The organism is Streptomyces sp. NPDC002144, assembly GCF_053593695.1.
On record NZ_JBSFDB010000017.1, the window covers coordinates 1 to 57,671 of the forward strand.

Consider the following 57,671-nt stretch of genomic DNA (forward strand, 5'->3'; position numbering starts at 1 on the left):
CCACGGACAGGGCCAGACCGATGAGCACGCCCTCGAACATGTTGACCGCGACGATCGAGACGGCCGTGACCACGAGGATCAGCGCCTCGCCCCGGTGGCTGCGCCACAGCGCCGAGATCTGCCGGAACGGGATCAGCTTCCAGCCCGCGTGGACCAGGATGCCGGCCAGGGCGGGGATCGGGACCAGCGCCAGGGCGGACGGCAGCGCGGCGGCGAACAGCAGCAGCCAGGCGCCGTGCAGCACCCGCGAGGCCTTGGTCCGCGCGCCCGCGCCGACGTTGGCGGAACTGCGCACGATCACCGCGGTCATCGGCAGCGCGCCGAGCAGACCGCACACCGTGTTGCCCACGCCCTGGGCGACCATCTCCTTGTCGTACTCGGTGCGCGGACCGTCGTGCAGCCGGTCCACGGCCGCCGCGCTGAACAGGCTCTCCGCCGAGGCGATCAGCGCGAACGCCACGATCGTGCCCCAGATGGCCGGGGTGGCCAGCTCACCGAAGGCGTCGCCCCCCGGCACCTGGACGACGCCGAACAGGCCCTCCACCGTGACGGTGGCGACCGGCAGGCCGAAGGCGAGGGTGGCGGCGGTGGCCAGGACCACCGCGGCGAGCGCGCCCGGCACCGACCGCAGCGCCTTCGGCATCCTCTTCCACAGCACGATGACGGCGATGGTGCCCGCGCCGATCGCGAGCGAGGCCAGCGCCTCGGTGCTGCCGAGCGCGTCGGTGAAGGCCCCGGGCAGACCCGCGATCTTGCCGAGGCCGGTCTCCGGAGCCTTCAGGCCCGCCGCCGCGTAGATCTGCCCGGCGATGATCACCAGTCCGATGCCGCAGAGCATGCCCTCGACGACGGAGACGGATATCGCCCGGAACCAGCGGCCTATCTTGAAGATGCCCATCGCGAGCTGCAGCAGACCGGCCATCAGCACGATCACACCGAGCGTGCCCACGCCGAACTCGCTGACGGCCTCGAAGACCAGCACGGTCAGACCGGCGGCCGGCCCCGAGACCTGCAGACTGCTGCCGGGCAGGAACCCGGTGACGAGGCCGCCCACGATGCCGGTGACCAGGCCCAGTTCCGCCGGGACGCCGGAGGCGACGGCCACGCCGACGCACAGCGGCACCGCGACCAGGAAGACGACTATGGAGGCGAGGAAGTCCTGCCGCAGATGGGGGAACTTCGAGGTCAGGGTCGTCATCGCCGCGCTCACAGGGCCTTGAAGACGTCGGCGGCCGGGTCGTGCGCCTGCACGGCGCCGGTGTGGACCTCGTAGAACCAGGCGTGCAGGGTCAGTTGACCGTCCTTCAGCTTCTTGTCGATGTACGGGTACGAGCGCAGCCTGAGCAGCTGCGTCAGGACGTGGCTCTGCACGCCCTCGGCCACGGTCGGGTCCTCCACGGTCCCGGTCGGGCGCGGGGTGGCGTGCGCGAGCCAGTCGCGCACGGCCGGTACGGCGTCCAGGTCGTCGCCGCGCACCAGGGCGCCTACGGCGCCGCAGTGCGAGTGCCCGCAGACCACGATGTCGGAGACGCCGAGCACCTCCACCGCGTACTCGATGGTGCAGGCCTCGCTGGTGGGGTGCTCGGAGGCGTACGGCGGCACGATGTTGCCCGCGGTGCGCAGCTCGAAGAGCTCGCCCGGGCGGGCGCCGGTGATCAGGGCCGGTACGACCCTGGAGTCGGAGCAGGTGATGAACAGCACCTGCGGGGACTGGCCTTCGGCGAGTTTGGCGAACTCCTCAGGGCGCTGTCCGAACGTACGGGCGTTGTCGATGAGGGGCTGCATGATGGGGTGACTCCTCCTGACGCGCCGTGGGGGGCACGTCGGTGTGGGCTGGAACAGGGTGGGGGAACTGCTCTGTTCTGCTCGGCTCGCTCAGCAGCGGAAGACCTGAAGTGCCGCCGGGGAGCGGGACGTCGAGGGTCTCGACGGATGCGGGGCGCGGGGCGCCGCCGGTTCGCGGGCGGACGCCGGGTCCTCGCCCAGCAGGGGGCGCTCGGGGTCCTCGGGCGTGAATCCGGTGTTCACATGGCGGTCGCGGGTGCGCAGGGGGCCGGTCGGGGCCCCGGAGAGACCGCAGTCGCCGTGCGTCGCGGACTCGTCACGCAGCGCCTTGCCGGAGGGTTTCGTTCCGGGCAGGTCCTTGGCCACGGCGTGACGGGCCGTGTGCGCGGCTGCGAAGGATGCGTTCGGAGCGAAGAGCTGGAGGGCGAGCAGGGCGGCGGCGAGGAGGGCCAGGGCGGCCCTGGCCGTCGTACCTCGGAACATGCGCCCCCCTCCGTGCTCTTCGTGTCTCTGGTCTCGACCAAAGGATGGTCAACGACTGGTCAAGAGACACGGTAACCCGGTGATCCCGTTTGCAGGGTTAACTCTGCGTTTCGAGTTGAAGAGGGCCTGAATGGCGCCGGTGGGCTGGCGTGATCTAGTCGGCGGCGACGAGCGACTTGCCGTCCCGGGCCAGCGCGGTGAGCCGGGATATCGCCCGGAAGTACTTCTTGCGGTAGCCGCCGTTCAGCATCTCCTCGCTGAACAGCCGGTCGAAGGGCAACCCCGAGGCCACGACCGGGACTTCACGGTCGTAGAGCCGGTCCGCGAGCACCACGAGACGCAGCGCCGTCGCCTGGTCCGGCACCGGCTGGACGTCGGTGAGGCAGACCGCCCGCACGCCGTCGGTGAGCGCGCCGTAGCGGCTGGGGTGCACCTTGGCGAGATGGTCGAGGAGGGACGGGAAGCCGTCGAGCGAGGCGCCCTCGGTGGCGTGCGCCGCCCTGGTCACCTGCTCGTCCGAGAACGGCGCCGGCGCCTCGGGCAGACCCCGGTGGCGGTAGTCCTCGCCGTCGATGCGCAGCGGCCGGAAGTGGGCGGACAGGCCCTGGATCTCGCGCAGGAAGTCGGCCGCCGCGAAGCGGCCCTCGCCCAGCTTGCCGGGCAGGGTGTTGGAGGTGGCGGCGAGCGCGACCCCCGCCTCGACCAGCCGGCCGAGCAGGGTCGACACCAGGACGGTGTCGCCGGGGTCGTCCAGCTCGAACTCGTCGATGCACAGCAGACGGTGGCCGGAGAGCGTCGTCACCGTCTGCTGGAAGCCCAGGGCGCCGACCAGGTTGGTCAGCTCCACGAAGGTGCCGAACGCCTTCAGCGCGGGCTCCGCCGGGGTGGCGTGCCACAGGGAGGCGAGCAGATGGGTCTTGCCGACGCCGTAGCCGCCGTCGAGATAGACACCGCGGGGACCGGCCGGGGTCTTCGCTGCCCTGGCCTTCCCGAAGCCGAGGAAGCCCCGCTTGCCGCCGCCCGCCTGGTGCGCCGCGCCGAGACCGGCCGCGAAGCCCTCGAGGACCCCTACCGCCTCGGTCTGGCTGGGCTGGTTCGGGTCCGGAATGTAGGTGCTGAAGCGGACCGAGTCGAAGCGTGGCGGGGGGACCATCTCGGCCACCAGCCGTTCCGCGGGGACGTGCGGCGCGCGGGCGCACAGGGACAGCGGGGCCGCGTCGGTCGAGGGACGCAGGCCGGGAGCGGAAGGCGAGGACGACACGGTCACCCATGCTAAGCGTCGTGGAACACTGCACGGCATGCGACGCCTGTTCCCTGTGACCGACCAGACAGTGCCGACCGCCTCCGGTGAGGGACCCGGTGAGCCGGACGGCGGTGAGTGGAGCCTCGCCGAGCTCGCCGCCGCCTACGCCTATCCCGAGCCCGCCGCCGGGGGCCGGCCGGTGCCCTGGCTGCGCGCCAACATGGTCGCCACGCTGGACGGGGCCGCGCAGCACGACGGGAAGTCGCAGCCCATCTCCAACGCCACCGACATGCGGATCTTCGGCACCCTGCGGGCGCTGGCGGACGTGGTGGTCGTCGGCGCCGAAACGGTACGGCAGGAGGGGTACCGGCCCGCCCGGGTGCGCGCGGAGTTCGCGGCGGCGCGGGCGGCGGCCGGGCAGACGCCGGTGCCGGCGATCGCGGTCGTCACCGCCGGCCTGGACCTGGACTTCTCGCTTCCGCTGTTCGCCTCACCCGAGGTGCAGACGCTGATCCTCACCGGTGCCGCGGCGGCCCCGGACCGGGTGCTGGCCGCGGAGAAGGCGGGCGCCCGGGTGGTGGTCGCCGGGGACGGCGTCGGGGTGGAGCCCGCCCGTGCCGTGCAGGCCCTCGGTGAGCTCGGTCACACCCGGCTGCTGACCGAGGGTGGCCCGCGGCTGATGGGGCAGTTGGTGGCGGCGGGGGTGCTGGACGAGCTGTGTCTGACCGTCGCCCCGATGCTCACCGCGGGGGACGCCCAGCGGATCGCCGGGGGGCCGTCGGTCGCGGTTCCGCGGCGGTTCGCGCTGGCGTCGCTGCTGGAGGAGGAGGGGTTTCTGTTCAGCCGCTACCAGCGGACCTGACAATCGTTCAGCGGTACCGCCGGTCCCGAAATCGGCGGAACCTACCGTTCCGCTTGCCTTGCGGCGGGCACACTGAATCTCGCAGTCCCCGTGAGATCACGGGGCAGGATGGTTTCCGCAGAAGGGGCGCCCGGTGTTCACAAGCGTACTGATGATCGAGAAGGCCCTGACGTCCGCAGACGTGGAGTTCGTCACCGGCCTGCACGGGGAGGAGGAGGTCTCCTTCCACGTACTGCTCCAGCCCCGCGGCGACCAGGCCGACCGCCTGCTGCGGGCCATCGACGACGTCGCCCTCGGCGAGCTCGACGAGGCAACGCGCGAGGGCCTGACCCCGGAGGGGGAGGAGGCGAAGAGCTTCGGGGAGCGGGCGCTGGCGGTGTCCCTGCAGGCGCTGACGGCGGCCGGCAGCGCGGCGGAGGGCAGACTGATCGAGGACCATCCGCTGGACGCGCTGAAATCCCTCGTGGAGGAGATCGGCGCGGACGAGGTGATCGTGCTCACCGACCCCCACTACGTGGAGGAGTTCTTCCACCGGGACTGGGCGTCCCGGGCCCGCCACAAGGTGGGCGTCCCGGTCCTGAAGCTGTTCTCCCACAGCAAGGCGTAGCCGCCGCCACCGGGCCGGGCCGGGTCGGGTTGGGTTTGGATTAGGTCGGGTCGGGCGAGGTCGGGCCCGGGCCGGATAAATGGGGCGAGTCGCCGGGACGGTCTGGGCCGGGTCGGGTCGGGCGAGGTTCGGCCCGGGTCGGTTCGGGCCCCTCCGGTGGGTGGGGCGAGTGGCCGTGCCGGCCCGGGTCAGTTGGTCGTGGCCGGAGGGACCGGGATGGACGACCGGGGTGGGCGACGCGGCGCCCGTCGTGCGTCGTCCTGGCGTTGATGCGCCATGGATGCGCCATGGATGCGTCGGGGCGGCTCGCGCCCGCGCGCGGCGTGGCAGGACGCCGGTGACGGCCCTGCCTTCCTTCGCGGCGCTGCCGCAGGCCGCTGCGGCCCCGCGCCCCCTCGCGTGTCGAGCGGACGCCTGCTGAGCGGCGCAGGGGACCGGACGGCATAGGCTGGGGCGGGTTCCGCAGCAGGACGCCCGACCCTCGCACCGCATCTTGGGAGACATACGCATGGCACCCGGCACCCTTCCCCCCGCCATGGACCGACCGCACTTCATCGGCATCGGCGGTGCCGGGATGTCGGGCATCGCGAAGATCCTCGCCCAGCGCGGAGCCAAGGTGGCCGGCAGCGACGCGAAGGAATCCGCGACCGCCGAGGCGCTGCGGGCCCTGGGCGTCACCGTGCACATCGGACATGCCGCGGAGCACCTCGCCGACGACGCCAGCTGTGTCGTCGTCTCCTCGGCGATCCGGAAGGACAACCCCGAGCTGGCCCGCGCCGCGGAGCTGGGCGTCCCGGTCGTCCACCGCTCCGACGCCCTCGCCGCCCTGATGGGCGGCCTGCGGCCGATCGCCGTGGCCGGCACCCACGGCAAGACGACCACCACCTCCATGCTGGCCGTCTCCCTGTCCGCGCTGGGCCTCGGCCCCTCGTACGCGATCGGCGGCGACCTGGACGCGCCCGGCTCCAACGCCCTGCACGGCGAGGGGGAGATCTTCGTCGCGGAGGCGGACGAATCGGACCGCAGCTTCCACACGTACGCCCCCGAGGTGGCGATCGTGCTCAACGTGGAGCTCGACCACCACGCCAACTACGCGTCCATGGACGAGATCTACGAGTCCTTCGAGATCTTCGCCGGGAAGATCGTGCCCGGCGGCACCCTGGTGATCTCCGCCGACCACGAGGGCGCCCGTGAGCTGACCCGCCGGCTGGCCGGTTCGGTCCGGACGGTGACGTACGGCGAGGCCGAGGACGCCGACGTGCGGGTCCTGTCCGTCGTCGCCCAGGGCCTGAAGAGCGAGGTCACCGTCGAACTGGACGGCGCGCCGCTCACCTTCACCGTCTCCGTGCCCGGCAGGCACTACGCCCACAACGCCGTCGCCGCCCTCGCCGCCGGGGTCGCGCTGGGTGTCCCCGCCGCCGAGCTGGCGCCCGCCCTGGCCGCGTACACCGGGGTCAAGCGGCGGCTGCAGCTCAAGGGCGAGGCGGCCGGCGTGCAGGTGATCGACTCCTACGCCCACCACCCGACGGAGATGACGGCAGACCTGGAGGCGATGCGCGCCGCGGCGGGCGAGGCCCGGATCCTGGTCGTCTTCCAGCCGCACCTGTTCTCCCGGACGCAGGAGCTCGGCAAGGAGATGGGACAGTCGCTCGCGCTCGCGGACGCCTCCGTGGTCCTCGACATCTACCCGGCCCGCGAGGACCCGATCCCCGGGGTGACGAGCGAGCTGATCGTCGAGGCCGCGCGGGCCGCGGGCGCCGACGTGACGGCGGTGCACGACAAGAACGGGGTGCCGGACGTGGTCGCGGGAATGGCGAGGGCCGGTGATCTCGTTCTCACCATGGGCGCGGGCGATGTCACCGACCTCGGCCCGCGCATCCTGGACCGTCTCGCGAACTAAGGGGCTGAGCTTCATGTCGTACGACGTCGACAAGCCGGACGAGCAGTGGCGTGCGGAGCTGACGCCGGCCGAGTACGCGGTCCTGCGGCAGGCCGCCACGGAGCCGGCCTTCACCGGTGAGTACACCGACACCAAGACCAAGGGCGTCTACTCCTGCCGCGCCTGCGGCGCCGAACTGTTCACCTCCACCACCAAGTTCGAGTCCCACTGCGGCTGGCCGTCCTTCTACGACCCGAAGGACACCGACGCGGTGGAGCTGATCGAGGACCGCTCGCACGGGATGGTGCGCACCGAGGTCCGGTGCGCCCGCTGCGGGTCGCACCTCGGGCACGTGTTCGAGGGTGAGGGGTATCCGACCCCGACCGACCAGCGCTACTGCATCAACAGCATCTCGCTGCGGCTCACGCCCGACGAGGCCTGAGCCGCGACCCCGCCGGCGGCAGCTACCGGCCCACCTCGTGGTGTCGGCCGTCGGCGCGGGGCAGGGGCTTGAGGTCGACCTGGATACGGTGCGTGGAGTCATGGCTCACCGAGCCGCCGAGCCGTGCCTCCACCACGCCGAGGCGCAGTCCCGCGCCGCCCTCGCCGACCCGGTGGAACTGCACCGCGAACTCCAGGCTCACCTGCTCCACATTGAACCGCCAGTCGCTGGCGGCACCCTCGGCCTGCGCCCGGGCCAGCTCCGCACGGACCGTGCCGATGGCCTCCGCGAGACCGACCGGTTCCGTCTCCCCCATGCCAACTCACCGCCGACTTCCGTTGATTGGCCGATCCAACCTCGTCACAAGTCTAGGGACGCACCAGCCCCGCGCGTAGGGTGAACCGGTATGGGGGAGCTACGTGCGGACTGGAGGCTCAGGCTGCGCCGCGGGGACGCTCGCGGTCCCGTCCGCGGTGCCGGGGTGCTCGTCGATCAGCACACGGCGCTGACCTGCGCCCACGTGGTGGGCGACCCGGACGCGGTCATGTGGGTGGAGTTCGCCGAGAACCGCGCGCTGGAGGGCGTCAGTGCACGGGTGATGCCGGGCGGCTGGCTGCCGGAGGGCGAGGGCGGCGAGGACGTCGCCGTGCTGCGTCTGGACAGCGCGCGCCCGCAGGCGCGGCCCGCCCCGCTGGACGGCGTGCCGGGCGGCGGCACGGTGGTCTTCGCGACCGGCTACGCGGAGGGCTTCGACGACGGCATGACCCTGTGGGGCCGGATCAGCGGGGTCCACGGGGAGCGGGTGCAACTCGACGCCGTCACCAGGGCGGAGGTGGTGCGTCGCGGCTTCAGCGGCGCCGCCGTGTGCACCCGGCCGTACGAGGGGCGCCCCACCCGTGTGGTCGGCCTCGTCGTCAGCTGGCGCGGCGACATGGACGAACTGCTGCCCGAGAACAACCGGCTCGCCTTCTCGTACCTGATCCCCGTCGAGCGGATCGCCGAACTCTCCCCGCTCGTCAAGGAGCTGAGCAGTCCGCACGCCTGGGACCACGGCTTCGAGGAGCGGTTGGCGCGCTGGTTCGAGGATCCCGACGAGGACCCCGTGAAGATCACCGTCGTGCCGCCGGACAGCGGCAAGGACCGCTCCTTACGGCACCTGCTGCACCGCGCCCACCTCGTCCACCACGGCGGTGTCTCCAGCCGGCCCGACCTCGCCGACCACGCCCTGGAGCACATCGGCTTCCCGACCGGCGCGTACCTCGCGTACTGGGACTGGCTGCTGGGAACCAGACGCCGCCCCACTCCGCCGCCCGTACTCACCCGGCCCGCCACGGTCCTCGTCGACGGACTCGACGAGGAACCCGAGCCGGGACCCCTGATCGAACTGCTCGCCCGGCTGCGGGAGTGCGGCTTCCGGCTGCTGCTCGTCTTCCGGCACGAGGGCGGCACCGGCTGGACCGCCGCCCGCGATACCCTGCTGCGGCCCGCGCTGCTTGACCACGCCGACGCGCTGCTCGCCCGGCTGCGGCGCGTGGAGTTCGGCCGCTCGGTCCAGTTCGGTGTCGTCGACCGGGAGTCGCTCGCCACCGCCACCGAGACCGCCGACCGGCGCCGCACGGAACGCCTGCGGATCGACACGCTGACCGACCCGTCCCGGCAGCTCGCCCGGCTGCGCGAGCTGATCGCCGTCCTCCGCGAGGACCTGCGCCACCAGGGAGGCCCGGCATGAGGGGGGCCGTCCGGCGCGGGGAGGGAAGGAGGGCGCCGCGAGGATGACGACCTGCCCGCACCGGCACTTCACCGGAGCCCCCTGCGGCGGCTCCGTCCTGCCCACCGGCTACTGCGCCGAGTGCGGCCGCCACGAGAAGGCCCCCGGGCTCCCCCCGCTGCCGAAGGACCCCGGAGACCTCGGGCCCCGCGAACTCCTCGCCCTCCCGCGACGCGAGCCGCGTCCCGCCGAGGAACGCCTGATCCACCCCGAGGCACCGCTGCGCATCCGCATGGGCTGCTCCTCGTGCGGCATCACCTTCGCCCCGCCCTACACCGTGGGCCCGGTACCCCTGGAGGGCCACTGCCCCAACTGCCGCGAGCGCTACTCCTACCGGCCCGAACTCGCCCAGGACGAGAAGCTGCGCGAGCAGTACCGGATCCTCGGGCCCATCGCGCACGGCGGCCAGGGCTGGGTCTACCTCGCCGAGGACACCCACCTCGGCGACGTCGTCGCCGTCAAGGGACTGCTCAACCGCTACGAACGGGACGGCGCTCGGCTCGCCGACGTCGAACGCCGCAACCTCGTCGCCATCCGCCACCCCCGGATCGTGCAGATCCGTGACTTCGTCGCCCGGCGCGAGGACGGCGACCGGGTCACCGGCGGCTACGTCGTCATGGACGACGTCGGCGACGGCACCCTGGAGAAGGTCGTCCAGGAGACCCGGCGAGGACAGTTCGTCCTCGACATCGAGCACGTCGCCGCCTACGGCTGCCAGATCCTGGAGGCCCTCGGCCATCTGCACACCGGCGGCGAACGGGTCTTCCTGTACGGCGACATGAAGCCCTCCAACGTCGTGCACCACCGCGACGGCGTCAAGGTCATCGACCTCGGCGGCATGCGCGAACAGGGCCAGACCGAACCGCCCGCCCATGTCACGCCCGGCTACATGGCACCCGAGACCGAGGCCTCGGGCCTGCCCACCGTCGGCCACGACCTGCACACCGTCGGCGCCACCCTGCGCGACCTCGCCCGCTGGGCCGTGGACCGGGTGCCCGGCCTCGGCGCCGCCTCCTTCTGGTGGGTCCTGGAGCGCGCCACCAGAACCGACCCGGACCTGCGCTTCGCCGACGCCCAGGACATGGCGGGCCAACTCCGCGGCGCCCTCAGGGAGATCCGCGCCCTGCGCGGCAAGAGCGACCCGCCCGAACCCTCCCGCCACTTCCGCCCCTCCGCACGGCTGCTCGGCGCCCGGCTCGGCACGGTGCCGGACATCGGGCACTGGCTTCGGCGCCCGCGCCGCGACCGCTACCAGCCGCCCCGCGCGCCCGCCCTCGCCCTCGGCGCGCCCACCCCCACGGAGATCGCCCGCTGTCTGCCGGTGCCCCGCCGCTACCCGGACGACCCGCAGACCGCCCGGTTCGAGGTCAGCAGCGGCTACGACCCCGGCCATCTCCTCGGCCAGGACGGCGAGAAGCCCACCTCGGTGGAGATCTGCCTGCACAACGTGCGCGTCCTGCTGGGCCGCAACACCCCCGAGGACCTGGAGAGCGCCCAGGAGGAACTCGACACCGCCGACTCCATCCCCGGCCCGCGTGCCGTACGCCAGTGGCGGCTCCAGTGGCACCGCGCCCTGGTCGCGCTGCGCCGCGCCGACGTGGACGGTGACCCCCGCCAAGTCGCCGAGGCCAAGGCCCACTTCACCCGGGTCCGGCTCGACCTGCCCGGGGAGTACGCGCCCAAGCTCGCCCTCGCCTACTGCGGGGAGTGGCTCGGCGACGACACCGCCGGGCCCACCGCCAAGGAGCTGTACGAGGCCGTGTTCGCCCGCAACCCCTCGCACGGCGGCGCCGCCCTGGGCCTGGCCCGGCTCGCGCTGCGCGACGGCGAACGCGGCGCTGCCCTCGACGTCCTCGGCCGGGTCCGGGCGGGCTCGCTGGACCACACCGTCGCCCGGATCGCCGCCCTGCGCATCCGCGCCGCCCGGCTGCCCGACGCAGACGACCCGCTGCCCACGCCCGCCGAGGTCGACGCGGCGCTCGAGGAACTGCGCGGCCTCGGCCGGCGCACCCCGGGCGCGGGCGAACCCGGCCTCTCCGAGGACGAGGTACTGCGGCTCAGCACCGAACTGCACGAATGGAAGCTGGACGCGCTGCACAGCCGCGGCGACGGCCCCCGCCACCCGGGCCGCGGCGCCCGGCGCCTGAGGCGGCCCTCCCCCGAGGAGCGCGAGGTCCGCGCCCGGCTGGAGCGGCACTACCGGCAACTGGCCGCGCACCACCGGGAGTCGGCCGCCGCCCATGAGCACCTGGTGGACCTCTCCCACGCGGTACGACCACAGACGGTGATCTGACCCCATGGACACGGCGGCGCACACCCGGCGCCGAGGAGACGAAGGCGAGGGACCGGTGACGTACGAGACGAGCAGCCCCGTCCGGCCGCCGCACCTGGACGTCCGGCTGCACGTCGACCTGGACGGCGAGGTGCGTCCGCACCGCAGCGCCAAGATCGAGGCCCATCTGCGGGTCGACGTGGCCGCCACCGGCGCCGCCGAACTGCCGGCCGTCGAACTCGCCGTGATCATCGCCGTGGACGTCGCCGAGACCCACCGGACCGCCGTACGGCACGCCCTGCCCGCCGCGCTGCGCGCCCTGCCCGACGACATCTCCTTCGCGGTCCTCGGCGGGGGCCCCGAACCCGTCCCCTGCTATCCCCTGCGCGGGGGCGAGTGGGCCGTCGCCGACCACGACCACCGACGGCGGGCCGCCTTCGCCGCGGGCGCGCTGCCGCTGCACCGGGACGGCCCGCGGCCCGCCGGGTACGCCGCCTGGGTGGCGCGGGCCCGCGCGCTGCTCGCCGCCCGCCCGCTGTCCGTACACCATCTGCTGCTCATCACCGACGGCAGCAGCGCCCCCGGCGACAGCCGGCTGCGGCAGGAACTGGAAGCCTGTGCCGGGCAGTTCACCTGCGACGTGCTCGCCGTGGGCACCGACTGGCCGCCCGAACCGCTGCTGACCCTCGCCGAACGGCTGCACGGCACGGCCGAGTTCGTCGAGGAGGGCCTCGGCTCGGCGATCACCGCCGCCGTCCGGCGGCTGCGCCGGGTGCACACCCCGCAGCTGCCCATCGCGGTGACCGTGCGGCCCGCCGTACGCCAGGTCTCCCTCAACGAGAAGGCACCCCGGCCGCACCGGCTCGGCGGACTGCGCGAGCCCGGACGGCCGTACACCTGGCTCTTCCCCACCTACCAGTGGGAGCCCGGCTCGCGCGACTATCTGCTCACCCTCGTCGCCGACGCCGACCACGACCCCGAGGAGACCGAGCTGCAGTTCGCCATGGTCTCCGTCGGCGACGTCCATGCGCCCGTCACCGCCCGCTGGCACCGGCCCGACCCGGCGGCACCGCACGGCCGGGGCGGCGACAGTGTGCTCTCCCTGAACGCAGGCACCGCCATGCGCACCGCCCTGCGCAAAGGGCTCCTCGCCCTGCGGGAGGACCGACGGGAGGAGGCGGAACGCCATTTGGGGCGGGCCGCACGCCTCGCGGCCGGCCTCGGCACGGACTGGGTGCTGGAGGAGATCCGCGCCGTCGCGGTGGTCGAGGACGCGGCCGGGGGAGAGGTACGACTGCGCACGGCCGTCGACGCCGACACGCTGGCCCCGATGATCCTGCGCGTCGGTTCCGGGCCGGTCGAAGCCCCGGCCGAGGCGGCCGGGCCCCCGCCCGGCCCGCGCTGCGCCGGCTGCGGCACCCCGGCCGGCGGCGAGGCCCGCTACTGCATCAGATGCGGGGAGGAACTGCTGTGACGACGGGACGCACCTGGCACACGTACACCCCCGCCGCGTTCTGGCGCCGGCGCCTTCGCCCCTACCGGACCCGGCGGCTGCTGGAGGCGCACGCGCTGGTCCTCACACTGTGCGCGGCCGTGGCGGTCAGCGCCCTGCTGGTCTCCTACCGCCAGACCCAGCAGGCCTCCCAGGCCCTCGCCGCCCGGCAGGCGCCCGCCGTGCAGGGCCTGGCCGCCACCCGGCTCGCCCTGATGCGCGCGGACTGGGGCGCCAACGACCTGGTGAAAAGGGGCTTGGCCGACATCGTGGGCCCCGGCGAGACCTACCGCGTCCAGCTCGCGGCGGCCGACCAGGGACTGTCCCGGATCGCGGACCGCACCGACCAGGACCTCGGCACCGTCAACGGCCTGCTCGCCTCCTACAGCACCTCGATCTCGCCCGGCGCCTTCCAGTACGGGCACCAGCCGCTCATGCGGCAGCAGAAGCTCGTGGAGGCGGCCTCGCTGCTCAGCCGTCCGCAGACCGGGATCGCCTGGCGGCTGGACAAGCTGCAGGGCAACCAGATGGGACGCGCCGCGGCCACCGTCGGCATGGGATGGGTGCAGCGTGGGGGCTGGTGGGTCGCCGAACTCTCCCTGGCCGTCCTGGGAGTGACTCTGCTGTCCGCCCTGTTCGTGCTCCGCGACCGCTGCGGCCGGGACTGGGACGTGTGTCTGCTGCCAGCGCTGGCCCTCACCGTGCTGCTGGCCGTCTTCCCGCTGCTGACGGCGTCGTCGGCGCAGCACGACCTCGACCGGGTCGGCGGAGGGCTGAGCGGCATCACCGAGGTCTCGCGTCACACCGCCCGGTGCGACCCCGCGCTGGCTCCGGCCGCCTGGAAGAAGTGCGGCGAGCACCTGACCAAGGTGCAGACGGCCGTCACGACCAGGTCCGAGGAGGTACGGCGGGAGCTGACCGGTACCACCTGGACCGACGGGGTGTACCGGGCCACCCTCATCATCGGGCTGCTGGTCTTCGTGCTGCCCGCGACGGGGCTGGGCTACCGGCTCGACCGGGACTACTGGAGGCAACGATGACCCGGCCGTTCCGGCTGCTGGTGATCCTGGTGGCGCTGCTGCTGGTCGCCGCGGGCGGACTGGTGGCGGCCTGGACGCAGCGCGACGAGGCGCCGGTGACCATCCTCGGGACCTGGACCGGCACCCAGGAGAAGCACTTCGAGAAGGTGCTGCGCGGCTTCGGCATCCCCTTCACCTACCAGGGCACCGCGGCCCAGCGCGAAGTCCTGCTCTCCAAGGTGCAGGCGGGGGAGTCCCCGGACATCGTGATCATGCCCGGCGTCGGCGAACTCGGCGAGTACGCCGACCAGCAGCGCCTGCACCCCCTGGGCGACCTCTACGACCAGGCGGACTACGGCGCCCCTTGGGGATCGGCGGGCAAGCGCAAGAAAAAGGTGTACTGGGTGCCGGTGAAGGCCGACCTGAAGAGCGTGGTCTGGTACCGCTCGGGCCACCGGCCCGCCCTCTCCCCGGCGCCGCTCAAGAGCTGGTGCATCGGCATGGGCGACGACGGCGCCTCCGGCTGGCCCGGCAGCGACTGGATCGAGGACCTGGTGCTGCAGCGGGCCGGCCCGGGCGTGTACGCGCGCTGGGCGCTGGGCGACCGCAGCGTGCCGTGGACCGACTCGCGGGTGCGCGACGCCTGGGAGGTGTGGGGCCGACTGCTGCGGCAGAGCCCCTCGGCAGCCCGGCACGCCCTGCTCACCGACCATCGGGGCGAACAGGGCGGCGACGGGCTGCTGTTCGCCGGCTGGAACGGGTGCGCCCTGGAGCACCAGGGCTCCTTCGCCCGCTCCTTCTACAACAAGAGGTCCGCCGAACTCACCGATTCCGCCCCGCTGTTGCCCGGCGGCCCCTACCCGGTGCGGGCCCACGAGGTGACCGGCGACTTCGCCGCCCTCTTCAGCGACCGCCCCCAGGCGAAGAAGCTGATCGAAAAGCTCGCCTCCCGGGAGGGCCAGCGCGTCTGGGCAGGCTTCCAGGACGTCTTCTCGGCGAACCGCCGGGTGCCGCCGAAATCCGACAGGGTTGGTCACGAGATCTCCGAACAGCTCACCGGCGGGGGCACCCGGTGCCTGGACGCCTCCGACGTGATGGCCCCGGCCGTGCGGGACGCCTTCTACGAGGCCGCCCTGATGACCCTCTCCCGGGCCGCGACGGGCGCGGACCTCGGCATACGAGGTCTGCTGAGGGACCTGCAGCGGGTGCAGGACGCGCAGTCCCCCAGCCCGGCGGGCCCGGAGACGGTGTGCAGCACGCCCTGACCGCGGCGCGGCCGGCCGCGGTACGGTGACCCGCGTGCCACCGGAGCCCATCAGCGTCGACGCGCCGGGCGCCATCGCGCGTCCGCTGCTCACCCAGTCCTGGCTCGACCTCGCCTTTCTGCACTGGGCCGCGGACCCCGCCGACGTGGCCCCGCTGCTGCCCGCCGGGACCGTCCCGGACACCCTGGACGGGGTGACGTACATCGGGCTGGTCGCGTTCCGGATGCACCGGGTCGGCTGGTTCCGGCTCCCCGGCGTTCCCTATCTGGGGACCTTCCCCGAGACCAACGTCCGGCTGTACTCGGTGGACGGGCACGGGCGGCGGGGCGTGGTCTTCCGCTCCCTCGACGCCTCCCGGCTGCTGCCGGTGGCCGTGGCGCGGATCGGGTTCCGGATGCCGTACGTGTGGTCCCGGATGACCGTCCGCGCCGACGGCGACACCGTGTCCTACACCAGCTTCCGGCGCTGGCCCGGCCCACGGGGCGCGCACAGCCGCATCACCGTGCGGGTGGGGGAACGGATCGGGGAGCCCACGGAGTTGGAGCACTTCCTCACCGCGCGCTGGGGCATGCACGGCACGTTCTTCGGCCGGCCGATGTACCTGCCGAACGCCCACCCGCGCTGGTCCCTGCACCGGGCAGAGCTGCTGGAGTGCGCGGAGGACCTGGTGGCCGCGGCGGGGCTGCCGACGCCGGTGGGCGAGCCGGTGAGCGTGCTGTACTCACCGGGCGTCCCGGCCCGCTTCGGCCGGCCCGCCCGCCCGGCGGGCATCCCGACGCCGTGACCGGGCCGGTGCCCGGATGACGCGAACCCGCCCGGCTCACAGCACCTTTCGCTGCACCAGTGCCGACAGCACCAGCGCGCCCGGCAGCAGCGGCAGCCACACCGTCAGCACGCGGTAGCCGATCAGGGTCGCCGCGGCCAGGTCCATGGGGGCGCCGAGCGCCGACAGCGTGAACACCATCGCCGCGTCCACCGGGCCGATGCCGCCCGGCGCGGGCACCGCGCCGACCGCGCTGCTGGCGGCGAGGAACGCGAAGGCGACCTGGGCCCAGGACAGCGTCAGGCCCAGCGAGGCGCCGACCGCGTGGATCACGCTCGCCTGGAGCAGGGGCGCGGCGGCGGCCCCGCCCCACAGGGCGAGCACCCGGGACGGGCGGCTGTGCAGCAGCCGTACGTCGGTCAGGGCGGTGCGGACACCGTTCAGCAGCGGACGGCGCAGCGGTCGTACGGTCGTCACGAGGACGCCGGTGACGGCGAGGCCGGCGGCGGCGCCGGAGACGATCAGGACCAGCGTCCGCCCGTCGGGGGCGAGCCCGTCGAGGCCCAGCAGATCGGGGAACGCGAGCAGGAAGATGAGCAGCACCGCGGTCTTCGCGATCGGCCTGACCAGGGAGTAGAGGGCGAGGGAGGCGGTGGCGCGGGCGAACGGGATGCCGCGGCGCAGGAGGAAGCGCAGGGTGACGGCGTGCGCGCCGAGACTCGCCGGCAGCACGTGGTTGGCGGCGCCGGCCGCGAACTGCGAGGCGATCAGCAGCCCGGCCGGCAGCCGCTCGGGCAGGGCGCCCTGCCGTACGCAGGCCGAGGAGAGCCAGCACAGGCAGGTGAAGAAGAACGCCACCAGCAGCCATCCCGGGTCGGCGGACCCGAGCCGCGCGGTCCCGTCCCGCAGCGTCCGCCAGTCGACGACCGCCCAGACGCCGATCAGCAGCAGGGGGAGGAGGACGAGGGCCCGCCGGGTGAGCGTGGCGAGAGGACCGCAGCGAGCGGGGGAGTCCGTGGACTCGTCCGCGGAGGGTGGCCGGATCAGGGCCGACACGGCCGCGGCGAGGGCGGGGCGGCGCGCGGTGGGGGCCGCGCAGACCGGAGGGGAACCGGCCGGGGTGGCCGGGGTGAGCGTCGCGGGCGTGGCCGCGGGGGACGGTACGGCGGGGCACAGGGCCGGTGCCGTCTCGGTGGTGGCGTCGAGCGGGAGCAGGGACACGGCGCACGTCGTCCTTTCACGGCACGTCCGGGCGGCCGGGGTGCGGAGCACGGGCGTGACGGGTGCGGGGCGAGGCAGGAGGGGACGCCGGAACCGTTCCCGTCCGGTGTGACGCCGTGGTGTCCGGGAGCGGAAGGGGCGGGGGCGGGTGGACGACGGGGCAGACGTGGCCGGTTCTGGCCATGGGGGCGTCCGCCGACCTCCCAGGCTCTATCTCTGCCACCGGCCCGTGGGGCCGAAACCCGTTGCGAACGTTGTCCTCGGCGCCGACCTGCAGTGATGCCCGGGACGACATACGCCGTAGATGAATCAATCATCCAACTAAGGGTTGACTTCCGGCTGATCGAGTCAGAAGAATCCGAGAGGTGACCTCCCCGCACGTCCGCGAGACCCAGCCCCCGTCTCCCGCCTCCTCCGACCTGGACGAGGCCGTCCACCGCTGTCTCGTCGCCGGATTCGAGGGCACCACCACCTTCCCCGACACGCTCAAACGCCTGATCGACCGGGGTCTCGGCGGCGTCATCCTGTTCACCCGCAACGTGCGCGACGCCGAGCAGGTCCGCGAGCTGACCGACGCGCTGCGCGCGATCCGCCCCGACCTGCTGGTGGCCATCGACAACGAGGGCGGCGGCATCGGCCACCTCGTCGCCGCCGGCGCCCCCGAGGTCCCCGGCAGTTACGCCCTCGGCGTCGTCGACGACCCGAACCTCACCGCCCGCTGCGCCGACGCGCTCGCCGGCCACCTCGCCACCCTCGGCATCACCGCCTCGTACGCCCCGGTCGCCGACCTCCAGCACCAGTCGCTGAACCCGATCGTGCGCACCCGGTCCTTCGGGGCCGATCCCGAACTCGCCGCCCGCCATCTGCGGGCCTGGATCGGCGCCACCGAGGCCCGTGGCATCGCCTCCTGCGCCAAGCACTTCCCGGGTCACGGCGGCACCGAGACCGACAGCCACCACGACATGGCCGTCGACCCGAGGCCGGGCGAGGAGCTGCGCGCCGACCTCGAACCGTTCCGCGCGGCCGTCGCCGCCGGTGTGCCGATGCTGATGAGCGCGCACGTCGTCTACCCGGCGCTGGACGCCAACCGTCCCGCCACCCTCAGCCGCCGCATCCTGGGTGACGTCCTCCGCCTGGACCTCGGCTTCGAAGGCGTCCTGGTCAGTGACGCCCTGGAGATGAAGGCGATCGCGGGCCGCTACGGCGAGGCCGCAGGCGCCCGCATCGCCCTCGCCGCGGGCGCCGACCAGGTCATCGTCGCCGTACCTGAGCTGGAGGTCACGCTCGCCTGCCGGGACGAGGTCCTGGAGGCCCTGCACTCCCGGCGGCTGCCCGAGGAACGCGTATGGGAGGCGGCCGGACGGGTACGGCGGCTCGCCGAGCGGTACGCGGCCCCCGGCGCCGGGCCGGTCGTCGGCTGGGACTCCGGGGCCGGGCTCGAGGCGGCCCGCCGCGCGGTGCACGCCCGGCCCGTGCCGGCGCCCCTGCACGGTGCCCATGTAGTCGACCTCTTCCCGCCCCCGCACCCGGCCCTCAACTGGGGCGGCGAGGACCTGCTCACCGAGGTGCGCGCCCTCGACCCCACCGCCTCCGGTACGGCCGTCAGCGGCGAGCCCAGCGACTCCGCCGCCCTCGCCGACGGCATCCTGCGCGTGTCGCGGGGCGCTCCGCTGGTCGTGGCCACCTGCGACGCCGGACTGCACCCCTGGCAGGCCCGGCTCCGCGACGCCCTGCTGGCCCGGCGCCCGGACGCGGTACGCGTGGACACCGGGCTGCCGGAGGGCGGGGACGTTTTCTCCTACGGACGGGGCCGGGTCAATCTGCGGGCGGTCGCGGAGGTGCTGGCCGCCGAGTGCTGAGGCCGAGCGGTTACGGCCGTACGGTCCTCGCGATCCCGCGCGCCGCCAGGTGCGCGGCGTCCTCGGCCCGTTCGGCCAGCACCACGGCCGGGCGCTCGCCCTGCGTGCGCAGCCGCATCCACGCCTCGAAGTACGCGCCTCCCGGACCGGAGACGGAACGGGTGGCGGGTGTGCAGTCCAACACCAGGGCGGTACTGCGGGCTCGGGGGGACGGGGGCTCGGCGCGCAGTTCCGCGACCGTCTCCGCCAGGGCCTCGGCGACCGGCTTCCGCCGGCCCGCCGAGTCGAACAGCCCCAGGGTGTACTCCAGTTCGGGGTAGTCGGCCAGGGACCGGTCCACGTCGTGCGAGCACCACCAGGTCACGCCCCACAGGTCCGTGCACCCGGCCGCGTTGAGCACGGTGGCGCGGGCGAAGCGCGGGGCGTCGGCGGCCGGGATGTGCGGCTCGGGGGCGCCCGTCTCCTGGACCCACACCGGACGGGACGGATCCTCGGCGTACGCCTTGGCCAACTCCGTTCCGTACTCGGCGAGATGCAGCACCTCGAAGGAGCCGGAGCCGTAACGTCCGGCGCAGTTCGCGGAGAACACCCAGGGGTGGACGGTCGTCAGGTCGCCCTTGCGGGCCGAGGCCTGCGGTGTGAAGGGGTGGTCGTCGCCGTACCAGGCGGCGTCGTAGGCGGAGTGGGTGGCGAGCAGGCCCGGACGCAGGCCCTCCCGGGCCGCCGTCAGCAGCGTGTCGAGGTAGTGGTCGACCTCCTCGGCCGTCACCGGGTTGTGCTCGACCAGGTTGTTGAGCTCGTTGCCGAGCTGGAGGCCGAGGAGGTTGGGCCGGTCGGCGAGGGCGCGGCCGAGGGTGCGCAGGAGCCCGGCCTGCGCCTCGACCGCCTCCGGGTCGGTGAAGACGTTGCGGTGGTGCCAGCTGCGGGTCCACTCCGGGTAGAAGTCGAAGCTCGACAGGTGGCCCTGCACGCCGTCGACCATGACGTCCAGACCGGCCTCGGCGGCGAGGTCCACGAGGTGGACCAGCTGGTCGACGGCGGCCGTGCGGATGAGTGTGCGGTTGGGCTGGAGCAGCGGCCACAGGTGGAAGACACGGACGTGGTCCAGGCCGAGGCCGGCTATCTGGGCCAGGTCCTCGCGGGCGTGGTCCGGGTCGAAGTCGTACCAGGAGTGGAACCAGCCGCGGCGGGGCGTGTAGTTGACGCCGAAGCGGAGTGCGGGGATGGGATCCTCCTCGGGTCGGGGCCGGTCCCCGGGGGCGGGACGCGTCCGTGGGACGGGGCTTGTCCTCGCTGAATGTATCAACCACCATGGTCGGTAATGAATAGCGATTTGAACCAGGCTTTCGGTGAGGTGGGGCCGGGGTCGGCTCCGGGGCCCGTCGTGCCGGAGGCGGCGCTGGTCGTCGGGGTGGACGCGGGCGGTACGCGGACGCGGGCCGTGCTGGCCGCCGCGGACGACGGGCGGCTGCTCGGGGAGGGGGCCGGCGGACCGGGGAACGCCCTCACCGTGCCGCCGGCCCGACTGACCGCGCATCTCGTCGAGGCCGTCGCCCGGGCGGTGCCGGAAGCCGCGCGGGGGCGGGTCGTCGCCGTGGCCGGCGGGTTCGCGGGGGCGACCGGGGCGGACGAGGCCGACCCCGGGCGGGTCACCGCCCTGACCGCCCTCACCGCCGCGCTCCGCGAGGTCGGCATCGGCGCCGGCGCGCTGACCGTCAGCAGCGACATCGAGGCCGCGTTCGCCTCGGCGCCCGGCGCCCCGGCCGACGGGCTCGCCCTGGTCGCCGGCACCGGCGCGGTCGCCATGCGCATCACCGACCGCCACGCCACCACCACGGTCGACGGCGACGGCTGGCTCCTGGGCGACGAGGGCAGCGGCTTCTGGATCGGCCGGGAGGCGGTACGGGCCGCGTTGCGCATGGCGGACGGGAGGGGCGGGGCGACGGCCCTGGCGTTGTCGGTGGGCCGGGCGCTGGGGGTGCCGGGGGAGGTGCTGCCGGGGGAGGGCGGCGGCGAGGTGATCCTGGGTGCCGGGAGTGTGCGCGGAGGGGCTGCGGACGCCGGCGGGGGTTCCGGTCCCGCCTGGCCCCCCGCTCACCGCGAAGCCTTTCGCATGCGTCTTCTGCCCGCCGTCATGGCCGAACCCCCCATCCGGCTCGCCCGGCTCGCCCCGCTGGTCGTCGAGGCGGCGCGGGGCGAGGATGCCGTGGCCGAGGCGATTCTGGCCGAGGCTGTCGAGCAACTGGTGCTCACCGTAGGGGCGTTGGACCCGGAACCAGGGGAACGGGTCGTCGCCACCGGTGGCCTGCTCGGGCCCGGAGGCCCCCTGACCGTCCCCCTCACCGCCCGCCTCCAGGCCCTCGGCCTCACGCTCGACTGGGTCCCCGACGGCTGCCGCGGCGCGGTCGCCCTCGCCCGCCTCCTAATCTGACCCGCGCCGCGCGACCCGCACCCACGAAAGGACCGGCCGCATGCCGACCCCGGACCCCGCGGCCACCCGCGCGGAACCCGTACGCCGACCCGCCGCCCACCTCCTCTACCACGACCCTTCCGCCCCCCTCGACGCCCGTGTCCAGGACCTCCTCGCCCGTATGACCCTCCGGGAGAAGGTCGGGCAGGTCAATCAGCGGATGTACGGATGGGACGCGTACCGCCGTTCCCCCGACGGCGGTTATGAGCTCACCGACGCCCTCTACGCCGAGACCGACCGCTTCGAGGGGCTCGGGGCCCTCTACGGGCTGATGCGGGCCGACGCCTGGTCCGGGGTCGCCCACGGCAGCGGGCCCGGCGCCGAGGACAGCGCCCTGCTCGCCGAGCTCGTGCAGCGGCACGTCGTCGAGCGCAGCAGGCTCGGCATCCCCGCCCTGTTCGTCGAGGAGGTCCCGCACGGCCACATGGCCCTCGACGGCACCGTCCTCCCCGTCAACCTGGCCGTCGGCGCCACCTGGGACCCCGCCCTGTACGAGCGCGCCGCCGCCCACGCGGCCGCCGAACTGCGCGCCCGCGGCGGCCACGTGGCCCTGGTCTCCGCGCTGGACATCTCCCGCGACCCCCGCTGGGGCCGCACCGAGGAGTGCTTCGGCGAGGACCCGTACCTCGCCGCCCGCCTCACCGAGGCGCTGGTGCACGGCATGCAGGGCGATCCCGGCGAGTACTTCGCCGCGGACAAGGCCCCCGTCGTCCTCAAGCACTTCGCAGGGCAGGGCGCCACCGTCGGCGGCCGCAACTCCGCCGAGTCCGAGCTGGGCCACCGGGAGCTGCACGAGATCCACCTCCCCGCCGCCCGCGCGGGCGTCCGCGCCGGGGCCGCCGCCGTCATGGCCGCCTACAACGAGGTCGACGGGACGCCGTGTTCGGGCAACCGGTGGCTGCTGACCGAACTGCTCAGGGCGGACTGGGGGTTCGAGGGCCTGGTCATGGCGGACGGGCTCGCCGTCGACCGGCTCGCCCGGATCACCGGCGACCACGTCTCCGCCGGGGCCCTGGCCCTCGGCTCCGGTGTCGATCTCAGCCTTTGGGACCGGGGCTTCACGCTGCTGGAGGAGGCGGTCGAGCGCGGCCTGGTGAGCGAGGAGACCCTCGACCGGGCCGTCGCCCGCGTGCTGCGCCTCAAGTTCCGGCTGGGGCTCTTCGAAAGGCCGTACGCCACGGCCCGGACGCCGGCCGGAGGCGAGGAGCTGAGCAGGGAGGTCGCCCGGGCCGCCGTCACCCTGCTGCGCAACGACGGCGTGCTGCCCGTGGCCGCGAGCGTCTCCCGGATCGCCGTGCTCGGCCCCCAAGCCGCCACCACCGCACACCAGTCGGGCGACTACACGGCCCCGCAACGCCCCGGCACCGGCAGCAGCGTCCTCGAGGCCCTGCGCCGGCTCGCCCCCGCCGGGCTCGACGTCCGTCACGCCCCCGGCTGCTCGCTCACCGGCGCCGACCTCTCCGGCATCCCGGCCGCGATCGCCGAGGCCGCCGCGTCCGACCTCGCCGTGCTGGTGCTGGGCGGCAGCAGCGCACGCGCGCCCGAGACGGAGTTCGACGCCAACGGGGCCGCGCTCACGACCGCGTCCGAGATGACCTGCGGCGAGGGCGTCGACCTCGCCGGGCTCCGCCTCGGGGACGCGCAGTACGCGCTGCTGGACGCCGTCGTGGCGACGGGCACACCGACCGCGGTGGTGCTGGTCCAGGGGCGACCCCACCTGGTGCCGGACACCGCCGCCGCCCTGCTCACCGCCTGGTACCCCGGCCCCTGGGGCGGCGACGCGATCGCCGAGGTACTCCTCGGGCTGACGGACCCGAGGGGGCGCCTGCCGCTCTCCGTACCCCGTTCGGTGGCCCAACTGCCCGTGTACTACAACCACAAGGACACCGAGTACCGCGGCTACGCCGACGAGAGCGCCGAGCCGCTGTACTCCTTCGGGCACGGGCTGTCGTACACGAGTTTCGACTACGGCACACCGCGCACGACGGGGCGCACCGTCGAGGTCGACGTCACCAACACCGGACGGCGGTACGGGCGTTCCACGGTCCAGGTGTATCTCCGCCGGCTGGTCACCCCCACCTGGCCGCGCACCCTCGAACTCTGCGCGTTCGAGGGTGTCGGCCTGGAGCCGGGCGAGTGCCGCACGCTCACTCTGACCCTCCCGGAGCTCACCGGCACGGCCGAGATCAGGGTCGCCGCATCGGCCCGGGAAGCGCTCGACGCGCCGGGTCAGAGCTTGACCGCGCCCGCCGCCACTCCCCGGTAGAACCACCGCTGGGTGATCACGAACAGCACCAGCACCGGGACGACCGAGATCACCGAGCCGGCCATCACCACCCGCTGGTCGTACCCGAAGGACGAGCTCTGCAGCCGGGACAGGCCCAGCGTCAGCGTCATGTGGTTCTCGGAGCGCAGCACGATCAGCGGCCACAGGAAGTCGTCCCAGGCGCTGATGAAGGTGTTGATGGTGACCACCATGATCGCGCCCCAGGCGGAGGGGAGGTAGAGGTGGCGGAAGCGCTGCCACTCGTTCGCCCCGTCGAGCATCGCCGAGTCCTCGATCTCGCGCGGGACCGCGAGGAACGCGCCGCGCATCAGCAGGACGTTGATGGCGCCGACGAAGCCGGGCAGCCAGACGCCCGCCAGGTTGTCGACCAGGCCCAGGTCCCGGATGCTCAAAAACAGCGACACCATGATCGACTCGAAGGGGAACATCATGGAGGCGACCAGCACCACCCAGACCGCCTTGCGGCCCTTCCAGCCGGGCTTGGAGAGCATGTAGCCGGCCGTGGTGGAGAACACCAGCTGGCTGGTGATCGACAAGGCCACCACGATGAGGCTGTTGCGGATGTACGTCGCCACCGGGACCTGGTCGAAGACCTCGCGGTAGGCACGCAGGGTGGGATGGTGGGGCAGGAGGGAGGCCTTCGCGCCGAACACGTCCTCGCCCACGCCCTTCAGCGAGGCCAGGAACTGCCAGAGCAGCGGGCCCACCGTGATGCCCAGCACGAACAGCAACAGCAGGTAGCGGACGACCAGTTCACGGGGGCGGCCGTGGTCCCGCCAGCGCGGTACGAGGCGCCGGGGCTTGTGGACGGCGGTCGTCATGACTCGTCCTCCTTCGTCAGGCGCTGCGCCAGCAGGGTCAGGCCGAGGGTCAGTACGAACAGGGCTACGCTGACCGCGGAGCCGTAGCCGGCGTTGCCGGTGATCGGGTCCAGGCCGACGTCGCGGATGTAGAACGGCAGGGTGCGGTCGGCGCCGCCGGGGCCGCCGGTGGAACTGCCCAGCATGAAGATCTCGGTGAAGACCCGCAGACAGCCGATGCCGGTGAGCGTGCCGACCAGCATCATGGCCTGGCGCACGCCCGGCACGGTGATGTGCCAGAAGCGGCGGACCGTGCCGGCGCCGTCCATCTGCGCCGCCTCGTGCAGCTCCCTGGGGACGTTCCCGAGGGCGGCCAGGTAGAAGATCATGTACCAGCCGAGGCCCTTCCACAGGGTCAGGCCCATCGCCGACAGCAGGATCAGCCAGGAGTCCGACAGGAACGGGATGGCAGACCTGATCAAGTGGGCCTTCAGCAGCCAGGTGTTGACCAGCCCGTCGTCCGCCAGCAGCCACTGCCAGCTCAGACCGACGACCACGCTGGAGGCGAGCACGGGCGTGTAGAAGGCGGAGCGGAAGAAGCCGATGCCGGGGAGGTTCTTCTCCACCAGGACGGCCAGCATCAGCGGCAGGAACACCATCAGCGGGACGACGATCACGGCGTACAGGACGCTGTTGCGGGTCGCCAGCCAGAAGTCCGCATCGCCCAGCATCCGGCGGTAGTTGTCCAGCCCGACGAAGCCCGCCGCGCCGCCGAGCGGCTTGGCGTTCGTGAACGACAGGATGACGGTGTTGAGGAACGGGAACACGCCGAAGACGACCGCGCAGCCGATCGCCGGGGCGGTCCACAGCCAGGGCAGCCACCAACGCCGGTACAGGGCCGCTCCGTTGGCGCCCGCGGCCGGGCCGGGCAGCACGGCCCCGATGACGCGCCGGGCACGGGACGGGGCCGCGCCCGGCGTGGAGGCGATGCCCTCCGCGCCGGGCATGGACACCGGCTTCGCGGTCTGGGTCGCCACCATCAACCCGCCTGCTTCAGCAGCTCGTTGGCCTTGGCCTGCGCGTCCTTGACGGCCTGTGCGGGGCTCTTCTTGCCCTGCATGGCCAGCTGCACCTGCCCCACGATCGCGTTCTGCACGGCAGGGGAGAGGTTGGTCTGGTTGGTGTCGGCCGTCTTGAGCTGGTCGGCGACGAGCTTGCGCGCCTGGGAGAAGGGATCACTGCCGGTCACGTTCTGGAAGAACGGGTCGTCGAGCGAGGCGGTCGTCGTCGGGAAGATGACGACGTTCGGGTCCTTGCACCAGGCCGTCTGGTTCTCGGCGTCGGTGAGGTACTCCGCGAACGACAGCGCCGCCGCCGCGTGCTTGCTGGTCGCGGCGACCGATATGTACTGCGGGGCACCGGCGGAGGCGCGGCCGAGCGCGTCGTAGGGCTGCTGGCCGACGGCCGTCTTCGCGTAGACCGAGGGGCTGTTCTGCTTCACGAACCGTACGAAGCTCGGGTTCGTCGAGCCGTACGCCACCTTGCCCTGGCTGTAGAGGGTGGACGGGTCGTTGCTGGAGGACAGCGAGTCCTTCGGCATCGCGCCCTCCTTGTACAGCTTCGCCATCCAGGCCACCCACTGGGTGGTCCTCGGGTCGTCGGCGAAGACCGCGGACTTGCCGTCGGCGGACAGCGTCCTGATGTTCATCTGGTCGAAGTCGGCCGGGATGCGCCAGATCGGGTTGGCCATCGTCGCGTAGTACGTGCCCTTGGCCGCCTTGGCGACCTTCTCGTAGTCGGCGAACAGCCCGAAGATCGTCGTCGGCGGCTTCGCCGGGTCGATGCCGGCCTGGTCGAGGAGGTTTTTGTTGTACGTCAGCAGGACACCGCCGGTGTACCAGGGGAGCGTGGTGTGGATCGCCTTGCCGGAGGCGTCGTCGAAGGTGGCCGACTTCCAGAACGAGGGGACGAACGGCTTGGCGGCGTCCGGGTCCTTCACGCCCAGGTTCAGCAGGTAGCCGGCCTTGGTGAGGGCGGTCGCGGTCGGGGCGTTGACGTTGATGACGTCCGGCAACGTACAGGCCTGTGCGTCGGCGACCGTGCGCTGGGTGAAGGTGTTGTCGCCCGGGTCGTCGATCCACTTGACCTCGGCTTTGGGGTGGGCCTTCTCGAAGGACGCGATCACTCCGTTGAAGAACGTCCCGAAGTCTTTCTTCAGGTTGGTCGTCTGGAAGGTGATCCGGCCCTTGACGTCACCCGTCAGCTTCCCGGACCCCACGTTGCCCTTGTCGACCTTGCAGCCCCCGGCGGTGGAGTCACCCCCGGAGGAGCCGCCGGAGAGGCCGCAGCCGGCGGCCGTCAGTGTCAGGGCGATGATTCCCGCCACGGATGCGGTGAGTCTTCCAGCGCGCATGTCCACCCTCCTGGGACCAGCCGAGGCGGCTGGTTCAATCAACCAACTTCGACTCCGATTGATGAAAAGGTGGACCAGAATTCATCGGAGGTCAATGGGTTCCCGTGTTGCGTTTGGGTTCCGGCCGTGATCAGTGGCGGTGTTCGTGGTCCGCGTGCGCGGGATCGCCGGGGTGTTCATGTCCGGCTGCATACACCACATCCGCCCGAGCCTGGTCGAACCAGTCGAAGAAGGCCCGCCGCCCCGCCGCGCGCCGAAGGTCGCGTTCGACGCCGTCGCGGACCTGCTCGTACGCCAGGAAGTCGGTGGGTGCGGCGCGTCCGAAGGGATCGACGCCGCGCCGCAGGGCGTCCCGGGTGAGAAAGCGGTCCGGATTGCGCTCGTAGTAGTCCCGTACGGCCGTCTCGGGCACGGTCTGCTCGGCTTCCAGCTCCGTGAGGAGCAGACGGGCGGCGGGGGAGTGGGTGAGGGCGGCGGCGACGATGCTTCCCACCTCCTCGACGGTGAGCAGGTGGGCCGGGGACACCTCGTCCGGCAGGGCGAGGTTCCGTTCCTCGCAGGCTCGCCGGGCGAGTTCGTCCGCGACCACCACTTGCGTGGCCCAGCGCCGTCGTTGGCGCTCCGCGGAGCTGGAGAGCGCGGCGGAGGCTTGTCGGCCGGTCTGCCCGTCGTCGTGGCTGGTCGCGCCGTTCCCCGTGTCCCTGAGGGGCGCGGAGGTGACCGTCTGCAGAAAGGCGTCCACGCGGGCCTTCGCCACCGGACTGCCGTGCACCACCGCCGCGTGGTCCGTCACGGGGTCACCTCCAGGGGGATCGCCTCGGTGTAGGCGACCCGGCCGTGGCAGGCGATCTTCGCCAGCAGCCAGTAGGAGCCCGGGGGTGTCGCGGCGCCGTCGACGTCGACGAAGACCTCCCGCCGCTCGCCCGGGGGCACGGTGAAGCCCTGGCAGGCCGGGGTGACGCCGGCCCAGGTGCCCCACGAGGAGACCGCCCACACGGTGCCGTCGACAGGACCCCGGGTGGGGTTGTGCAGGGTCACCGGGACGCGGGCGCGCTCGTCCCGGGCGACGGTCAGTCGGTCGACTCCCAGCCCGGTGACCAGGGTTGGGCCCGGTGGCGCACCCGGGACGTCGAGGGAGGCAACGTCCTCGTAGGTCTGGCCCTCGTACGTCAGGCGGGCGGTCAGCCAGTGGCGGCCGGGGACGGCGTCGGGCGGGGGTGTCACCGTGACCTCGGTGAGGGTGAAGCCGCCCGGGGCCAGGCCGTACGGCAGTTCGGCGGGCTCGGCGGACCAGCCGGGCGGGACGCCGACCGACACGGTGCCGTAGACGGGTGCGTCGGTCAGCTCCGAGGCGACGCGGACCGTCGTGGTGACCGGCCGGCCGCCGGGGGCGGTGAGTGAGCCGGGCGAGAGGTAGACGGTGACCGGCATGTTGCCGCGGGGCGCCGGGCCGGAGTTGTGCAGCCAGTAGCGGGTGGCGACCGGCTGGGCCGGTTCGTGGGCGGCGATTCCGGGGTCGTAGGGGGATCTCGCGGTCTCGGGTGGTGTGGCCAGCACGGTCGCCACCTCGAAGCCGGTCAGGCCCAGGCCCAGCGCCCCCTGTCCGTCCGGCGCGAGCGCCTCACCGGGGGTCTCCAGCACGTCCGCCCGGGTGCCGCGTACCCACTCCCTGGGCCCGTGCACCCGGGCCCGCACCGGACGCCCGTTCACCTCGTGCATCCGTACGACGACCCCGCGCCCCGGATCGACCGGTGCCACGCTTCCCCGGGCGAGCGGCGAACCGGCCGGCTTGAGTGCGTCGAGCAGCACCTCGCCCACCGGTTCCAGGGCCAGCAGGACCGCCTCGCGGGGCAGCGAGCCGCCGTCCGCCGCCTCCCGCACCCGGGCGGTCAGCGGATGGTTGAACTCATGCCCCAGGCGCGGCAGTTGTTGCTGCCGCCAGTCGCCCTCGCCCGCCACGACCGCGTACTCGAAGGTGTGGGACCAGCGTTGGAGCTGGAAGCCCGAGCCGTCGGGGGCCGTGCGGCGCGGCGGGTCGACCCAGACGCCCGACGGCCAGCCGGTGCAGGACCGCATCAGTGACATGTGGAGATCGCCGGTGGAGGTGATCACACAGCCGGGCGTGCCCCGGTTGAGCACGGCGAAGCCGCGCCCGTCCCAGGCGTCGCCCGGCGGCAGCGCCTCGCCGCCGCCCGCCGCCGTCGCCGTGACGACCGCGTCGTCCAGGTCGACGACCAGCGCGTCCACCGCCTTCGCGTCCCCGTCCGCGTCGGCGCCCGCGATCACCAGCAGCGGAAGCCGCTCCAGGTCCCGTAGATCGGCCCCGGGCACCCACTCCTCGCGCAGCCCGGCACGCGGCGCGACCCACACGGCGGCCACCCCGGTCTCGGCCACCTGCCGCCGCAGTTCGCGCCCGGCCGCCGGATCCCAGGCCAGCGCCTCGGCCACCAGGTCGTTGCGTTCCGGGGCGCCGACGGCGATCCGGATGTCCGGCAGGTTGGAGTCGACTTCCAGGTCGCCGTAACGGGGACCGCCGGCGATCGTCGAGGTGGCCGTGACCCCGGCGCGGACCAGCGCGGCGGCGAGCGGGGTGCCCAGCTCGCCGGCCTCCTCCCAGGAGGCGTACACCAGCTCCGCGACCCCGATCGACCGCCGGCCCGCCACCTTCCCCGCCTCGTCCCGCAGCTCCACCCGGGCCGTGGAGCCGAGCCCGAACCAGGTGTTGGCCGGGTTGTCCAGCGTCCACGGGAACCGCTCGCTGTCCACGTCCACGAACCCGAAGCCGCGCCCGATCACCGCGTCCGCGACCTCGTGCACCGGTAGCCCGCCCTGCACGTCGGAGGGCCAGCGGACGCGGATCAGCCGGTCGGCGCCGTCGTAGCCGTCGATCGTGGTGGTCACGTCGAGGCGCGGGACGCCGGTCCAGAGCGTGAGGCGCTGCGTGTACCGGAAGAGGCCGAGGTCGGCGCGGACGGTGATGCGCGAGCCGGCCGGGGAGTGCTCGACATCGATGTCCGCGCGCACGTCCCGGCTCCGGGCGGCCGTGGTGCCGGTCGGGGTGAGGTGCCAGGGGCCCTCGCCGAAGCGCGGGTGTCTCGGGTACTCCTCCTGGACGACCAGCTCGTTGCCGATGTCCCCGGCGCGCAGCAGCTCCCGCCCGCCCTCGGCGAGCGCGCGCAGACTGCTGACGCCGCCGCCGCGCGCGGGGTCGACCGTCACCTCGTAGAACGCGTTGCGGATGGTGGTGCCCTCGCCGAGCGCCCACTCGGGGACGGAACCGGCGGTGAGCGGAAGGGCCTTGTAGCCCATGCCCGGCAAGTCCGGTACCACGACGTGCAGTTGGCCGTCCTCGCGGACCGCGGGCAGGCCGGCGGGGGCGAGCCCCGGGTCGTCGATCGTCAGCACGTCCCCGCGGGTCCAGGTCGAAGGGTTGAAGACGACCAGATCGCGTCCGTCGCCGGGCGTGACGTGGTCGGCGAGGGCCTGGGTCGCGTCGGCGTGGACCAGCCGGGCGAGGTCGTACAGTTCGCGCCAGCCGGTCATCAGGTCGATGTAGACCTGGTCCGACTCGGAGCCGGTGATTGCGTCGTGATGGGCGCCGTAGACCAGCTGCCGCCAGGCCTTGTCGAGGGCGGCGTCCGGGTAGGGCCGGCCGGTGACGAGGGAGGCGAGGGTCGCCCAGGCCTCCGCGTCGGCCAGCAGCGTCTCGCCGTACCGCTGGGCCTGCTTGGTGTCGATGTAGGAGACGTCCTTGCCGGTGTAGACCGGGTTCATGTCGCGCGTCTGGGGCGAGGCCTTGCGGCCCTCGGCGTCGAGTTCGGCGCGGACGGCGGCGAAGAACTCGCGCGGGGTGCCGCTGAGGAACCGGGGCCAGAGGTAACGGGCGTTCCAGTCCCGGTGGATGTCCATCACCCAGCGGCACGGGGGCGCGTAGTCACCGCCGACCGGGAGCAGGACGTTGCGGGTGAGGGCGACCGACCTCAAGCCCCGGAACAGCTTGAGGGCGGCCGCCTCCGCCGCCGGCAGGGAGGGGGCGTTGTCGATCGCCCAGCCGGCGCCGTAGTGGTTGACCATGTAGGCGGTCAGAAGTCCCCGTCCGGACGGGGCGATCCAGCTGAACTCCGCCGGGAACTGCATCCGCCCGGGATCGCGCGGCTCCTCGCCGAACACCGTCAGGGCCGGCCCCCACTGGTGGAACGGGCCGCGCGCCCAGGAGCTGGAGGCGATCCCCGCGTCCGCCATCAGCCCGGGGAACTGCGGTTCGTGCCCGAACGCGTCCAACTGCCAGGCCGTTTCCGGCGATCCGCCCATGATCCCGCGCTGGAACCCGTCGCCGTACAGCGCGTTGCGCACGGTCGCCTCGGCGCCGGTGAGGTTGGTGTTCGGCTCGTTGTAGGTGCCGCCCATGATCTCCACGCGGCCGGTGCGCATCAGCTCGCGCAGGAAGGCGCGCTCCTCCGGGAAGGCGTCCCAGTACGGCTTGAGATAGTCGACCTCCGCCAGCACGAAGGTGTACGCCGGGTCGCGCCGGGCCAGGTCGCAGTGGGCGCGTACCAGGCTCATCCCGGACTGGCCGCGCGAGTCGAAGGTGCGGGCCGGCAGACCGGTGACGGCGGGCTCGTCGGCGACGTCCCAGGTCTCGGTGTAGGCGCCCTGGGTGTTCCACCACACCGGGTCGTAGTGGAAGTGGCTGACCATGAACATGGTCCAGCCGGGCTCGGCGGTCGTGAACTCGAAGGTGTGCCGGGCCACTTGGCCGCCGTCGACGGCGGTGAGCGTGACCTCGCGCCGGTCGCCGGGCACCGGTCCGTCGACGGTCACGGGTATCTCCGCGCGTACGGTCCCGTCGTCGCCGGCGTCGGCGACCGCGTCACCGGTGACGCCCGCGCCCTCGACGGTCAGCAGCACCGTCCGTCCGGGGGAGTGCTCGATCTCGACGGCCACCACCTGCTGCGGATGCTCGGCGGTGCCGACGAACAGCTCGGTCGACTCGGCAGCGGTGACGCGCATGGGTCTCCTACCAGGATGCTCGGCGGAGCCCCATCCTGGCATCGTGGGGATGATTCAAACAACCATCCACACGTTTTCTCGGTGGTTCATCCATACAGATCCGCCCACCGTCGGCCGACGCGGTACGGATCCGCTCATCTCGTCCGGCGCGACTTCACCGCGTGCTGCGGGGTGATGTGGTCGGTCAGGGCGAGCGAGGCGCTGGCGCGCTGGTAGGAGAGCTGGCCGACCCGGACGTAGAGACAGTCGACGATCATCAGGACGGAGTGCCGGCCGCCGATGCTGCCGGTGCGGAAGCTGGTCTCGGAGGTGGCCGAGATCAGCCGGATGTCGGCGGCCCGGGCCAGCGGCGAGCGCGGATCGGTGGTGATCGCGATCGTGGTGGCGCCCCGCTCCCTGGCCATCTCGAACGGCTCGAGCGTCTCGCGCGTCGCGCCGGAGTGGGAGATCCCTATGGCCACGTCCGCCGGGGTGAGCAGGGCCGCGGAGGTGGCCGCGCCGTGCACCTCCGTCCAGCCGCGGACCTGGCAGCCGATGCGGAACAGCCGCGTCTCCGTCTCCTGCGCCACCGCTCCGCTGCCGCCGACGCCGTACACGTCGATACGGCGCGCCTTGGCCAGCGCCTGGGCCGCGCGCTCCAGTGCGTCGAGGTCGATGCGGTCGATGGTCTGCTGGATCGCGCGCAGATCCGCGCTGCCGACGACCTGGACCACCCGCTCCAGGCTGTCCTCGGGCGAGATGTCGGTGTCGATCTCCGTCGAGCCCCAGGCGGAGACCTCGCCGCGGCCGCGCTCCTGGGCCAGTTCGATCAGCAGATGCTGGTAGGAGTCGAGGCCGATGGCCCGGCAGAACCGGGTCACCGTCGCCTGGGAGGTGCCGGTGCGGCGGCCGAGTTCCGCGGCCGAGCAGTGGGTGACGGCCGCCGGATCCTCCAGGATCAGCTCACCGACCTTCCGCAGGGAGCCGGCCAGGCGGGGCAGCTCGGTCCGGATCAGTGTGGTGACGTCCGTGGAGGGCATGCACAGAAGGTATCAGCCACCCTTAGCGGCATGGATTGAATACCAGGACCATAAAGGAGAGCAGTGTTCATCCATGGCCGCTGCCATTGCTCGCTGCATGAGCCATGTGATTTATTGATTCACCTGTGACGGTGTATGGGGTGGTTCAATCCACCAGTGGGGAGTGTCGCGTGTCCGACGAGTCCGTGAGCGCCGAGGGCTTCGCGCGGGAGAGTCTGGCCGTCCTGCGGGACCTCACCGAGTCCGCGCGCGAGGAGGTCGCACGCGCCGCCGAACTGATCGCCGACTGTGTGCGCTCCGACGGCGTGATCCAGGCCTTCGGCACCGGCCACTCCCAGGCGATCGTCCTCGAACTCGCGGGCCGCGCGGGCGGGTTGGTGCCGACCAACCGGCTGAGCATCGCCGATCTGGTGCTGTACGGCGGTGACGGTCCCGGGGTCCTCGACGATCCGCTGCTGGAGCGGCAGGAGGGTGTCGCCGAGCGCATCTACCGGCTCGCCGAGCCCCGCCCCCAGGACCTGTTCGTGATCATCTCCAACTCGGGCGTCAACAACGTGATCGTGGAGACGGCCCTGCTGGCCAAGGAGCGGGGGCACCGGCTGCTGGCCATCACCTCCCTCACCCATACCCGGACGGTGCCCGTGGGGCATCCCAGCGGCAAGAAGCTCGCCGACCTGGCCGACGTCGTCCTCGACAACCGGGCTCCCCGGGGGGACGCGCTGCTGGAGCTGCCGGGTGGGGGCGCGGTGTGCGCGCTGTCCACGCTGACCGGCGTGATGCTGGTCCAGATGGCGGTGGCGGAGGCGTCGAAGCTGCTCCTGGACGCGGGGGAGCGGCCGCCGGTCTACGTCTCCGCCAATGTGCCCGGCGGCTTCGAGGGCAACCTGGAACTGGAGAAGCGGTACGCCGGGCGAATCCGCCGCACCGCCAGTTGACTCCGTCGGCAGTGCGGATACGAAGCTGCGGGTCAGTGGGGGCTGGTCGCGCAGTTCCCCGCGCCCCTGGGGGGTGAGCGTCACCGCCCGTGGAGAGGCGCCGGTCCGCTGCTGCGGCGGACCACGAGTTCCACCGGCACCAGCGGTTCGACCGGCACCGGTTCGGCGCGGCCCTCGACGCGGTTCAGCAGGAGACGGAGCGAGCGGGTGCCGATCTCGGTGAAGTCGGTGCGGACGGTGGTCAGCGGGGGCAGCAGATGCGCGGCCTCGGGGATGTCGTCGTAGCCGACGACGCTGATCTCCTCCGGCACGGCGCGTCCGGCCTCGTGGAAGGCGTGCAGCGCACCGAGCGCCATCTGGTCGTTGGAGGCGAACACCGCCGTGACGTCGGCGCGTCGGGCCAGCACGCGGCCGGCCTCGTGGCCGGAGTCGGCGCTCCAGTCGCCGAAGCGGGGCTCCGGCACCTCGGCGCCGGCCGCCGTCAGAGTCTCCCGCCAGCTCGCGAGGCGCCGGTCGGCGGAGCTCCAGCCGGCGGGGCCGGCGATGTGGTGGACGGTACGGTGCCCCAGGCCGAGGAGGTGCTCGGTGGCCAGGCGGGCGCCGGTGCGGGAGTCGGCGGTGACGACCGAGGGGCCGCCCTCGACGTCGTTCTCCAGCACCACCAGCGGGGTGTCGAGCCGGGCGTCGGCCAGCGCCTGCCCCACCCAGCGCTGCGGGGCGATCGCGATCACACCGTCGGCGCCCTCGGCCGACAGCCGGTCCACCGCCCGGACGACCGTGTCCCGGTCCGCCGTGTCCAGCGCGATCGAGCTGACCAGGTAACCGGCGTCCTGGGCCGCGGTGTTGATGGCGGTCAGCACGGAGGCGGGGCCGTACCGGGCGGCGTCGAAGGAGATCACCCCGAGCATCCGCGTCCGCCCACTGGCCAGCGACCGCGCGCTACGGCTGGGCCGGTACCCGAGCGTGTCCATGGCCGCGGTGACCGCCTCCCGCGTCTCGGGCCGTACGGACGGATGGTCGTTCAGCACCCGGGACACGGTCTGCTTGGACACCCCGGCCAGCCGCGCCACGTCGTCCATCACGGGCCGGGCCCCGGCGAAGTTCCGCCGCCGCCGCCCTTTGGGGGAGGAGCCGTCGGCGGGCGTGGTGGTCATGGGAAGCTGTCCTCGATCGGGGTTTCGCGGTGGCGGGGGCCCAGCATAGGCGGGCTCCCGGCTGTCACCCCTGACTGAGCCCGGGTCCGAGTTCTCCTACCGAATCACCCCCCTGCGCACGACGACCCACTCCGCCCCCTCGACCACCGCCCTCCCCAACCCCTCCCGGGCCTCCTCCGGCACGTACACCGCCGCGTCGTCCGCCAGCGGCAGCACGCACAGCCGCAGGGACCCGGCGGGCAGTCGCGAGACGCCGATGTCCCAGACCCGCCCCGAGAAGAACTGGTCCGCGACCAGCACGTCCCCCACGTACGCCCGCGCCACGTCCCCGCTCCACCGGACGCGCAGAATCGCACCGTCCGGCAACCCCTCGGGCACCTCGACCCGGTACTCCGCCGCGACGGTCTCGAAGTACTTGTCCGCCGGCACGCTCGCCCGCCCCTGTACTCCCGTCACAGGGGCCGGGGCCGCACCGGCCGGCCGCATCAGGTCGACGGACACCTGCGGAACCTCCACCAGGCCGCCCACCTCGACCGCGTACCGGGTGAACACCCCGTCCGCCCCCTCCCGTACGGCCCCCACCAGTTCCCCCTTTGGTGCCGGAAGTACGGCGACGGACGGCCGCTCCGCGCGACTGTGCACCCGTACCTCGTCGTGGTCGAAGACCACCCCGTCCGCGCACAGCACCAGCCGTTCGGCGCCCCACGCCACACCCCGGTAGAGCGTGCGCGCACTCGCCGCGTCGAGAACCAGCAGCCCGACCCGCCCGCCGTCGGCCGTGTCCACCTCCACCAGCGCGTCGGTGCCGGGCCGGATTCCGGTGACCAGGACCCGGCCGCCGGCGCGCACGACGTCTCCGGAGGGTGCCCTCACCGAGGCCAATGTGCCCGCGTCCAGGGCGAGTTCGGGAGCGATGCCGTCCGTCGCCGCCAGCACCAGGACCGTACGGCCGTCGACGTCCACCGTGCACACCGGCTGCGCGGTCGCCCACTCCAGCCGCAGCCCGGCGATCTCGAGCCGCAGGGGCCAGCAGAAGTACGCGCCGGTGGGGACCGTGACCGGAGTGCTGGGGAGCGTCAACGTCCCCTTCCCGCAAGGGAATTCAACCTCGAACGACGTCTCCGGACGGTCCGGCAGGGGCTCGTGCGGCTGGTGGTTGTTGACGAACAGGAAGCCCGAGGCGCCGTCCGAGCGCACCGCCCAGCGCAGGGTGTCGCGGTCGCCCTGGCCCTTCGGCCGTCGCTCGGGCAGCACGGACTCCATGGGGGCGAGGAGATGCCCGTACTCCGCCAACAGCAGGTGCTGCAGCCGGAGTTCGTGGTACGAGGGCCGGTACTGGCCGTGCTCGCCGAGCGGCGCCTGGAAGTCGTACGTCAGGACCGGCAGGTCGTTGGGGTAGCCGGTGGCGTGGGACTCCTGGAGGGTGGTGTGCTCGCCGGCCGGGTTGGTGCCGCCGTGGAACATGTAGAAGCCCTGCCACACCGAGCCGCAGCCGATCTTCGTCAGGCCGAGGGCCCCGATGTCGGCCGCGTCCACGCGGGGCCGCCGGTGGTAGGAGACCGCCATCCCGCCGCCCAGTTCGCAGGTGGCCCAGGGGAAGCGGTCCGCGAGGGCGTCCGGCTCGCCGCCCCGGACGCTGGTCGGGCGCAGATCGGCACCGATGCCCTCGTCGTCGCGCTGGTGGGTGAAGAAGAAGTGCTTGCGGCAGGTGTCGGGCCAGCCGCCGTCCGCCTCCGTCCAGAAGGCCTCGGTGTAGCCGCCGTAGAGGGGGAGCAGTTCGTCGGGCGGGAGCCGGACCCCGCCCCAGGCGGTCGACGTCCACAGCGGTGCGGCGAGCCCCGCCTCCTGCGCCATCCGCTTCAGGGTGAGCAGATGGCCGGGCTGGTCGTAGAGCTCGTTCTCGATCTGGACGGCGATGATCGGGCCGCCGTGGGCGCGGTCGAGGCCGCACAGCTGTCCGGCGATCGCCGCGAACCAGGCGCGTACGGGTTCCAGGTAGGCCGGGTCGTCGGTGCGGGGCGTGCAGTCGCGGGCCAGGAGCCAGTCGGGGAGGCCGCCGTTGCGTACCTCCGCGTGGGACCAGGGGCCGATGCGGGGGATGAAGTCCAGACCGTGGCGGGCGCACAGCTCGGCGAAGCGGCGCAGGTCGCGGTCGCCGTCGAAGCGGACACGGCCCTCGGCCTCCTCGTGGTGGATCCAGATGACATAGCTCGCGACCGCCGTCACTCCGGCCGCCTTCATCTTCAGCAGCTCCTCCTCCCACCCGGCGGCCGGGAAGCGGGAGTAGTGGAACTCGCCGGAGACCGGGAACCAGGGACGGCCGCCCCTGGTGAGCCAGCGGCTGGTCACCTCGATCGGTTCGGCGGCTCCGGGAGCGTCGGCGAAGGGGAGGTGGCCGGTCAGTGGAGGTGCGGAGGGGGCGGGGACGCGGAGGCGGTGCGGTGCGGGCATCGGGGCTTCTCCCGGGCGGCCGAGGCTGGCGTGTTACCGGTAACATAGGCTGCCGTCCGGATCTTGGGAAGTGGGCCGCGACCCCACAAGTGTTCGAGGTTGTGGCCTGTGTCACAGTGGGTCTACGGTGATACGGCCTGGAGGAAGTGATCGCGGTGTCCGTCGCCTGGGACGACATCGGGGGACTCGTCGATGCCCACGAACGTTTTCTGGCCGGCGCACGCGTGGAGGCGGACGTCCGGGGCGCCGTGCTGGAGTCCTGGAAGCGGTGCCGCTCCGCGGGGCTCGAACCCCACCAGCTGCTGGTCCCCTACGCTCCGGACCTGACCCTGGACGATCGGTTCCTGCGGGCGGCCGACCCGGTGCTGCAGCGGCTGACCGAGTCCCTCGCCGAGGTCGGCATGACCATCGCGCTGTGCGACGCGCACGGGCGCATGGTCCAGCGGCTCGGCGGTGACGCGCGGCTGCGCGACCGGCTGGACGCGGTGAACTTCGCGCCCGGGTTCGACGCCTCCGAGCCGGTGGTCGGCACCAACGGCGTGGGCACCGCGCTCGCCGAACGCGGGCCCGTCTACGTCGTCGGCCGTGAGCACTTCGCCGACTGTCTGCAGCCCTTCGCCTGTGCGGGGGCGCCGGTGCGGGACCCGCTCAGCGGGCACATCGAGGCCGTGCTCGACCTGACCTGTCTGCGCGACGACGGCGACCCCACCATGGTGCGGATGGTCCGCGAGGCCGCGCGGACCATCGAGGCACGGCTGCTGGAACAGTCCACGGAGCGGGAACGCGCGCTGATCGCCGCCTACCGGCGCGCCGATCTCGCGACCGGCGGACGGCCGGAGGGACGCGGCGGGGACGACCTCGGCCGGATAGATCTGGCCCTTCTGCGCGAGCGCGCCGAGGAACTGATCGCCTCCCCCAACCGCACCCTGGACGAGGTGGCCCTGCCGGGCGGACGCGTGGCCACGCTGCTGCGCCGCCAGGTCATGGGCGCCGCGGGGGAGTCGGGGGTGGCGGTCGAGGCACGGATCCTGGGCGGGCCCCGGCTCGACGGGCCGGCCCTGACGCTGCCCGGCGGATCCACCGCAACGGCTCCGGCGCGGGACACACGGGCGACGCCCCCGGTCCCCGCCGCGCGCCCCGTCGCCGTACGAGCCGTCGTACCCCTGGTGAACCGACCGGCCCCCGCTCCCCCCGAGACCGTCGGCGACATCATCGACGACGGGGAGAGCCGGCTGCTGCTGGTCGGGGAGCCCGGGGTCGGGCGGCTGGCCGTGCTGGCGCGCCGGCGGCTGGAGTGGCTGCACGACGCCGGGGTGCGGGTCGGGACCACGCTCGACGTGACCCGGACCGCGGAGGAGCTGGCCGAGGTGACCGTGCCCCGGTTCGCCGACTTCGTCGCCGTCGACCTGCCCGACGCGGTGCTGCGCGGCGAGGAGCCTTGCCCGCTGGGCACGGACACCCCGCTTCGCCGGGTCGCCCTGGGCGCCGTGCACGAGGAGTCGCATCTGTACGGGGTCGGCGACACCGTCGAGTACGTGCCGTCGACACCGCAGGCCCAGAGCCTGGAGAGCCGGCGGTCGGTGCTGGAACCCGTGCTGGCCGACGCGGGCGGCTGGATCGCCCAGGACCCCTCCCGGCTGGAACGCACCCTCGCCGCGGGCATCCACTCCCTCATCACGGTGCCGCTGCGGGCGCGCGGCACGACCCTCGGCGTGGTCAGCTTCTACCGCTCGGAGAAGCCCGCCCCCTTCGAGGACGACGACCTCTCCCTCGCCCAGGAGCTGGTCGGCCGCGCGGCGATCTGCATCGACAACGCCCGCCGCTACACCCGCGAGCACAACACGGCCCTCGCCCTGCAGCGCAGCCTGCTGCCCAAGGGGCGGCCCGAGCAGAGCGCCGTCGAGGCCGCCTACCGCTATCTGCCCGCGCAGGCGGGGGTCGGCGGCGACTGGTTCGACGTGATCCCGCTGTCCGGCGCGCGGGTCGCGCTGGTCGTCGGGGACGTCGTCGGGCACGGTCTGCACGCCGCCGCCACGATGGGCCGGCTGCGCACCGCCGTCCACAACTTCTGCTCCCTGGACCTCCCCCCGGACGACCTCCTCACCCACCTCGACGACCTGGTCGGACGGCTCGACCGGGGCGAGGGCTGGGCGGTGGACAGCACCCAGGCCGACTCCGGCATCGTCGGCGCGACCTGCCTCTACGCCGTCTACGACCCGGTGTCCCGGCGCTGCACCCTCACCCGCGCCGGGCACCCCCTGCCCGCGGTCGTACGGCCGGACGGCACCGTCGACTTCGTGGACCTGCCCTCCGGACCGCCGCTCGGCCTCGGCGGCATGCCCTTCGAGACGGTCGAGCTGGAGCTGGCCGAGGGCAGCCAACTGGTGCTCTACACCGACGGGTTGGTCGAGGACCGGCTGCGGGACATCGACTCCGGACTGGACCGGCTGCGCAGCGTCCTCGCTGTGGCCGACCGGGCGCCGGAGGACACCTGCGAGGCGGTCCTGGACGCGCTGCTGCCGGCCCGGCCCGGCGACGACGTGGCCCTGCTCGTCGCCCGCACCCATGTCCTCGGCCCCCAACGCGTCGCCGAGTGGGTGCTGCCCTGCGAGCCGGAGGTCGTCTCCCGCGCCCGCACGGCCGTCACCGAACAGCTCGCCGCCTGGGACCTGGACGACCTCGCCTTCACCACCGAACTGGTCGTCAGCGAACTCGTCACCAACGCCGTCCGCCACGCCACCGGCCCCCTCCAGCTGCGCCTGCTGCGCGACCGCGCCCTGATCTGCGAGGTCTCCGACGGCAGCAGCACCTCACCCCGGCTGCGCCGGGCCCGCACCGAGGACGAGGGCGGCCGCGGACTCTTCCTGGTCGCCCAGCTCACCGAGCGCTGGGGGACGCGGTACACCCCCGACGGCAAGGTGATCTGGACGGAACAGCCTCTGCCCGCTCCTCACCAATACGTCAGCAACAGGTGATTGACGAGCAGCGCCAGGACCGCCTGCGCGGTCAGCCAGGCCCGGGGACGCGGCAGGAGCGCGCACGCCGGGAGCAGCCACACCGCGAACGGCAGCCAGATCCGTTCCGTCTCCGCCTTGCTCATGCCGGAGATGTCGGCGACCAGCAGGGCGAGGAGAGCGGCGGCCGTCAGAACGGCCGGCCTGAGGGCGGGAGTCGGGGCGCGCTCGACCAGGGCCGTCCCGGCGCGCCGCAGGGCGGCCGCCGTCGCCGGGCCCACGACGAACACCGTGCAGGCGAGGTTCGCCCACACCCAGTAGGCGTACGGCCTTACCCCGCCCGCTCCTTGGTAGTAGCGGGTGACCAACAGGCGGTACGCCTCCCACCAGTCGAAGCCCAGCGCGGTGAACACCGCCGGGACGACCGCCAGTCCGGCCAGGAGGAAGGGGAGCGGGCGGGCACGGCGGGAGCCGAGGAGCAGGACGGCGGCGACGACGAGGGCGAGGAGCGTCAGGCCGTAGGAGAGGTAGGCGGTCAGGCCGAGCAGGAGGCCGGCGGCGAAGCCCGTCGTCCGTGGGCGGCGCCCCGTCACCGCGAGCGCCAGCAGCGCGACCGCCCACGCGGAGACCCCCGTGAAGTAGCCGTCCGCCGAGGTCCCGACCCACACCGCGCCCGGCATCAGCACCAGGAACGGCGCGGCACGACGGGCCAGGTGCTCGTCGGCCAGCGCCCGTACGGCGACCAGGACCGCGGCCGCCGCGGTCGTGCCGACGGTGATGACGAAGGCGCCGGCCCAGCCGCCCCCGCCCAGCCCGATCCGGTCCAGCAGGACGAAGGTGACGGTCGCGCCCGCCGGATGCCCGGCCACATGGGCGGGCCAGTTGTCCGGAGTGCCGCTCAGGATGTGCCGGGTGAAGTCGTGCAGGGCGTCCGGGATGTCGTGGAAGCGGCCGATGACCTGGAGGTACTCGTTCCTCGTGGTGAGCCGCCGGGCGACGCCCCGGTCCCAGCCGTCGACCAGCGCGAGCGACCAGGTCCAGGCCATGGCCCCGCCCCAGGCCGTCAGCAGCAGTGGGCGCCAGGGCAGCCGTACGGCGAGGGCGGGGCCGTACGCCACCACGGCGACCGCCACCACGATCGCCGCCGGGGTGCCGGGGCCGAGATGCGGGTCCCAGACCGCCAGCAGCGGAGGCCAGCCGACGCGCAGTGAGCCGTCACGGTGCTGGATGCCGGTGCCGACGACCGCGGCCACGCCGACGAGCACGGCGGCGGCCGAGGCGGCGTACAGGTCTCGCTTCAGGTCGCGGTTCACGCTCGACACGCTAGGCCGGGGAGCGGCACCCGGACGCCTGACGTGCGCGGACGTCAGAATTTCGTCATGGTTCGCATCGCCGCTCCGGGGTCCGTACGGACCTACGGTCGGGACATGGCACGGTCACCCTTCTCACCCGCCTTCTGGCGCAGCCCCTTGCGCGGCCCCTGGCTCACCTCGGTGCTGGGCCTCGTCCTGCTCGGCGGCATCACGGTGCTGTTCGTGACAGGACTGCTGTCGTACGCTGCCTACAACCCGGACCTGTCTCCGGTGAACGACAAGACACCCGGCAAGGGCCTCCTCGGCTTCTACCTCTTCGCCTGGCCGACCGACCCGCACTGGCTGTACCGCCTCACCCAGGGCGTCCACGTCACGCTCGGCATCACCCTGATCCCGGTCCTCCTGGCCAAGCTGTGGTCGGTCGTGCCGAAGCTCTTCACGCTGCCGCCGGCCCGTTCCGTGGCCCACGCGCTGGAGCGGATCTCGCTGCTCCTGCTCGTCGGGGGCGGCCTGTTCGAGTTCGTCACCGGCGTGCTCAACGTCCAGCTCGACTACCTCTTCCCCGGCTCCTTCTACCCCCTGCACTTCTACGGCGCCTGGATCTTCTTCGCCGCGTTCGCCGTACACGCCGTGCTCAAGACACCGGCCGCCTTGCGCAACCTGCGTCAACTGAAGGAGGAGCGGAGCGAGTTGACGTCCCCGGCGCCCGACCCGCCGACCGTCACCCGCAGGGGCGCGCTGGGACTGGTCGGGGGCGGCTCGCTGCTGCTCCTCGCCACGACCGTCGGGCAGGACTTCGACGGACTGCGCTGGACGGCGCTGTTCGCCCCCCACGGCCGCCGCGACCCCGGCACCGGCCCCGGCGGCTTCCAGATCAACAAGACCGCCGCGTACGCCGGCATCCACCCGGCCGAGACCAGCGAGGAGGCGTGGCGGCTGGTGGTGACGGGACGCACGGGCACCGTCCGCCTGAGCCGTGCCGAACTCCTCCGACTCCCCCTGTACAGTGCCGCGTTGCCCATCGCCTGCGTGGAGGGCTGGTCCACCTCCGACCAGTGGTGGCGGGGCGTACGGCTGCGGGACCTGGCGGCGCTCGTCGGGTACGACGGCGATCCGCCCGACGTGTTCGTGGAGTCGCTGCAACGGCACGGCTCCTTCCGGCGGGCCGCCCTGCGGGCCAACCAGGTCGCCGACCCGCGTTCCCTGCTCGCCCTGTTCGTGAACGGCGAGGACCTGACCCCCGACCACGGCCACCCCGCGCGGATCATCGTGCCCGCGGCACCCGGTGTGCTCAACACCAAGTGGGTGGCCCGGCTGACCTTCGGAGACCTGTGATGCGCCCGCGGATCGTCATCGGCAGCCCGCTGCAACTCCTGCTGCTCGCCTGCACGTTCGCGCTCGCCGCCTACGCGGGGCTGCGCCTGTTCGACGGGGACTGGTTCGGGATCGCGCTGTGGATGGCGGGCGCGGCCCTTCTGCACGACCTGGTGCTGCTGCCGCTGTACGCGGCGGCGGACCGGGCGCTGATCGGGGTGGCGGGCCGCGAACGGGTCATGTACGTCCGGGTGCCGGCCGCGCTCTCCCTGCTGCTCCTGCTCGTGTGGTTCCCGCTGATCGGCGGACAGGTGGCGGCGCGCTACACCGCCGCCACCGGGCTGTCCGCCGACGGTTACCTCGCCCGCTGGCTGCTGGTGACCGCCGCGCTCTTCGGCGGCTCGGCGCTGCTGTTCGTGCTGCGCCGAGTGCGTCCGCCCCGCCGGTCGCGCCGGGCGCGGGGGCTGCGGAGGGCGACGAAGGAGCGGCCGCCGGTCGTCCACTGAGCGACGGCCCGCCAGCGGGGTGCGTGCCGCAGCAGGGCCGTCGTGCCGAGCCGGGCCCAGGGGAAGGGGGTGCCGGCTGCTCCCCGGGCGTCGGTGACGTGCACGAGGACGCGTTCGTCCACGTGCGGGTCCGTGACCGTCTCGACGATCAACAGGCCTGCTGGGGTGAGGAGTTGGGTCATCCTGTCGAGCAGGGCGCGCGGGTCGCCGCCGATGCCGATGTTGCCGTCGATCAGCAGGGCCGTGCCCCAGCGGCCCTCGGCGGGGAGCTCGTCGAAGACGCTGCGGTGCAGGGCCCGGCCGCCGAGGGTTCTGGTGCGGCGGACGGCCTCGGCGCTCACGTCGATGCCGAGGGCGGGGTGGCCGCGGGTGGCCAGGGCCGCGACGAGGCGGCCGGGGCCGCAGCCGACGTCCAGGACCGTGCCCTCGCAGTGGCGCAGTACGTCCAGGTCGGCGGCGTCGGCTTCGGCGCACCAGCGTTCCACGTCCAGGGGGAGGAGCCAGCCGTCGGGGCGGCGGAGGAAGAGGGGGCCCTGGCCGGTGTGGAGCGCGTGGGTGTAGGGGTCGGTGGACCAGGGGTGGTCTTCCAGGGTTGTCGGTTGACTGATGATTCGCGCCGCTTGGGTCATGGTCATCGGTTGGCTGCCGGTTCGTCGTGGTTGATCGCGCCCCGCGGCGGAGCCGCAGATTGATACAGCCCCGCTCCCCTATGGGGCGCGTTCAGTTCCGCCAATGTGATGGCGAACCGGCTGTTCGGGGCCTCCTTGGCGACCAAACTCGCATCGTGCGCCGTGTCCACGTCCCGCAGGGGCGGTAGGTCCCGGACGCGCAGGCCCGTCAGTCTTGCCCTCTGGGCCGCGCCCGTGTGGGGAGTCGACATGGGGACGCCCCGGAGAAGTCGGGGATCCGGAACCGCCAGGCCCAGGGCCCAGAAGCCGCCGTCCTCCGCGGGGCCGAAGTACGCGTCGCAGTCGGTCCAGTCGAGGGTCAGGAGGGGCGGGGTCACCTGGGGGGTGTCCATGCCGATGAGGAGGGTCGGGCCCGTGCAGTGGGCGAAGGCGGCGGCCAGGCGTTCGTCCAGGGTGCCCGCGCACTGCCGTACGACCTCGAAGCCGGGCGGCAGCCAGGGGCCCGGTTCGCCCTCCAGGGCCAGGACGCGGCGGTTTGCCGGGGTGCGGGCGACCGTGTGAAGGGTGTCCGCCAGGGACGCCTCGGCCAGCGCGGCGGCCTGCCGCGGGGTGAAGGGCGGTGTCAGGCGGGTCTTGACCCTGCCGGGGCGGGGTTCCTTGGCGATGACGAGGAGGGTGGTCACGCGCCGGCCTCCTTCTCTGCCAGGACGCTGCTCATGTCCCGTACCGCCTGCCAGGTGCCGCGCCAGGTGCCCGTGACCTTCGAGACGCCCGTGCGGGGGCGGTACGGGACGTCGTACTCGGCGATCCGCCAGCCCGCGTCGGCGGCGCGGACGACCATCTGGAGCGGGTAGCCGCTGCGCCGGTCGGAGAGGCCCAGAGCGAGCAGCGGCTCGCGGCGCGCGGCGCGCAGCGGGCCGAGGTCGCGCAGGCGCAGGCCGGTGCGGCGGCGCAGAAGGCGGGCGAGGGCGAGGTTGCCGGCGCGGGCGTGCGGCGGCCACGCGCCCCGGGTCTGCGGGCGGCGGCGGCCGAGCACCAGGTCCGCCTCGCCGGTCAGGATGCGCTGGGTGAAGGGCACCAGGTCGGCCGGATCGAGGGAGGCGTCGCAGTCGCAGAAGCAGACGAGGTCGGCGGTGGCCGCCAGCAGGCCCGCGTGGCAGGCGGCGCCGAAACCGCGCCGCTGCTCGGACACGACGGTCGCGCCGAGGGACCGGGCGAGATCGGCCGAGCCGTCGGTCGATCCGTTGTCCACGACCAGCGCGCGCCAGCCGGGTGGGATACGGCGCAGCACCCACGGCAGCGCCTCGGCCTCGTCGAGACAGGGCAGGACGACGTCCACGGACGCCGCGAGCTGTTCTCTTTCGTCGGAAGGGGTCGTCACCCGTCTCACCCTACGGACGCAAAACCGGCGAAACGGGCGGTGGCTCCTTACGAAACACGGACGTCGGAGGCCGATCGGCCCGCTCGCGCGCGCGGGGTGCGAGGCTGGCTCCATGGAGCAGCAGCAGGGTGGACGGGCCGGGGCCAGGGTGCTCGTCGTGGACGACGATCCCACCGTGGCCGAGGTCGTCACCGGGTATCTCGACCGGGCCGGATACGTCGTCGACCGGGCCGGCGACGGCCCCGACGCGCTCGCGCGGGCCGCCGCGCACTGGCCGGACCTCGTGGTCCTCGACCTGATGCTGCCCGGCATGGACGGGCTCGAGGTGTGCCGGCGGATGCGCGGGTACGGGCCCGTGCCGGTCATCATGCTCACCGCGCGCGGCGACGAGGACGACCGCATCCTCGGCCTGGAGGTCGGCGCCGACGACTACGTCACCAAGCCCTTCAGCCCCCGCGAACTCGTCCTGCGCGTCGAGTCGGTGCTGCGCCGCACCCGGCCCGCCCAGCCGGCCGGCCTGCTGCGCGCGGGCGGGCTCTCGGTGGACCCCGGGGCCCGTCGCGCCCTCAAGGGCGGCAGCGAACTCGCCCTCACCATCCGCGAGTTCGACCTGCTCGCGTACTTCCTGCGCCATCCCGGCCGGGTCTTCAGCCGGGAGGACCTGATGCGCGAGGTGTGGGGCTGGGACTTCGGCGACCTGTCGACCGTCACCGTCCATGTGCGGCGGCTGCGCGGCAAGGTCGAGGACGATCCGGCCCGGCCCCGGCTGATCCAGACCGTGTGGGGCGTCGGCTACCGCTTCGACGCCTCGGACCAGGGGGCCTGACCGTGCGCGCCAACCTGCTCATCGCCCTGTTCGCCTTCCTCGGCGCCGCCGTGGCCGGCCTGCTCGGCGCCGGGGTGCTGCTGCTGATCCGGCGCCGCTCGCTGGCCCTGCACCTCGGTGTCGTCGCGGCCGTCGGTGTCACCGCCATGTTCGCGGGCACGCTCGCGGTCGCGCAGGCCATGTTCCTGTCCGGGCACGACCTGAAGGTGGTCACGACCGTCGTCGCGATGGCCGCCGTGGTCTCCCTGGCCACCGCCCTGCTCCTCGGCCGCTGGGTCGCCGCCCGCAGCCGTGCCCTCACCCTCGCCGCCCGGTCCTTCGGTGACGGTGGCGACTTCACCTCTCCCGCCGGTCCCGCCACCGCCGAACTCGCCGAGCTCAGCCGCGAGTTGGAGATCACCAGCGCCAAACTCGCCGAGTCCCGGGAGCGCGAGCGGGCCCTCGAGTCCTCGCGGCGCGAACTGGTCGCCTGGATCTCCCACGACCTGCGCACCCCGCTCGCCGGCCTGCGCGCCATGTCCGAGGCCCTCGAGGACGGTGTCGCCGCCGATCCCGACCGCTATCTCAAGCAGATCCGCACCGAGGTCGAGCGCCTCAACGACATGGTCGGCGACCTCTTCGAACTCTCCCGCATCCACGCGGGCGCGCTGGCGCTGAGCCCGAGCCGTATCTCCCTGTACGACCTCGTGGGCGACGCGCTCGCGGGCGCGGATCCGCTGGCGCGCGAGCACGGCGTACGGCTCGTCGGTGACGGGGTCGAGCCGGTGCCGGTGGAGGTGGACGGCAAGGAGATGAGCCGGGTGCTGGGCAACCTGCTGGTCAACGCCATCCGCCGGACCCCGGCCGACGGCACGGTCGCCGTGGCCGCCGAGCGCTCGCCCGAGGGGGTCGTGCTGTCCGTCACCGACGGCTGCGGCGGCATCCCCGAGGAGGACCTGCCCCGCGTCTTCGACACCGGCTGGCGCGGCACCCACGCCCGGACTCCCCCCGCCGGCGCGGGACTCGGCCTCGCCATCGTCCGGGGCATCGTGGAGGCGCACCGGGGCACGGCGACCGTGCGCAACGTCCCGGGCGGGTGCCGCTTCGAGGTGGTGCTGCCCGCCGCCGCTTCCTGAAAGGCGGACAGCACCACCGGTCCCTGACGGGCCGGACCGGCCCTATGCCTCCCGCATCCCGGCCCCCGCGAACTCCCGCATCCCCTCCGCGAAGCCCACCTCCGGCTTCCAGCCCAGTTCGGCGCGGATGCGCGACGAGTCCGCGGTGATGTGCCGTACGTCGCCGAGGCGGTACCCGCCCGCGACGACCGGCTCGGGACCGCCGTACGCCACCGCCAGTTCCCGTGCCATCTCTCCGACGGTGTGCGGCTCGCCGCTGCCGGTGTTGTACGCCGTCAGCGCGCCGGACGGTGCGTCCGCCCCCAGCGCTGCCACATTGGCCGCCGCGACGTCCCGTACGTGGACGAAGTCGCGTCGCTGGCGCCCGTCCTCGAAGACGCGCGGGCGCTCGCCGCGGGCCAGGGCCGAGCGGAAGAAGGAGGCGACCCCGGCGTACGGGGTGTCGCGGGGCATGCCCGGCCCGTACACGTTGTGGTAGCGCAGGGACACGGCCGAGCCGCCCGTGGCACGCGCCCAGGCGGCCGCGAGGTGTTCCTGGGCGAGCTTGGTGGTGGCGTACACGTTGCGCGGGTCGACCGGCGCGTCCTCGCCGACGAGACCGGGGACGAGGTCCGCGCCGCACCGGGGACAGGTGGGCTCGTAGCGGCCCGCGTCCAGGTCGGCGACGGCACGCGGACCGGGGCGTACGACGCCGTGCCGCTCGCAGGTGTAGCGCCCCTCTCCGTAGACCACCATGGACCCGGCCAGCACCAGCCGCCGTACGCCCGCCTCGGCCATCGCGGTGAGCAGGACGGCCGTACCGAGATCGTTGCGGGAGACGTACTCCGCCGCGTCCGCGAAGCCCGTGCCGAGTCCGACCATCGCCGCCTGGTGGCACACGGCGTCCACACCGGCCAGCGCCCGGCCGACGGCGTAGGGGTCGCGCACGTCCGACGGGGGGTCGGAGCGGACGTCGTACACGACGGGCTCGTGCCCGTGGAACCGCAGAGCGCTGACGACATGGGACCCGATGAATCCGGCACCGCCGGTGACCAGTACGCGCATGCCGCCACGCTAGGGCCGTGCGCGGCCCGAACCGGCGGGCCGCGCACGTCATGTCACCGGTCCGTAAGACCTCGCGGCGGCAGCCGCACCGTGAAGACGGTCGAGCCGGGCTCGCTGCTCAGCTCGATCGTGCCGCCGTGGGCGCGCACCAGGGCGCTCGCCACGGACAGTCCCAGACCGCTGCCGCCCCGGTCGCGGCTGCGGGCCTTGTCGACGCGGTAGAAGCGGTCGAAGATCCGTTCCCGGTCGGCGGCCGGGATGCCGGGACCCGCGTCCTCGACCCGGACGACCGCCGTCTCCTGCTCCAGCGCGACCGCCATCGACACCTTGGTGCCGGCCGGCGTGTGCACGGCCGCGTTGGTCAGCAGGTTGTCCAGGACCTGCCGGATGCGGTGCGGATCCAGGCGCAGCCTCAGCGCGGCCGGACCCGGCATCACGGTCAGCGGGCGCTCCGGGTGACTCGCCCGGAAGGCGGCGGCCGCCTCCCCGACCAGCTCCGCCAGATCCGCGTCCTGCACCCGCAGCGGCGCGTCCACCTCCGCCGCGTCCAGCCGGGCGAGCAGCAGCAGGTCGTCGAGGAGCACCCCCATCCGGGCGGCCTCGGCACGCAGCCGGGCCAGGTGCCTGTCGCGCTCCTCGGGGGCGTTGGCGGCGGCGTACTGGAAGAGGTCCGCGTAGCCCCGTACGGACATCAGGGGCGTACGCAGCTCGTGCGAGGCGTCGGCCACGAACCGGCGCAGCCGCTGCTCCGCCTCCGCGCGCACCGCGAGGGAGCGGTCGATGTGCTCCAGCATCGTGTTGAAGGCCGTGCGCAGCTCCTCCACTTCGGGCCCGCCGCCGCGCTCGTCGGCGCGCAGCGGCAGCCGGGCCGCGGACTCGGTCAGGTCGTGCGAGGCGATGCCGTGCGCGGTGTGCGCCATGTCGCTGAGCGGGTTCAGACCGCGTCTGAGCATCCTGCGGCCGAACACCACCAGCGCCGCCAGCGCCAGCCCGAAGGCGACCACCTGCACGGTGATCAGCCGCCGTACGGTGGCGTCGATGTCGTCCATCGGCGCCCCGCTGACCAGCACCACACCGGGCTCGACCTCGCAGGCCCGCAGCCGGTACTCGCCCTCGCCGGAGATCCGCGCGGTGCGCAGCATCTCGGTCCGCCCGCCCGCCTGGGCCCGGGCCAGGGACGTGAGGGGGGCGATGTCCGCGGGCAGGTCGCCGGGCTCCTCCGGTTTGCGCAGCACGGCGGTGCCGCCGGAGACGTCGTACACCGCGTAGTACCAGCGGTAGTACTTCTTGCCCTGCAGGGTGCCGTTCTCCGCGATGCTCTTGGACTGGGCGACCTGGGCCAGGCCCAGCTGGTCGTCGAGCTGGGCGGAGAGATAGTCCCGCATGTAGGTCGTCAGGGCCGTGCCGACGACCGCGAACACCACCAGCGCCAGCGCGCCCAGCCCGAGCGCCAGCCGGGTCCCGAGCCGCATCCCGCGGTACGCCCGGCGCAGCCGCCGTATCACTCGGCCGCCTGCCGGACGACGTAACCGAAGCCGCGCACGGTGTGGATCAGCGGTGCGCCGGTGTCGTCCAGCTTGCGGCGCAGCCGGCTGACGACCAGCTCGACGACGTTCGAGCGGCCCCCGAAGCCGTACTCCCACACATGGTCGAGGATCTGCGCCTTGGTCATCACGGTCGGCGACTTGCGCATCAGGAAGCGCAGCACCTCGTACTCGGTGGGGGTGAGCGTGAGCAGCTTGTCGCCGCGCCGCACCTCGCGGGTGTCCTCGTCCATCGTCAGGTCCGCCACCCGCAGCACGGAGCGCTGGAAGGCGGGCCCGGCGCTGCGCCGCAGCACCGTGCGCAGCCGCGCCATCAGCTCCTCCACCGCGAACGGCTTGACCAGGTAGTCGTCGCCGCCCCGGGTCAGCCCCGCCACCCGGTCGGCCACCCCGTCCCGCGCGGTCAGGAACACCACCGGCACCATCGTGCCCGAGCGCCGCAGCCGGTCGAGCACACCGAAGCCGTCCACGTCCGGCAGCATCAGGTCGAGCACCACGATGTCCGGGCGGAACTCGCCGGCCAGCGCGACCGCCTCCTCACCGGTGTTCGCGGTGACCGCGTCCCAGCCCTCGTAGCGGGCGACGGTCGCGACGAGATCGGCGATGGGCGGGTCGTCGTCCACGACGAGGAGGCGTACTTTTTCCACCCGCTCATAGTGCGGCACCCGCCCGGGCGGACCGTGTGGTCCGGCACACAGCGAGCGCATCGATAAGTACTTGAAAGTTGTCCGACAGCTTCTCGACAGCTCCCACCGGCCAAGCTCGGTCACCCAGGACCCGATCAAGGAGCTGCCGTCACCGTGACGACCGTCCAATCACCCCCTGCGCCCCCCACGGCGACACGCCCCAGGGTGGTGGCCCGCACGGGCCTGTTCGCCGTGCTCGCCGCGAACGCGGCCGTGGTCGCCTACTTCTTCGCCCAGGCGGGCTTCGCCTCCAACGCGCTCATCGTCATCGGCCGCCTCGCCGGTCTGTACGGCGCCCTGGTCATGGCCTTCCAGCTGGTGCTGGTGGCCCGGCTGCCCTGGCTGGACCGGCGGATCGGCATGGACCGGCTGACCTCCTGGCACCGCTGGACCGGCTTCGCCCTGCTGTGGACCCTCCTCGCACACGCCGTCTTCATCAGCTTCGGATACGCCGACGGGGCGGGCGTCGGCCCCGTCACCGAACTCGTGGACCTCGCCGAGACCACCGAGGGCGTGCTGCGCGCGATCGTCGCCCTCGGCCTGATCCTCGTGGTCGGCGCCGTCTCGGCCCGCTACGCCCGCCGCCGGCTCGCCTACGAGACCTGGCACTTCATCCACCTCTACACCTACGTCGCTGTGGTCCTCGCCTTCACCCACCAGGTCGCGGTCGGTACGACGTTCACCTCGTCGTCCGCCGCGAAGACGTACTGGTACACGGTGTGGGCCGTGGCCCTCGGCGCCCTGGTCCTGGGCCGGCTCGTGCTGCCGCTGTGGCGCAACACCCGCCACCGGTTCCGGGTCTCCGCGGTCGTCCCCGAGTCCGACAACGTCGTCTCGGTCCACGTCACCGGCAAGGACCTGGACAAGCTGCCCGCCCGGGCCGGCCAGTTCTTCCTGTGGCGGTTCCTGACCGCCGACCGCTGGTGGCAGGCCAACCCCTTCTCCCTCTCCGCCGCCCCCGACGGCCGCACCCTGCGTCTGACGGTGAAGGCGGCAGGTGCGGGCAGCGCCGCCCTGCGCCATGTGAAGGTCGGCACCCGCGTCTTCGCCGAGGGCCCCTACGGCGCCTTCACCGCCCTGCACCGCACCAGGACCGAGTCCCTGCTGATCGCGGGCGGTGTCGGTGTGACCCCGATCCGGGCCCTCCTGGAGGACATCGAGGGCCACGCCATCGTCGTCTACCGCGTCGCCGGCGAACGGGACGCCGTGCTCTACGACGAACTGCGCGACCTCGCCGCCGCCAAGGGCGCCGAAGTGCACCTGGTCACCGGCCCGCCCGTTCCCGACAAGCTGGCCCCGCGCGAGCTGGCCCGGCTGGTGCCCGACATCGGCGAGCGGGACGTCTTCCTGTGCGGGCCGCCGCCGATGATGAAGGCGGTGCTGGGCAGCCTGGGCGAGCTGGGCGTGCCCAAGTGGCAGATCCACTTCGAGCGCTTCAGCCTGGCGGGATGAGGAAGAGAACGTGAAGCGAGCCATACCCGTCGTCGTCCTCAGCATCGCGGGCCTGGTCCCCGTCTGGCGCTACGAGCCGTCGGTCGGGGGTACGACGTCCACCACCGCCGAGCCCGCGGTGACACCGTCCCCCTCGTCCTCGTCCTCGGCCTCGTCGTCCGGTTCGGGTGCGTCCGCGGCCTCCGGGAAGGTCGTCAAGGGCACGACCGTGAACACGGACAAGGGGCCCGTGCAGGTGCAGGTCACCTTCGAGGCCGGCCGGATCACCGCCGTGTCGATGCTCCAGCAGCCGAACCACCCCCAGACCACGGCCGCCGTACCGAAGCTGATCGCGGAGACGCTGAAGGCGCAGAGCGCGGAGATCGACTCGGTGTCCGGGGCGACCGTCACGAGCGAGGGGTACAAGCAGTCCCTCCAGGCCGCGATCGACGCCAAGGGCGCCTGACGTGCGCCGCGTCGAACACGTCATGGGGTTCCCCGTCTCGCTGCGGGTGGACGACGAGGGCGCGTGGGAGGAGGCCGCGGACGCGGTGTTCGCCTGGCTGCGCGAGGTCGACGCCCGGTTCAGCCCCTTCAGGGCCGACAGCGAGGTCTCCCGGTACGGCCGGGGCGAGCTGGGGCGGGACTCACTCAGCGCCGACCTGTCCGAGGTGCTCGACCTGTGCGAGCACTACCGGGTCGCCACGGGCGGCGCGTTCGACGCGCGGCTGCCGGGGCGGCGGTTCGACCCGTGCGCGGTGGTGAAGGGCTGGTCGGTGCAGCGGGCCGCGCAGCTGTTGCGGACGGTCGGCGCAAGACGGTTCGTGCTGAACGCCGGCGGTGACGTGGTCGCCTGCGGCGGGCCCTGGCGGGTGGGCGTACGACACCCCGAACAGGCCGACCAGCTGTGCGCGGTCCTGGAGCTGACCGACGGCGCGGTGGCCACCTCCGCCCGCTACGAGCGCGGCGACCACATCCTCGACGGCCGCACCGGGCGCCCGGCGACCGGACTGCTCAGCATGACGGTGGTCGCCGCCTCGCTGACCGTGGCGGACTCCGTGGCCACGGCCGCCTTCGCGCTGGGCGCCGCGGGCGTCGCATGGGCCGCCGCGCAGCCCGGGTGCGAGGTGTTCGCCGTGGACACGGCGGGACAGGTGCTGCGGACGGAGGGGTTCCCGGTGGCCTCCCGGTCCCGGGCGGCATGATGCACCGGGCTGACTAACCTGGCCCGGTGACCATCGAGTTGACGCTCCTGTCCGCCGTCTCCCACCGGGGCCGGGAGATCACCGCGCCCCGGCTGCGGGGGCTGCTCGCGCTGCTGGCGGGGGAGCTCAGGGCGGGGTGCGGCACGGCCCGGCTGGTCGAGGGACTGTGGCCGCAGGAGCGGCCGGACAACCCGGCCAAGGCCCTGCAGATCCTCGTCTCCCGGGCCCGCCGTCAGCTCGGCGCCGACGTCATCGCCAGTACCCCCACCGGCTACCGGCTCGCCCTGCGCGAGGACCAGGTCGACACCGCCGCCGTCCGGCTGTTCGCTGCCGCGGCCGCCGAGAAGAGCCGCGCCGGGGACCACGCGGGCGCCCTGGCGGAGGCGGAGGAGGGGCTCGCGCTGTGGGACGGCGCCCCGGCCGTCGAGGAACCCGCTCCCGGTGACCCGGTCGCCGAGCTGCGCGCCGAGCGCGTCGGCACCCACCGCGCGCTCGCCCGCTGCCGTGCCCTCGCCCTCGCCCGCACCGGCCGCCGCGGGGAGGCCGTCGGCCCGCTCACCGACCTGGCCGCCGCGCGGCCGCACGACGAGGAACTCCTGCTGGAGCTGATGCGCTGCCGCACCGCCACCGCGGGACCGGCCGCCGCCCTCGCCACGTACGACACCCACCGGCGCCGTCTGCGCGACGAACTCGGCACCGACCCCGGGCCCGCCCTGCAGGAACTGCACCAGGCGCTGCTGCGCGGCGAGGCCCCGGCCGTCCGGCGCGGGGTACCGCACGAACCCAACCCGCTGCTCGGCCGGGACGCCGACGTCGCCGCCGTGGCCCGTCTGCTGCACGGCGCCCGTGTCGTCTCCGTCGTCGGCGCCGGCGGTCTCGGCAAGACCCGCCTCGCGGCCGCCGTCGCCCGGGACGCCGAACAGCGGGTGGTGCACCTGGTGCCGCTCGCCGGTGTCCGCCGCGACGCCGACGTGGCCGCCGAGGTCGCCTCCGCGCTGGGCGCCGGCGAGAGCCTGCGGCCCGGTGCGGGAGGTGACGCGGTCACCGGGATTCTGGGCACCCTCGGTTCCGGGCCCGCGCTGCTGGTCCTGGACAACTGCGAGCAGGTCGTCCAGGGCGTCGCCGACCTCGTCCAGGCGCTGGTGTCGCGGACCGGGGACCTGCGCGTCCTCACCACCAGCCGTGCCCCGCTCGGTCTGTCCTCCGAGACCGTCCACCCCCTGCCCGAACTCGATCCCGCCACCACCGTCGAGCTGTTCGAGCAGCGGGCCCGCGCCGCCCGCCCCGACGCAGACCTGCCCGCCGACACCGTCGCCGCCCTCTGCCGCCGCCTCGACGGACTGCCGCTCGCCGCCGAACTGGCCGCCGCCCGGGTGCGGGTGATGTCGGTCGCCGAGATCCACAGCCGGCTTCAGGACCGGTTCGCGCTGCTGCGGGGCGGGCACCGGGACGCGCCGGAACGCCACCGCACCCTGCACGCCGTCGTCGACTGGAGCTGGAACCTCCTCGACGAACGAGGGCGGTCCTCGCTGCACGCCCTGTCCGTCTTCCCGGACGGCTTCACCGCCGGCGCGGCGGAGCAACTGGTGGGCGGTCCGGACGTGTTGGAGATCCTCGAGGACCTCGTCGACCAGTCCCTGCTCAAGGTGACCGACACCGCGAGCGGCACCCGCTTCCGGATGCTGGAGACGGTACGGGAGTTCGCCGCCGCGCATCGGGAGGGGGCCGGGGAGGACGCGGCCGTCACGGAGCGGTTCCTGGGCTGGGCGCGGGAGTTCGGCGTCGCCCACCACGACGCGCCCTTCGGGGCCGAGCCTCCCCCACTCTCGGCTTCGCTCGAGCGGGGGGACCCCCATGCGTCCTGGCGGCTCGTCCGCGCCGAGCAGGACAACCTCGTCCACGCCCTGCGGCGCGCTCTCGACCTCGGGGACCAGGACACCGTCGTCGCCGTCACGGCGGTTCTGGGCAGCCTGTGGTTCGCCGAGGCCGGCGCCAACCACGCCCGCCTCCTCGCCCTCGCCGAGGACACCGCACCGCTGCTCTCCCACTACCGGCCCGCCCCCGGATACGTGGAACCCGCGCGCACCGCGGCGGCCCTGCTGGCCGCCAACTCCCTGTTGGGCCTCGGCCCCGGCGCCGGGCGGGTCCTCGTCACGCTGCGCCGCCTGCCGCCCGCCCCGCCGGACACCGTGATCCGGGCCGTGGCCACCGTGCTGAGCGCCCTCCCTGAGGTGCTCGCGCCCGGCGGCCGCCGCGTCCTCGACGCCCTGTGCGACAGCGACCGGCCCCTGCTCGCGGCCATCGCCAACGGCGCCGCCAGCTACGTCGGCGAGCACGACCGGGACCCCGAGCGGGCCCTCATGGCCGCCCGCCGGATGCTCGCTGCGGTCGCCGGCCAGGACATCCCGCTGCTGCGGATCTGGCCGCGGGCCCGGTTCGCCGAACTGTGCCTGCAGACGGAACGCGGCGCGGAGGCGATCGGACCGATGAAGGCCGCCCTCGAAGCCCTCGAGGAGTTCGGCGCGTGGCGCGACACGATCGGACTGCGCTGGGGGATCATGCTCGCCAACCTGCAGGCCGGGGAGATCGACGAGGCGGAGCACTGGCTGGAGCAGGCGCTGCGGCACCAGCCCGAGGGCGCCGTGTCCGACCCCTTCACCCCCGACCTGGGAGCCCGCGCCGAGATGGCGCTCGCGCGCGGCGACATCGAGACCGGACTCGGCCTGTGGCGCCGGGCCCTGGACCGGCTGACGCACACCGCCGACCCGGCACCCGGCGGGGAACCGGTGATGGAGGCCTGGGGACCGGAGCTCCAGGCGGTCGCCGTGACCGCCCACGCCCGTCACGGCCGCACCGACCTCGTCGCCCGTGTCCTCACCGCGTTCCCCGGCCGCGTCACGCACCTGCTGGCCCGCTCCCCGGCCGTCCGTCCCGCTTGCTTCCCGCTGTGCGGCGCGCTGCTGCTCGCCCTCGGCACGGCCGACCTGGCGCAGGGGGACACGGGAGGTGTACGGCTGATCGCGCTCGCCGAGCGGCTGCGCTACCTGCGCAACTTCCAGCCCACCATGTCCCTGGCCCGCGCCCGCGAGGACGCCCGGAACGCCGACAGGGCGGCGTACGAGGACGCGGTGTCCCGATACGCCGCCCTGGACGACGACGGACTGTGCGAGGCCGCGCTCGGCCTGCTGCGGCAGCGGGTCACAGACTGACCGGCAGCGCCAGCAGGTGGAAGCCGTCGCCGGGCCAGTGCCCGAAGGCGAGTTCCGCCCGGTCCACGGCGAGCTTCGGGGCGGTGGGCCGCCGTACCACCAGCTCGTCGAGGACGACGCCCGTCACCAGCCGGCCGAGAGCCGCGCCGATGCAGTAGTGCGGGCCGTGCCCGAAGGCGAGATGACCGTCGCCGCGCCCGAACTCCCTCGTCACGTCGAGGTGTTCGGGAGAGTCGTAGGCGGCCGGGTCGTGGTCGGCGGCGAACAGCGCGACCGTCACCGCCTCGCCCTTCCTCAGGAGGGTCCCGGCGAACTCGAAGTCCTCCGTCGCGTACAGGGTGGCGCCCATGCGCACCAGCGTGACGTGGCGCAGAAGTTCGGGCACCGCCCGGGTCAGCAGCTGCGGGTCGGTACGCAGCCGCTCCAGCTGGTCGGGGCGGTCCAGCAGGGCGAGCATCGCGTGCGCCAGGAACAGGGCGGGCGGGGTGATGCCGGTGTTGATCAGCAGGAAGAAGACGGTGACGATCTCGTCGTCGGTCATTCCGCCGTCGGCGAGCAGCGCCGACACCAGGTCGCCGGCGGGCTCGGCACGGCGCCGGGCGACCAGGTCCTTGGTGTACTCCACGAGCGCGCCGAGCCCTTCGAGGACCCGGCTGCCGTCGCCGTACGCGAAGTCCCGGATCCAGCCGCAGACCTTGTCCTGGTCGCCCGCGTCGACACCGACCAGCGCGCAGATCACCGCCGTGCTCAGCGGATAGGCGAACTCGCCCAGCAGATCGGCCTGTTCACGCCCCGCGAGAGTGTCGGCCAGCTCCCGTGCCGTCTTCTCCACGAAGGGGCGCAGGGCGGCCACCCGGCGGGCGGTGAAGGCCCGGGTGAGGGGGCCGCGCCGTCTGCTGTGCTCGTCGCCGTCGAAGAGGGCGAGGTGGCCGGAGAGGTACCGGGCGTACTCGGGCGGGAGACCGTCGGCGCCCTGGGCCAGCAACTCGGCCTGGGGGTCGGGCATGTCGGAGCC

45 protein-coding genes and 1 pseudogene (1 of these 46 running past the window's edge) are annotated in these 57,671 nt (G+C 73.5%); 23 read left to right on the top strand and 23 right to left on the bottom strand.

Features of this window, described 5'->3' with window-relative positions; genetic code table 11:
• The 4 genes from ACWCQ1_RS24915 to zapE all read right to left on the bottom strand — a co-directional run.
• On the bottom strand, nucleotides 1-1,198 hold a 1,198-nt coding region (locus tag ACWCQ1_RS24915), incomplete at its 3' end, for a SulP family inorganic anion transporter (protein ID WP_451027413.1).
• An 8-nt stretch (nucleotides 1,199-1,206) separates the two neighbouring features.
• The gene (locus tag ACWCQ1_RS24920; protein ID WP_133041546.1) at nucleotides 1,207-1,785 is read right to left on the bottom strand and encodes a carbonic anhydrase; all 579 of its coding nucleotides are present in this window, start codon (nucleotides 1,783-1,785) and stop codon (nucleotides 1,207-1,209) included.
• A 90-nt stretch (nucleotides 1,786-1,875) separates the two neighbouring features.
• Complete coding sequence (locus ACWCQ1_RS24925; RefSeq protein ID WP_451027414.1) at nucleotides 1,876-2,268, bottom strand: hypothetical protein; 393 nt, start codon at nucleotides 2,266-2,268, stop codon at nucleotides 1,876-1,878.
• Nucleotides 2,269-2,422: 154 nt separating this feature from the next.
• Nucleotides 2,423-3,529 (bottom strand): cell division protein ZapE, encoded by a 1,107-nt coding sequence (gene zapE / locus ACWCQ1_RS24930; protein ID WP_451027415.1) that lies wholly within the window; start codon nucleotides 3,527-3,529, stop codon nucleotides 2,423-2,425.
• Nucleotides 3,530-3,566: 37 nt separating this feature from the next.
• Here zapE and ACWCQ1_RS24935 point away from each other — a divergent pair, with 37 nt between their 5' ends.
• From ACWCQ1_RS24935 to msrB, 4 genes are all read left to right on the top strand, one after another.
• Nucleotides 3,567-4,373, top strand: coding sequence for a pyrimidine reductase family protein (locus ACWCQ1_RS24935; protein ID WP_451027416.1), 807 nt, complete (start codon nucleotides 3,567-3,569; stop codon nucleotides 4,371-4,373).
• Nucleotides 4,374-4,506: 133 nt separating this feature from the next.
• Entirely contained in the window at nucleotides 4,507-4,980 is a 474-nt protein-coding gene (locus ACWCQ1_RS24940; RefSeq protein WP_207929648.1) for an indole-3-glycerol phosphate synthase, read from the top strand.
• 508 nt (nucleotides 4,981-5,488) lie between these two features.
• Nucleotides 5,489-6,880 (top strand): UDP-N-acetylmuramate--L-alanine ligase, encoded by a 1,392-nt coding sequence (murC, locus tag ACWCQ1_RS24945; protein ID WP_358598600.1) that lies wholly within the window; start codon nucleotides 5,489-5,491, stop codon nucleotides 6,878-6,880.
• A 13-nt stretch (nucleotides 6,881-6,893) separates the two neighbouring features.
• Entirely contained in the window at nucleotides 6,894-7,301 is a 408-nt protein-coding gene (gene msrB, locus ACWCQ1_RS24950) for a peptide-methionine (R)-S-oxide reductase MsrB (protein WP_133041551.1), read from the top strand.
• 22 nt (nucleotides 7,302-7,323) lie between these two features.
• Here msrB and ACWCQ1_RS24955 read toward each other — a convergent pair whose 3' ends face one another.
• Complete coding sequence (locus tag ACWCQ1_RS24955; protein ID WP_133041552.1) at nucleotides 7,324-7,617, bottom strand: trypco2 family protein; 294 nt, start codon at nucleotides 7,615-7,617, stop codon at nucleotides 7,324-7,326.
• 90 nt (nucleotides 7,618-7,707) lie between these two features.
• On the opposite strand from ACWCQ1_RS24955, the gene ACWCQ1_RS24960 reads away from it, so the two are divergent.
• The 6 genes from ACWCQ1_RS24960 to ACWCQ1_RS24985 are packed head-to-tail and all read left to right on the top strand — an operon-like array spanning nucleotide 7,708 to nucleotide 15,901.
• Nucleotides 7,708-9,030: a S1 family peptidase gene (locus tag ACWCQ1_RS24960; protein ID WP_358598597.1), complete on the top strand. Its 1,323-nt coding sequence runs from the start codon at nucleotides 7,708-7,710 to the stop codon at nucleotides 9,028-9,030.
• A 43-nt stretch (nucleotides 9,031-9,073) separates the two neighbouring features.
• Nucleotides 9,074-11,362, top strand: a complete 2,289-nt coding sequence (locus ACWCQ1_RS24965) for a tetratricopeptide repeat protein (RefSeq protein WP_358598595.1) — start codon at nucleotides 9,074-9,076, stop codon at nucleotides 11,360-11,362.
• Between the two features lie 55 nt (nucleotides 11,363-11,417).
• Nucleotides 11,418-12,815, top strand: a complete 1,398-nt coding sequence (locus ACWCQ1_RS24970; protein ID WP_451027417.1) for a hypothetical protein — start codon at nucleotides 11,418-11,420, stop codon at nucleotides 12,813-12,815.
• A complete protein-coding gene (locus ACWCQ1_RS24975) occupies nucleotides 12,812-13,873 on the top strand; it encodes a hypothetical protein (protein ID WP_451027418.1) in 1,062 nt (353 codons plus the stop codon). The genes ACWCQ1_RS24970 and ACWCQ1_RS24975 overlap by 4 nt, the downstream gene beginning before the upstream one ends.
• Entirely contained in the window at nucleotides 13,870-15,117 is a 1,248-nt protein-coding gene (locus tag ACWCQ1_RS24980) for an ABC transporter substrate-binding protein (protein WP_358598587.1), read from the top strand. The genes ACWCQ1_RS24975 and ACWCQ1_RS24980 overlap by 4 nt, the downstream gene beginning before the upstream one ends.
• Nucleotides 15,118-15,151: 34 nt before the next feature.
• Nucleotides 15,152-15,901 carry a YqjF family protein gene (locus ACWCQ1_RS24985; RefSeq protein WP_358598584.1) on the top strand — a complete coding sequence of 250 codons (750 nt, stop codon included), beginning with the start codon at nucleotides 15,152-15,154 and terminating at the stop codon, nucleotides 15,899-15,901.
• A 36-nt stretch (nucleotides 15,902-15,937) separates the two neighbouring features.
• Here the strand turns inward: ACWCQ1_RS24985 and ACWCQ1_RS24990 are convergent, their stop codons facing one another.
• Nucleotides 15,938-17,101, bottom strand: a complete 1,164-nt coding sequence (locus ACWCQ1_RS24990; RefSeq protein WP_451027419.1) for a lysylphosphatidylglycerol synthase domain-containing protein — start codon at nucleotides 17,099-17,101, stop codon at nucleotides 15,938-15,940.
• A gap of 365 nt (nucleotides 17,102-17,466) precedes the next feature.
• Here ACWCQ1_RS24990 and nagZ point away from each other — a divergent pair, with 365 nt between their 5' ends.
• Nucleotides 17,467-18,960, top strand: coding sequence for a beta-N-acetylhexosaminidase (gene nagZ / locus ACWCQ1_RS24995; protein WP_358598581.1), 1,494 nt, complete (start codon nucleotides 17,467-17,469; stop codon nucleotides 18,958-18,960).
• 10 nt (nucleotides 18,961-18,970) lie between these two features.
• Here the strand turns inward: nagZ and ACWCQ1_RS25000 are convergent, their stop codons facing one another.
• Nucleotides 18,971-20,266 (bottom strand): glycoside hydrolase 5 family protein, encoded by a 1,296-nt coding sequence (locus tag ACWCQ1_RS25000; protein ID WP_451027420.1) that lies wholly within the window; start codon nucleotides 20,264-20,266, stop codon nucleotides 18,971-18,973.
• A 15-nt stretch (nucleotides 20,267-20,281) separates the two neighbouring features.
• Between ACWCQ1_RS25000 and ACWCQ1_RS25005 the strand changes: the two genes are divergently transcribed.
• Nucleotides 20,282-21,391 carry an N-acetylglucosamine kinase gene (locus ACWCQ1_RS25005; RefSeq protein WP_358598578.1) on the top strand — a complete coding sequence of 370 codons (1,110 nt, stop codon included), beginning with the start codon at nucleotides 20,282-20,284 and terminating at the stop codon, nucleotides 21,389-21,391.
• Nucleotides 21,392-21,551: 160 nt separating this feature from the next.
• Nucleotides 21,552-23,696: a glycoside hydrolase family 3 N-terminal domain-containing protein gene (locus tag ACWCQ1_RS25010; RefSeq protein WP_358598832.1), complete on the top strand. Its 2,145-nt coding sequence runs from the start codon at nucleotides 21,552-21,554 to the stop codon at nucleotides 23,694-23,696.
• Here the strand turns inward: ACWCQ1_RS25010 and ACWCQ1_RS25015 are convergent.
• The 6 genes from ACWCQ1_RS25015 to ACWCQ1_RS25040 all read right to left on the bottom strand — a co-directional run bounded on the left by ACWCQ1_RS25015 (nucleotide 23,660) and on the right by ACWCQ1_RS25040 (nucleotide 32,959).
• Nucleotides 23,660-24,538 carry a carbohydrate ABC transporter permease gene (locus tag ACWCQ1_RS25015; protein ID WP_358598575.1) on the bottom strand — a complete coding sequence of 293 codons (879 nt, stop codon included), beginning with the start codon at nucleotides 24,536-24,538 and terminating at the stop codon, nucleotides 23,660-23,662. The genes ACWCQ1_RS25010 and ACWCQ1_RS25015 overlap by 37 nt on opposite strands.
• Nucleotides 24,535-25,557, bottom strand: a complete 1,023-nt coding sequence (locus ACWCQ1_RS25020) for a carbohydrate ABC transporter permease (RefSeq protein ID WP_451027421.1) — start codon at nucleotides 25,555-25,557, stop codon at nucleotides 24,535-24,537. The genes ACWCQ1_RS25015 and ACWCQ1_RS25020 overlap by 4 nt, the downstream gene beginning before the upstream one ends.
• Nucleotides 25,557-26,930: an extracellular solute-binding protein gene (locus ACWCQ1_RS25025; RefSeq protein WP_358598569.1), complete on the bottom strand. Its 1,374-nt coding sequence runs from the start codon at nucleotides 26,928-26,930 to the stop codon at nucleotides 25,557-25,559. Before ACWCQ1_RS25025 ends, ACWCQ1_RS25020 begins: the two co-directional genes overlap by 1 nt.
• Nucleotides 26,931-27,060: 130 nt before the next feature.
• Nucleotides 27,061-27,723: a peptidyl-prolyl cis-trans isomerase gene (locus tag ACWCQ1_RS25030; protein WP_133041565.1), complete on the bottom strand. Its 663-nt coding sequence runs from the start codon at nucleotides 27,721-27,723 to the stop codon at nucleotides 27,061-27,063.
• Complete coding sequence (locus ACWCQ1_RS25035; protein WP_451027422.1) at nucleotides 27,720-31,940, bottom strand: glycoside hydrolase family 38 N-terminal domain-containing protein; 4,221 nt, start codon at nucleotides 31,938-31,940, stop codon at nucleotides 27,720-27,722. Before ACWCQ1_RS25035 ends, ACWCQ1_RS25030 begins: the two co-directional genes overlap by 4 nt.
• Before the next feature lie 134 nt (nucleotides 31,941-32,074).
• The gene (locus ACWCQ1_RS25040) at nucleotides 32,075-32,959 is read right to left on the bottom strand and encodes a MurR/RpiR family transcriptional regulator (protein WP_133041567.1); all 885 of its coding nucleotides are present in this window, start codon (nucleotides 32,957-32,959) and stop codon (nucleotides 32,075-32,077) included.
• A gap of 170 nt (nucleotides 32,960-33,129) precedes the next feature.
• Between ACWCQ1_RS25040 and ACWCQ1_RS25045 the strand changes: the two genes are divergently transcribed.
• Nucleotides 33,130-33,894, top strand: a complete 765-nt coding sequence (locus ACWCQ1_RS25045) for a sugar isomerase domain-containing protein (RefSeq protein ID WP_451027423.1) — start codon at nucleotides 33,130-33,132, stop codon at nucleotides 33,892-33,894.
• Between the two features lie 80 nt (nucleotides 33,895-33,974).
• Here the strand turns inward: ACWCQ1_RS25045 and ACWCQ1_RS25050 are convergent, their stop codons facing one another.
• Together ACWCQ1_RS25050 and ACWCQ1_RS25055 are read right to left on the bottom strand one after the other, a co-directional pair.
• Nucleotides 33,975-35,048, bottom strand: coding sequence for a LacI family DNA-binding transcriptional regulator (locus ACWCQ1_RS25050; RefSeq protein ID WP_451027424.1), 1,074 nt, complete (start codon nucleotides 35,046-35,048; stop codon nucleotides 33,975-33,977).
• Nucleotides 35,049-35,144: 96 nt separating this feature from the next.
• Nucleotides 35,145-37,499, bottom strand: a complete 2,355-nt coding sequence (locus ACWCQ1_RS25055) for a beta-galactosidase (RefSeq protein ID WP_451027425.1) — start codon at nucleotides 37,497-37,499, stop codon at nucleotides 35,145-35,147.
• Nucleotides 37,500-37,645: 146 nt separating this feature from the next.
• Here ACWCQ1_RS25055 and ACWCQ1_RS25060 point away from each other — a divergent pair, with 146 nt between their 5' ends.
• On the top strand, nucleotides 37,646-40,474 hold the full coding sequence (locus ACWCQ1_RS25060; RefSeq protein ID WP_451027426.1) for a SpoIIE family protein phosphatase: 2,829 nt from the start codon (nucleotides 37,646-37,648) through the stop codon (nucleotides 40,472-40,474).
• Here the strand turns inward: ACWCQ1_RS25060 and ACWCQ1_RS25065 are convergent.
• On the bottom strand, nucleotides 40,450-41,766 hold the full coding sequence (locus ACWCQ1_RS25065; protein WP_358598549.1) for a hypothetical protein: 1,317 nt from the start codon (nucleotides 41,764-41,766) through the stop codon (nucleotides 40,450-40,452). The two genes, ACWCQ1_RS25060 and ACWCQ1_RS25065, sit on opposite strands and share 25 nt — an antisense overlap.
• 114 nt (nucleotides 41,767-41,880) lie before the next feature.
• Here ACWCQ1_RS25065 and ACWCQ1_RS25070 point away from each other — a divergent pair, with 114 nt between their 5' ends.
• Together ACWCQ1_RS25070 and ACWCQ1_RS25075 are read left to right on the top strand one after the other, a co-directional pair.
• Nucleotides 41,881-43,101 carry a molybdopterin-dependent oxidoreductase gene (locus ACWCQ1_RS25070; RefSeq protein WP_451027427.1) on the top strand — a complete coding sequence of 407 codons (1,221 nt, stop codon included), beginning with the start codon at nucleotides 41,881-41,883 and terminating at the stop codon, nucleotides 43,099-43,101.
• Nucleotides 43,101-43,586 (top strand): hypothetical protein, encoded by a 486-nt coding sequence (locus ACWCQ1_RS25075; RefSeq protein ID WP_451027428.1) that lies wholly within the window; start codon nucleotides 43,101-43,103, stop codon nucleotides 43,584-43,586. Before ACWCQ1_RS25070 ends, ACWCQ1_RS25075 begins: the two co-directional genes overlap by 1 nt.
• 122 nt (nucleotides 43,587-43,708) lie before the next feature.
• On the opposite strand, the pseudogene ACWCQ1_RS25080 reads toward ACWCQ1_RS25075, so the two are convergent.
• From ACWCQ1_RS25080 to ACWCQ1_RS25090, 3 genes and pseudogenes are all read right to left on the bottom strand, one after another.
• A pseudogene (locus tag ACWCQ1_RS25080) lies at nucleotides 43,709-44,221 on the bottom strand (class I SAM-dependent methyltransferase); the annotation flags it as partial.
• Nucleotides 44,218-44,898: a TIGR04282 family arsenosugar biosynthesis glycosyltransferase gene (locus ACWCQ1_RS25085; RefSeq protein WP_451027429.1), complete on the bottom strand. Its 681-nt coding sequence runs from the start codon at nucleotides 44,896-44,898 to the stop codon at nucleotides 44,218-44,220. The gene ACWCQ1_RS25085 and the pseudogene ACWCQ1_RS25080, both read right to left, overlap by 4 nt.
• Nucleotides 44,895-45,605, bottom strand: coding sequence for a glycosyltransferase family 2 protein (locus tag ACWCQ1_RS25090; RefSeq protein WP_358598543.1), 711 nt, complete (start codon nucleotides 45,603-45,605; stop codon nucleotides 44,895-44,897). The genes ACWCQ1_RS25085 and ACWCQ1_RS25090 overlap by 4 nt, the downstream gene beginning before the upstream one ends.
• Nucleotides 45,606-45,708: 103 nt before the next feature.
• Between ACWCQ1_RS25090 and ACWCQ1_RS25095 the strand changes: the two genes are divergently transcribed.
• Together ACWCQ1_RS25095 and ACWCQ1_RS25100 are read left to right on the top strand one after the other, a co-directional pair.
• On the top strand, nucleotides 45,709-46,422 hold the full coding sequence (locus ACWCQ1_RS25095) for a response regulator transcription factor (protein WP_451027430.1): 714 nt from the start codon (nucleotides 45,709-45,711) through the stop codon (nucleotides 46,420-46,422).
• A 2-nt stretch (nucleotides 46,423-46,424) separates the two neighbouring features.
• Nucleotides 46,425-47,537, top strand: a complete 1,113-nt coding sequence (locus ACWCQ1_RS25100; RefSeq protein WP_133041576.1) for a sensor histidine kinase — start codon at nucleotides 46,425-46,427, stop codon at nucleotides 47,535-47,537.
• 42 nt (nucleotides 47,538-47,579) lie between these two features.
• Here the strand turns inward: ACWCQ1_RS25100 and ACWCQ1_RS25105 are convergent, their stop codons facing one another.
• The 3 genes from ACWCQ1_RS25105 to ACWCQ1_RS25115 are packed head-to-tail and all read right to left on the bottom strand — an operon-like array spanning nucleotide 47,580 to nucleotide 50,772.
• Nucleotides 47,580-48,581 carry an NAD-dependent epimerase/dehydratase family protein gene (locus ACWCQ1_RS25105; RefSeq protein ID WP_358598537.1) on the bottom strand — a complete coding sequence of 334 codons (1,002 nt, stop codon included), beginning with the start codon at nucleotides 48,579-48,581 and terminating at the stop codon, nucleotides 47,580-47,582.
• 53 nt (nucleotides 48,582-48,634) lie between these two features.
• Entirely contained in the window at nucleotides 48,635-50,086 is a 1,452-nt protein-coding gene (locus tag ACWCQ1_RS25110) for a sensor histidine kinase (protein ID WP_451027431.1), read from the bottom strand.
• Entirely contained in the window at nucleotides 50,083-50,772 is a 690-nt protein-coding gene (locus ACWCQ1_RS25115) for a response regulator transcription factor (protein ID WP_133041579.1), read from the bottom strand. Before ACWCQ1_RS25115 ends, ACWCQ1_RS25110 begins: the two co-directional genes overlap by 4 nt.
• Nucleotides 50,773-50,925: 153 nt before the next feature.
• On the opposite strand from ACWCQ1_RS25115, the gene ACWCQ1_RS25120 reads away from it, so the two are divergent.
• From ACWCQ1_RS25120 to ACWCQ1_RS25135, 4 genes are read left to right on the top strand one after another with little or no spacing between them, the layout of a single operon-like run.
• Entirely contained in the window at nucleotides 50,926-52,263 is a 1,338-nt protein-coding gene (locus tag ACWCQ1_RS25120; RefSeq protein ID WP_358598531.1) for a ferredoxin reductase family protein, read from the top strand.
• A gap of 10 nt (nucleotides 52,264-52,273) precedes the next feature.
• Nucleotides 52,274-52,708 carry an FMN-binding protein gene (locus ACWCQ1_RS25125; protein ID WP_133041581.1) on the top strand — a complete coding sequence of 145 codons (435 nt, stop codon included), beginning with the start codon at nucleotides 52,274-52,276 and terminating at the stop codon, nucleotides 52,706-52,708.
• A gap of 22 nt (nucleotides 52,709-52,730) precedes the next feature.
• Nucleotides 52,731-53,447, top strand: coding sequence for an FAD:protein FMN transferase (locus ACWCQ1_RS25130; protein ID WP_451027479.1), 717 nt, complete (start codon nucleotides 52,731-52,733; stop codon nucleotides 53,445-53,447).
• A gap of 26 nt (nucleotides 53,448-53,473) precedes the next feature.
• On the top strand, nucleotides 53,474-56,656 hold the full coding sequence (locus ACWCQ1_RS25135; protein ID WP_451027432.1) for an ATP-binding protein: 3,183 nt from the start codon (nucleotides 53,474-53,476) through the stop codon (nucleotides 56,654-56,656).
• On the opposite strand, the gene ACWCQ1_RS25140 is transcribed toward ACWCQ1_RS25135, so the two are convergent.
• Nucleotides 56,646-57,671: the 3' portion of a cytochrome P450 gene (locus tag ACWCQ1_RS25140; protein ID WP_451027433.1), read on the bottom strand. Its footprint extends 195 nt past the window's final position; 1,026 of the gene's 1,221 nt are visible here — the last part of the coding sequence; its start codon lies beyond the right edge, outside the window; the stop codon is at nucleotides 56,646-56,648. The two genes, ACWCQ1_RS25135 and ACWCQ1_RS25140, sit on opposite strands and share 11 nt — an antisense overlap.

Coding starts and splice junctions, on each gene's coding strand:
- ACWCQ1_RS25070 (WP_451027427.1), top strand. CDS start 41,881: ATGGCACGGTCACCCTTCTCACCCGCCTTCTGGCGCAGCCCCTTGCGC.
- ACWCQ1_RS24935 (WP_451027416.1), top strand. CDS start 3,567: ATGCGACGCCTGTTCCCTGTGACCGACCAGACAGTGCCGACCGCCTCC.
- ACWCQ1_RS24955 (WP_133041552.1), bottom strand. CDS start 7,617: ATGGGGGAGACGGAACCGGTCGGTCTCGCGGAGGCCATCGGCACGGTC.
- ACWCQ1_RS25040 (WP_133041567.1), bottom strand. CDS start 32,959: ATGCCCTCCACGGACGTCACCACACTGATCCGGACCGAGCTGCCCCGC.
- ACWCQ1_RS25055 (WP_451027425.1), bottom strand. CDS start 37,499: ATGCCCGCACCGCACCGCCTCCGCGTCCCCGCCCCCTCCGCACCTCCA.
- ACWCQ1_RS25105 (WP_358598537.1), bottom strand. CDS start 48,581: ATGCGCGTACTGGTCACCGGCGGTGCCGGATTCATCGGGTCCCATGTC.
- msrB (WP_133041551.1), top strand. CDS start 6,894: ATGTCGTACGACGTCGACAAGCCGGACGAGCAGTGGCGTGCGGAGCTG.
- ACWCQ1_RS25050 (WP_451027424.1), bottom strand. CDS start 35,048: ATGACCACCACGCCCGCCGACGGCTCCTCCCCCAAAGGGCGGCGGCGG.
- ACWCQ1_RS24920 (WP_133041546.1), bottom strand. CDS start 1,785: ATGCAGCCCCTCATCGACAACGCCCGTACGTTCGGACAGCGCCCTGAG.
- ACWCQ1_RS24980 (WP_358598587.1), top strand. CDS start 13,870: ATGACCCGGCCGTTCCGGCTGCTGGTGATCCTGGTGGCGCTGCTGCTG.
- ACWCQ1_RS25005 (WP_358598578.1), top strand. CDS start 20,282: ATGAATAGCGATTTGAACCAGGCTTTCGGTGAGGTGGGGCCGGGGTCG.
- ACWCQ1_RS24960 (WP_358598597.1), top strand. CDS start 7,708: ATGGGGGAGCTACGTGCGGACTGGAGGCTCAGGCTGCGCCGCGGGGAC.
- ACWCQ1_RS25025 (WP_358598569.1), bottom strand. CDS start 26,930: ATGCGCGCTGGAAGACTCACCGCATCCGTGGCGGGAATCATCGCCCTG.
- ACWCQ1_RS25020 (WP_451027421.1), bottom strand. CDS start 25,557: ATGGTGGCGACCCAGACCGCGAAGCCGGTGTCCATGCCCGGCGCGGAG.
- ACWCQ1_RS25010 (WP_358598832.1), top strand. CDS start 21,552: ATGACCCTCCGGGAGAAGGTCGGGCAGGTCAATCAGCGGATGTACGGA.
- ACWCQ1_RS25095 (WP_451027430.1), top strand. CDS start 45,709: ATGGAGCAGCAGCAGGGTGGACGGGCCGGGGCCAGGGTGCTCGTCGTG.
- murC (WP_358598600.1), top strand. CDS start 5,489: ATGGCACCCGGCACCCTTCCCCCCGCCATGGACCGACCGCACTTCATC.
- ACWCQ1_RS24925 (WP_451027414.1), bottom strand. CDS start 2,268: ATGTTCCGAGGTACGACGGCCAGGGCCGCCCTGGCCCTCCTCGCCGCC.
- ACWCQ1_RS25015 (WP_358598575.1), bottom strand. CDS start 24,538: ATGACGACCGCCGTCCACAAGCCCCGGCGCCTCGTACCGCGCTGGCGG.
- ACWCQ1_RS25130 (WP_451027479.1), top strand. CDS start 52,731: ATGGGGTTCCCCGTCTCGCTGCGGGTGGACGACGAGGGCGCGTGGGAG.
- ACWCQ1_RS24965 (WP_358598595.1), top strand. CDS start 9,074: ATGACGACCTGCCCGCACCGGCACTTCACCGGAGCCCCCTGCGGCGGC.
- ACWCQ1_RS25075 (WP_451027428.1), top strand. CDS start 43,101: ATGCGCCCGCGGATCGTCATCGGCAGCCCGCTGCAACTCCTGCTGCTC.
- ACWCQ1_RS25035 (WP_451027422.1), bottom strand. CDS start 31,940: ATGCGCGTCACCGCTGCCGAGTCGACCGAGCTGTTCGTCGGCACCGCC.